General features: G+C 72.4%; 44 protein-coding genes and 1 pseudogene (1 of these 45 running past the window's edge). 27 read left to right on the forward strand and 18 right to left on the reverse strand.

Annotated elements, in window-relative coordinates; genetic code table 11:
* Positions 1-122: 122 nt before the first annotated feature.
* Positions 123-608 carry a ribose-5-phosphate isomerase gene (locus AB0D48_RS07205; protein ID WP_362391730.1) on the reverse strand — a complete coding sequence of 162 codons (486 nt, stop codon included), beginning with the start codon at positions 606-608 and terminating at the stop codon, positions 123-125.
* 217 nt (positions 609-825) lie between these two features.
* On the opposite strand from AB0D48_RS07205, the gene AB0D48_RS07210 reads away from it, so the two are divergent.
* Positions 826-2262 (forward strand): amino acid permease, encoded by a 1437-nt coding sequence (locus AB0D48_RS07210; protein ID WP_362391732.1) that lies wholly within the window; start codon positions 826-828, stop codon positions 2260-2262.
* A 75-nt stretch (positions 2263-2337) separates the two neighbouring features.
* Here the strand turns inward: AB0D48_RS07210 and AB0D48_RS07215 are convergent, their stop codons facing one another.
* The gene (locus AB0D48_RS07215; RefSeq protein ID WP_362391734.1) at positions 2338-2922 is read right to left on the reverse strand and encodes a biotin transporter BioY; all 585 of its coding nucleotides are present in this window, start codon (positions 2920-2922) and stop codon (positions 2338-2340) included.
* A 284-nt stretch (positions 2923-3206) separates the two neighbouring features.
* Between AB0D48_RS07215 and AB0D48_RS07220 the strand changes: the two genes are divergently transcribed.
* Positions 3207-4604 (forward strand): amino acid permease, encoded by a 1398-nt coding sequence (locus AB0D48_RS07220; protein ID WP_362391736.1) that lies wholly within the window; start codon positions 3207-3209, stop codon positions 4602-4604.
* 60 nt (positions 4605-4664) lie between these two features.
* On the opposite strand, the gene AB0D48_RS07225 is transcribed toward AB0D48_RS07220, so the two are convergent.
* The gene (locus AB0D48_RS07225; protein ID WP_362392274.1) at positions 4665-5447 is read right to left on the reverse strand and encodes an SDR family oxidoreductase; all 783 of its coding nucleotides are present in this window, start codon (positions 5445-5447) and stop codon (positions 4665-4667) included.
* A gap of 181 nt (positions 5448-5628) precedes the next feature.
* Between AB0D48_RS07225 and AB0D48_RS07230 the strand changes: the two are divergent.
* Positions 5629-7049: pseudogene (locus AB0D48_RS07230) on the forward strand (amino acid permease).
* Between the two features lie 256 nt (positions 7050-7305).
* On the forward strand, positions 7306-7962 hold the full coding sequence (locus AB0D48_RS07235; RefSeq protein WP_362391738.1) for a superoxide dismutase: 657 nt from the start codon (positions 7306-7308) through the stop codon (positions 7960-7962).
* 127 nt (positions 7963-8089) lie between these two features.
* Here AB0D48_RS07235 and AB0D48_RS07240 read toward each other — a convergent pair whose 3' ends face one another.
* Positions 8090-8737 (reverse strand): DsbA family protein, encoded by a 648-nt coding sequence (locus tag AB0D48_RS07240; RefSeq protein WP_362391740.1) that lies wholly within the window; start codon positions 8735-8737, stop codon positions 8090-8092.
* Between the two features lie 138 nt (positions 8738-8875).
* Here AB0D48_RS07240 and pepN (AB0D48_RS07245) point away from each other — a divergent pair, with 138 nt between their 5' ends.
* Both pepN (AB0D48_RS07245) and AB0D48_RS07250 read left to right on the forward strand, forming a co-directional pair.
* On the forward strand, positions 8876-11431 hold the full coding sequence (gene pepN, locus AB0D48_RS07245) for an aminopeptidase N (protein ID WP_362391743.1): 2556 nt from the start codon (positions 8876-8878) through the stop codon (positions 11429-11431).
* 289 nt (positions 11432-11720) lie between these two features.
* The gene (locus AB0D48_RS07250; RefSeq protein ID WP_362391745.1) at positions 11721-12680 is read left to right on the forward strand and encodes a hypothetical protein; all 960 of its coding nucleotides are present in this window, start codon (positions 11721-11723) and stop codon (positions 12678-12680) included.
* Here AB0D48_RS07250 and AB0D48_RS07255 read toward each other — a convergent pair.
* Together AB0D48_RS07255 and AB0D48_RS07260 are read right to left on the reverse strand one after the other, a co-directional pair.
* Entirely contained in the window at positions 12656-13564 is a 909-nt protein-coding gene (locus AB0D48_RS07255) for a pyridoxamine 5'-phosphate oxidase family protein (RefSeq protein ID WP_362391747.1), read from the reverse strand. The two genes, AB0D48_RS07250 and AB0D48_RS07255, sit on opposite strands and share 25 nt — an antisense overlap.
* The gene (locus AB0D48_RS07260; RefSeq protein ID WP_362391749.1) at positions 13564-14022 is read right to left on the reverse strand and encodes a VOC family protein; all 459 of its coding nucleotides are present in this window, start codon (positions 14020-14022) and stop codon (positions 13564-13566) included. The genes AB0D48_RS07255 and AB0D48_RS07260 overlap by 1 nt, the downstream gene beginning before the upstream one ends.
* Before the next feature lie 121 nt (positions 14023-14143).
* Between AB0D48_RS07260 and AB0D48_RS07265 the strand changes: the two genes are divergently transcribed.
* The 3 genes from AB0D48_RS07265 (at position 14144) to AB0D48_RS07275 (ending at position 19588) form a co-directional block, all read left to right on the forward strand.
* Positions 14144-14704, forward strand: a complete 561-nt coding sequence (locus tag AB0D48_RS07265) for a CGNR zinc finger domain-containing protein (RefSeq protein ID WP_362391751.1) — start codon at positions 14144-14146, stop codon at positions 14702-14704.
* A 273-nt stretch (positions 14705-14977) separates the two neighbouring features.
* Positions 14978-18301 carry a S8 family serine peptidase gene (locus AB0D48_RS07270; protein ID WP_362391753.1) on the forward strand — a complete coding sequence of 1108 codons (3324 nt, stop codon included), beginning with the start codon at positions 14978-14980 and terminating at the stop codon, positions 18299-18301.
* A 258-nt stretch (positions 18302-18559) separates the two neighbouring features.
* A complete protein-coding gene (locus AB0D48_RS07275; protein ID WP_362391755.1) occupies positions 18560-19588 on the forward strand; it encodes an aspartate-semialdehyde dehydrogenase in 1029 nt (342 codons plus the stop codon).
* Between the two features lie 55 nt (positions 19589-19643).
* Here the strand turns inward: AB0D48_RS07275 and AB0D48_RS07280 are convergent, their stop codons facing one another.
* Complete coding sequence (locus tag AB0D48_RS07280) at positions 19644-20144, reverse strand: DUF1203 domain-containing protein (RefSeq protein WP_362391757.1); 501 nt, start codon at positions 20142-20144, stop codon at positions 19644-19646.
* 138 nt (positions 20145-20282) lie between these two features.
* Here AB0D48_RS07280 and pepN (AB0D48_RS07285) point away from each other — a divergent pair, with 138 nt between their 5' ends.
* Positions 20283-22883, forward strand: coding sequence for an aminopeptidase N (gene pepN / locus AB0D48_RS07285; RefSeq protein ID WP_362391759.1), 2601 nt, complete (start codon positions 20283-20285; stop codon positions 22881-22883).
* A gap of 346 nt (positions 22884-23229) precedes the next feature.
* Here the strand turns inward: pepN (AB0D48_RS07285) and AB0D48_RS07290 are convergent, their stop codons facing one another.
* Genes AB0D48_RS07290 through AB0D48_RS07305 form a run of 4 tightly spaced genes read right to left on the reverse strand, consistent with a single transcriptional unit; the run spans position 23230 to position 27381 of the window.
* Positions 23230-24132 (reverse strand): LysR family transcriptional regulator, encoded by a 903-nt coding sequence (locus AB0D48_RS07290; protein ID WP_362391761.1) that lies wholly within the window; start codon positions 24130-24132, stop codon positions 23230-23232.
* A gap of 10 nt (positions 24133-24142) precedes the next feature.
* On the reverse strand, positions 24143-25060 hold the full coding sequence (locus tag AB0D48_RS07295; RefSeq protein WP_362391763.1) for an EamA family transporter: 918 nt from the start codon (positions 25058-25060) through the stop codon (positions 24143-24145).
* Between the two features lie 51 nt (positions 25061-25111).
* Entirely contained in the window at positions 25112-26053 is a 942-nt protein-coding gene (locus AB0D48_RS07300) for an EamA family transporter (RefSeq protein ID WP_362391765.1), read from the reverse strand.
* Positions 26054-26106: 53 nt separating this feature from the next.
* Complete coding sequence (locus AB0D48_RS07305; RefSeq protein ID WP_362391767.1) at positions 26107-27381, reverse strand: MFS transporter; 1275 nt, start codon at positions 27379-27381, stop codon at positions 26107-26109.
* A 117-nt stretch (positions 27382-27498) separates the two neighbouring features.
* Here AB0D48_RS07305 and AB0D48_RS07310 point away from each other — a divergent pair, with 117 nt between their 5' ends.
* Positions 27499-27999, forward strand: a complete 501-nt coding sequence (locus AB0D48_RS07310) for a MarR family transcriptional regulator (RefSeq protein ID WP_362391769.1) — start codon at positions 27499-27501, stop codon at positions 27997-27999.
* Between the two features lie 174 nt (positions 28000-28173).
* On the opposite strand, the gene AB0D48_RS07315 is transcribed toward AB0D48_RS07310, so the two are convergent.
* A complete protein-coding gene (locus tag AB0D48_RS07315; RefSeq protein WP_362391771.1) occupies positions 28174-28413 on the reverse strand; it encodes a hypothetical protein in 240 nt (79 codons plus the stop codon).
* 56 nt (positions 28414-28469) lie between these two features.
* Positions 28470-30494: a 4-alpha-glucanotransferase gene (locus AB0D48_RS07320; RefSeq protein WP_362391773.1), complete on the reverse strand. Its 2025-nt coding sequence runs from the start codon at positions 30492-30494 to the stop codon at positions 28470-28472.
* Positions 30495-30710: 216 nt separating this feature from the next.
* Here AB0D48_RS07320 and AB0D48_RS07325 point away from each other — a divergent pair, with 216 nt between their 5' ends.
* On the forward strand, positions 30711-33710 hold the full coding sequence (locus tag AB0D48_RS07325) for a beta-N-acetylglucosaminidase domain-containing protein (RefSeq protein ID WP_362391775.1): 3000 nt from the start codon (positions 30711-30713) through the stop codon (positions 33708-33710).
* A gap of 136 nt (positions 33711-33846) precedes the next feature.
* Here the strand turns inward: AB0D48_RS07325 and AB0D48_RS07330 are convergent, their stop codons facing one another.
* A complete protein-coding gene (locus tag AB0D48_RS07330) occupies positions 33847-34383 on the reverse strand; it encodes an HNH endonuclease (RefSeq protein WP_362391777.1) in 537 nt (178 codons plus the stop codon).
* Between the two features lie 270 nt (positions 34384-34653).
* On the opposite strand from AB0D48_RS07330, the gene AB0D48_RS07335 reads away from it, so the two are divergent.
* The 14 genes from AB0D48_RS07335 to AB0D48_RS07400 all read left to right on the forward strand — a co-directional run bounded on the left by AB0D48_RS07335 (position 34654) and on the right by AB0D48_RS07400 (position 53442).
* Positions 34654-35730, forward strand: a complete 1077-nt coding sequence (locus tag AB0D48_RS07335) for a mechanosensitive ion channel family protein (RefSeq protein ID WP_362391779.1) — start codon at positions 34654-34656, stop codon at positions 35728-35730.
* Between the two features lie 121 nt (positions 35731-35851).
* Positions 35852-37069 (forward strand): ROK family transcriptional regulator, encoded by a 1218-nt coding sequence (locus tag AB0D48_RS07340; protein WP_362391781.1) that lies wholly within the window; start codon positions 35852-35854, stop codon positions 37067-37069.
* A 127-nt stretch (positions 37070-37196) separates the two neighbouring features.
* On the forward strand, positions 37197-38531 hold the full coding sequence (locus tag AB0D48_RS07345; protein WP_362391783.1) for an ABC transporter substrate-binding protein: 1335 nt from the start codon (positions 37197-37199) through the stop codon (positions 38529-38531).
* Positions 38532-38537: 6 nt separating this feature from the next.
* Positions 38538-39488, forward strand: a complete 951-nt coding sequence (locus AB0D48_RS07350; RefSeq protein ID WP_362391785.1) for a sugar ABC transporter permease — start codon at positions 38538-38540, stop codon at positions 39486-39488.
* Positions 39485-40336, forward strand: coding sequence for a carbohydrate ABC transporter permease (locus tag AB0D48_RS07355; protein WP_362391787.1), 852 nt, complete (start codon positions 39485-39487; stop codon positions 40334-40336). The genes AB0D48_RS07350 and AB0D48_RS07355 overlap by 4 nt, the downstream gene beginning before the upstream one ends.
* Positions 40337-40341: 5 nt before the next feature.
* Positions 40342-41607: a 6-phospho-beta-glucosidase gene (locus AB0D48_RS07360; RefSeq protein WP_362391789.1), complete on the forward strand. Its 1266-nt coding sequence runs from the start codon at positions 40342-40344 to the stop codon at positions 41605-41607.
* Positions 41598-42587: a BadF/BadG/BcrA/BcrD ATPase family protein gene (locus AB0D48_RS07365; RefSeq protein WP_362391791.1), complete on the forward strand. Its 990-nt coding sequence runs from the start codon at positions 41598-41600 to the stop codon at positions 42585-42587. Before AB0D48_RS07360 ends, AB0D48_RS07365 begins: the two co-directional genes overlap by 10 nt.
* Before the next feature lie 251 nt (positions 42588-42838).
* The gene (locus AB0D48_RS07370; RefSeq protein ID WP_362392277.1) at positions 42839-44179 is read left to right on the forward strand and encodes a hypothetical protein; all 1341 of its coding nucleotides are present in this window, start codon (positions 42839-42841) and stop codon (positions 44177-44179) included.
* 143 nt (positions 44180-44322) lie between these two features.
* The gene (locus AB0D48_RS07375; protein ID WP_362392281.1) at positions 44323-45276 is read left to right on the forward strand and encodes a glutamate ABC transporter substrate-binding protein; all 954 of its coding nucleotides are present in this window, start codon (positions 44323-44325) and stop codon (positions 45274-45276) included.
* Between the two features lie 110 nt (positions 45277-45386).
* A complete protein-coding gene (locus tag AB0D48_RS07380) occupies positions 45387-46634 on the forward strand; it encodes a hypothetical protein (protein WP_362392284.1) in 1248 nt (415 codons plus the stop codon).
* The gene (locus tag AB0D48_RS07385) at positions 46631-49516 is read left to right on the forward strand and encodes a tetratricopeptide repeat protein (protein WP_362391793.1); all 2886 of its coding nucleotides are present in this window, start codon (positions 46631-46633) and stop codon (positions 49514-49516) included. The genes AB0D48_RS07380 and AB0D48_RS07385 overlap by 4 nt, the downstream gene beginning before the upstream one ends.
* A 3-nt stretch (positions 49517-49519) precedes the next feature.
* Positions 49520-50986, forward strand: a complete 1467-nt coding sequence (locus AB0D48_RS07390; protein ID WP_362391795.1) for a protein phosphatase 2C domain-containing protein — start codon at positions 49520-49522, stop codon at positions 50984-50986.
* 36 nt (positions 50987-51022) lie between these two features.
* On the forward strand, positions 51023-52348 hold the full coding sequence (locus tag AB0D48_RS07395; protein ID WP_362391797.1) for a VWA domain-containing protein: 1326 nt from the start codon (positions 51023-51025) through the stop codon (positions 52346-52348).
* Between the two features lie 47 nt (positions 52349-52395).
* Positions 52396-53442 carry an FHA domain-containing protein gene (locus AB0D48_RS07400; protein WP_362392288.1) on the forward strand — a complete coding sequence of 349 codons (1047 nt, stop codon included), beginning with the start codon at positions 52396-52398 and terminating at the stop codon, positions 53440-53442.
* Positions 53443-53477: 35 nt separating this feature from the next.
* Here AB0D48_RS07400 and AB0D48_RS07405 read toward each other — a convergent pair whose 3' ends face one another.
* On the reverse strand, positions 53478-54467 hold the full coding sequence (locus tag AB0D48_RS07405) for a methyltransferase domain-containing protein (protein ID WP_362391799.1): 990 nt from the start codon (positions 54465-54467) through the stop codon (positions 53478-53480).
* Between the two features lie 113 nt (positions 54468-54580).
* Here AB0D48_RS07405 and AB0D48_RS07410 point away from each other — a divergent pair, with 113 nt between their 5' ends.
* On the forward strand, positions 54581-54985 hold the full coding sequence (locus AB0D48_RS07410; protein WP_362391801.1) for a globin: 405 nt from the start codon (positions 54581-54583) through the stop codon (positions 54983-54985).
* A 32-nt stretch (positions 54986-55017) separates the two neighbouring features.
* Here the strand turns inward: AB0D48_RS07410 and AB0D48_RS07415 are convergent, their stop codons facing one another.
* The 3 genes in view from AB0D48_RS07415 to ettA are tightly spaced (at most 10 nt apart) and all read right to left on the reverse strand, a layout consistent with a single transcriptional unit that may run on beyond the window.
* On the reverse strand, positions 55018-55746 hold the full coding sequence (locus AB0D48_RS07415) for a hypothetical protein (RefSeq protein WP_362391803.1): 729 nt from the start codon (positions 55744-55746) through the stop codon (positions 55018-55020).
* Positions 55743-56198 carry a thioesterase family protein gene (locus AB0D48_RS07420; protein WP_362391805.1) on the reverse strand — a complete coding sequence of 152 codons (456 nt, stop codon included), beginning with the start codon at positions 56196-56198 and terminating at the stop codon, positions 55743-55745. The genes AB0D48_RS07415 and AB0D48_RS07420 overlap by 4 nt, the downstream gene beginning before the upstream one ends.
* A gap of 10 nt (positions 56199-56208) precedes the next feature.
* Positions 56209-57671, reverse strand: partial view of an energy-dependent translational throttle protein EttA gene (gene ettA, locus AB0D48_RS07425; protein WP_362391807.1) — the 3' portion only. It continues 202 nt past the right edge of the window; only the last 1463 of its 1665 coding nucleotides appear in the window; its start codon lies beyond the right edge, outside the window; its stop codon occupies positions 56209-56211.

Consider the following 57671-nt stretch of genomic DNA (forward strand, 5'->3'; position numbering starts at 1 on the left):
GAACGCGCCTAGGCTCCTCGGACTAAACTCCTGACTGTTTACTTGTTACTCACAACTGCCAACTGCCAACACCAATCACCCCGGCCGTGCCGCCCCCGGGGGCGGCACGGCCGGAAGCGGAATCAGCCCTGCGGGTGGTGGGCCGGGATCGGGGGCAGCTCGCCGGTCTGCTCGTAGGCGGAGAGCATGTCGATGCGGCGCGTGTGGCGCTCCTCGTCGGAGTACGGGGTCGCCAGGAAAGCCTTGATGAAGCTGACGGCCTCGTCCTGCGTGTGCATCCGGCCGCCGACGGAGATCACGTTGGCGTTGTTGTGCTCGCGGCCGAGCTTCGCGGTCTCCACGCTCCAGGCGAGGATGGCGCGGACGCCCTTGACCTTGTTCGCGGCGATCTGCTCGCCGTTGCCCGAGCCGCCGATCACGATGCCGAGGCTCTCGGCGTCCGCGGCGGTCTTCTCCGCGGCGCGGAGGCAGAACGGCGGGTAGTCGTCCACCGCGTCGTAGATGTGGGGCCCACAGTCGACGGGCTCGTGGCCGTTGTTCTTGAGCCAGTCCACCAGGTGGTTCTTGAGCTCAAAGCCGGCATGGTCGGATCCGAGGTACACGCGCATGGGACGAGTGTGGCACGAGGGGGCCCGGCGGCCCGCAGCGGGTGTCGCGTAAGTCACTTCTAAAGCTCAAGTAAACCCAAAGAGCGCAGATGGGACAGGGGGACGAAGGTCCTGGACGTTCGTCCCTACGCAACGATCCGGATTGGGGTCTTCCGCCCTGCGTTCATCTCAGGTTTGAATGCCGGGGCTCGCAACCCGAGAACCTAAGGATCCGTCCATGAGCTCCACGACGACCCTTCAGAAGGAAGGCGACCCCGCCGGCAACACCGGTGACGGTCAGCCCTCCGACGGTCTGAAGGCCGGTCTCAAGAACCGCCACCTGTCCATGATCGCCATCGGCGGCGTCATCGGCGCCGGCCTCTTCGTCGGTTCCGGTGGCGGCATCGCCAAGGCCGGCCCCGCCATCCTGATCTCCTACGCGCTGGTCGGCGCGATGGTCGTCTTCGTGATGCGGATGCTGGGCGAGATGGCCGCCGCCAGCCCGAACTCGGGCTCCTTCTCCGCCTACGCGGACCGCGCGCTCGGCCGCTGGGCCGGCTTCTCCATCGGCTGGCTGTACTGGTTCTTCTGGGTCGTGGTCCTGGCCGTGGAGGCCACCGCCGGTGCCTCGATCCTGGAGGGCTGGATCCCGGCCGTCCCGCAGTGGGCCTGGGCCCTGATCGTGATGGCGGTCCTGACCGCCACCAACCTCGGCTCCGTGGCCTCCTACGGCGAGTTCGAGTTCTGGTTCGCGGGCATCAAGGTCGTCGCCATCGGCGCCTTCGTGATCATCGGCATGCTGGCCGTCTTCGGCGTGCTGCCGGGCTCCGACAACCCGGGTGCGGGCTTCGCCCACCTGACCGACGCGGGCGGCTTCTTCCCCAACGGCTACGGCGCCGTCCTCACGGGCGTGCTGATGGTCGTCTTCTCCTTCATGGGCAGCGAGATCGTCACGCTGGCGGCCGGCGAGTCGGAGAACCCCCGCAAGGCGGTCACCCAGGCCACCAACTCCGTCATCTGGCGGATCGGCGTCTTCTACCTCGGCTCGATCTTCATCGTGCTGACGCTACTCCCCTGGAACGACAAGTCGATCACCGAGAAGGGCTCGTACGTCGCCGCCCTGGACTCGATCGGCATCGCGCACGCCGGCACGATCATGGAGGTCATCGTCCTGACCGCCGTGCTGTCCTGCCTGAACTCGGGCCTCTACACCGCCTCCCGCATGGCCTTCTCGCTCGGTGAGCGCGGCGACGCCCCGAAGGCGTTCGCCAAGGTCAACTCCCGGGGCGTTCCGGTGGCCGCGATCCTGGGCTCCACGGTCTTCGGCTTCGTCGCCGTCTACTTCAACTACGCCTTCAAGGACACGGTCTTCAACTTCCTGCTGAACTCCTCCGGCGCCATCGCACTCTTCGTGTGGCTGGTCATCTGCTTCACCCAGCTGAGGATGCGCGGGATCCTGGTCCGCGAGGCCCCGGAGAAGCTGACCGTGAAGATGTGGCTGTTCCCGTGGCTGACCTGGGCCACCGCCGCACTGATCACGTTCGTGATCGGCTACATGTTCGTGGACGACGCCAACCGCGAGGTGGTCACCCTGTCCACCCTGGTCGCCGGCCTGGTCGTGGCCGTCGGCGTGGTGCTGGACTTCCGCCGCAAGCGGGCCGCACTGCAGGGCTGACCCCTGGTCGCGTACGTACGACGGAGCCCGGCACGCCTCACAGGCGGGCCGGGCTCCGGTCATTTCGGGGACGGCTCAGCCGCGGCGGCCCGCCAGCTTCCAGGCGGCCGGCAGGGCGCCCATCGCCAGGGCGGCCTTGAGCGCGTCGCCGATCAGGAACGGGGTCAGGCCCGCCGCGACGGCGGCGCTCAGGGACATGCCGGTGGCGGCCATCAGGTACGGCACGCCCACCGCGTAGATCACCGCGGAGCTGAGCACCATCGTGCCCGCCGTACGCGCCACCGAGCGGTCGGCACCGCGCTGCGCGAAGGCTCCGGCGAGGGTGGCGGCGAGCAGCATGCCGAGCACGTACCCGAAGGAGGCGCCGCCCGCTCCGGAGGTGCCATCCGCGAACCACGGCACGCCGGCCGTGCCGAGGAGGGCGTACAGCGCGAGCGCGAGGAAGCCGCGGCGGGCGCCGAACGCGGTGCCTACGAGCAGCGCCGCGAAGGTCTGACCGGTGACCGGGACCGGGGAGCCGGGGACGGGCACGGCGATCTGCGCGGCGAGCCCGGTGAGCGCGGCTCCGCCGGCGACGAGCGCGATGTCGCGGACGCGGCTCGCGGGCAGCAGATCGGCGAGGACGGCGCCGGGCCGGAAGGAGACGGAAGCGGTGCTCATCGGAGGCTCCGGAAGATCGTGATGACAGGACGATCACCGACGTTAGTCCGCGGCGCGGCGCCGCCCCACCGCTGCCCGACACAAAGGCATACTCCCCGGTTTGGTGGAGACCGCACAAAGACCCTGCCCCACACCCCCGTCGGCGTGATCCGCGTCACGGGGCAGATCCGACAGCACATCCGTTTTGCACGGAAGGCCGCCGCCCGGTGAGACTGTAGGGTCCCGCCAATCCTGATGCGGAGCCTCTACCGCCGCTGGGCCGAACGAGAGTACGAGCACCCCTCATGCGCGACCGCCTGCCCGAAGCACCTCCCCTGACGGGCGACCTGCCCGCCGAACCCCTCAGTCACAGCCTCAAGCAGCGCCACCTGACCATGCTGGGCCTCGGCGGCGTGATCGGCGCCGGGCTCTTCGTCGGCTCCGGCGCCGGCATCGGCATCGCCGGTCCGGCGATCATCTGCTCGTACCTGCTCGCGGGCGTGCTCGCGATGCTGGTGATGCGGGCGCTCGGCGAGATGTCGGCCGCCATGCCCGCGTCCGGCTCCTTCTCGGTGTACGCGGAGAAGGCCCTGGGCCGCTGGGCCGGATTCTCGGCGGGCTGGCTGTACTGGTTCCTGCTGGTCGTGGTGCTCGCCGTGGAGGCGACCGGCGCCGCGAAGATCGCGAACGGCTGGGTGCCGTCGGTCGACCAGTGGGTCTGGGTGCTGATCTTCATGGTGGTCTTCACCGCGACCAACCTGACGGCCGTGCGGAACTTCGGCGAGTTCGAGTTCTGGTTCGCCGCCCTGAAGGTCGGCGCGATCGTGCTGTTCCTGATCCTCGGCACCCTCGCCGTCTTCGGCGTGCTGCCCGACACCGACCCGGTCGGCACGGCCAACCTCACCGGCCACGGCGGCTTCTTCCCGGCCGGCATCGGCGGGGTCGTCGCCGGCATGCTCGCGGTCGTCTTCGCCTTCGGCGGCCTCGAGGTCGTCACCATCGCGGCCGCCGAGTCGGACGACCCGGCCCGGTCCGTGGCCCGCGCCGTGCGCAGCGCGGTGTGGCGCATCCTCTTCTTCTACGTCGGCTCGATGCTGATCATCGTGACCCTGCTGCCGTGGGACTCGCTGAAGCCGGGCGAGAGCCCGTACGTGGCCGTCCTCGACTCGATCGGCATCCCGGCGGCCGGCCAGATCATGAACATCGTGGTGTTCGTGGCGCTGCTCTCGGCGCTCAACGCGAACCTGTACGGGTCCTCGCGCATGGTGTTCTCGCTGGCCGAGCGCGGCGAGGCGCCGAAGGCGCTGCTGAAGGTCTCGGGCGGCGGGGTGCCGCGCCGAGCGGTGTTCGCCTCGGTGGCCTTCGGGTTCGTGTCGGTGGTGCTGAACCTGCTGTGGCCGGACACGATCTTCCTCTACATGCTCAACGCGGTCGGTGCGGTGCTGCTGTTCGTGTGGGCGCTGATCGCCGTCTCGCAGCTGAGGCTGCGCCGCGTGATCGAGCGGGACATGCCGGAGCGTCTGACGTTGCCGATGTGGCTGTTCCCGTACGCGACGTGGTTCGCGTTGCTGGGCATGGCGACGGTGCTGCTCCTCATGCTGTTCGACGACTCGGCCCGGCCGCAGCTGCTGTGGTCGTCCGGCGCGGCCGCCCTTGTCCTCGTGGTGGCCTTCGTCCGGGAGCGGCGCACCCCGAAGTCCTGACCCGCCGCGGCCCACGAACCGTGCGAAGCCCCCCGCGCACCCGGCGGGGGGCTTCGCGCGTCAGGTGCGCAGGTAAGAGGCACCGTTGACGTCGAGAACGGTGCCCGAGCTCCAGCGCGCGGCGGGCGAGGCCAGGTACAGCACGGCGGCGGCGACCTCCTGCGGCGTGCCGACCCGGCCGAAGGGGCTCTGCGCGCGGATCCGCTCGCCCTCCTCCCCTTCGAGCCGCCCGGCGACGCGCTCGGTGGCCACGAAGCCAGGCGCCACGGAGGCCACGGCGATGCCGTGCGGGGCCAGGGAGACGGCGAGCGACTGACCGAGCGCGTGCAGGGCCGCCTTGGTGGCTCCGTAGGCGGGGTGGTCGGGCTCCCCCCGGAACGCCCCGCGCGAGCCGATGTTGACGACGCGGCCCTCCCGCCGGCCGGCAATCATGCGGCGGGCGACGCAGTGGGAGAGGTTGGCCGGGGCGAAGAGGTTCACGGCGGCCGTCTGCCGCCACGCCTCCTGCCAGTCGGCGTACGAGGTCGTGGGCAGCGGGTGCGCGAGCATCACGGCGGCGTTGTTCACGAGGACGTCGATGCCGCCGAGCGCCTCCTCGGTCTCGGCGGCGAGGGCTTCCACGCGGGCCGGGTCGCCGAGGTCGCCGGTGACCAGTACGTGGCCCTCGCCCGGCAGGTCCGCGAGGGTCCGCTCGACGTCCGCCTGTCGGGCCGTGCAGTGCACCGCGACCCGGTCGCCCTGCTCGGCGAAGGCGGTGGCGATGGCCCGCCCGATCCCCCGGGAGGCCCCGGTGACGAGCACCCCCCGGTCCGTTGCGGCCAATTCCCGTACGCCGTGGTCCATTCGGTCGCCCACCGGTTCCCCTGTCGTCGCGTCAGCCGCGTCCTGTCGGCAGCGTACGGGGACGATCACGGCCGGTCATCCGGACGTCCGCATACCGGACATCAACCATCCGAAGATCGGACAGGGATGAGACTGGGGCAGCTCATCACGTCCCACCGCACACCGGACAGGCACACCCTCAATGCGCCAGAGCACCCTGACACCCCCCGACCCGCGGCAGACCGACACCGGATCCCCCCTCGGCAACGGGCTCAAGCAGCGCCACCTCTCGATGATCGCCCTCGGCGGTGTCATCGGCGCCGGACTCTTCGTCGGCTCCGGCGCCGGTATCGCCGCCGCGGGCCCCTCCATCGTGCTGGCGTACGCCGCCTCCGGGCTGCTGGTGATGTGCGTGATGCGGATGCTCGGCGAGATGTCCGCCGCCGACCCGGCCTCCGGCTCCTTCTCCGTCCACGCCGAGCGGGCCATCGGCCCCTGGGCCGGGTTCACCGCCGGCTGGATGTTCTGGACGCTGCTGTGCGTGGGGGTGGCCATCGAGGCCATCGGCGCGGCGCACATCATGACCGGCTGGTTCCCGGGCACCCCTTCCTGGATGTGGGTGCTGGTCTTCATGGCGGTCTTCTGCGGGTCCAACCTGGCGGCCGTCTCGAACTTCGGCGAGTTCGAGTTCTGGTTCGCCGCCCTCAAGATCGGGGCCATCGGGCTCTTCCTGGGCCTGGGCGTGCTGGCCGTCCTGGGTGTGCTGCCCGGCACCGGCTCCCCCGGCGCCGCCAACCTGATGCACGACGGCGGCTTCCTGCCCAACGGGGTGGACGGCCTGCTGGTCGGGCTGCTGGCCTCGGTCGTCGCGTACGGCGGACTGGAGACGGTGACCATCGCGGCCGCCGAGTCCGACGACCCCGTCAAGGGCGTGGCCAGGGCCGTGAAGACCACGATGTGGCGGGTCGCGATCGTCTACGTCGGCTCCATGCTGGTGATCGTGACCCTGCTCCCGTGGAACGACCCTGCGGTCACCGCCGACGGCCCGTACGCCGCCACCCTGGACCACCTGGGCATCCCTGCCGCCGGCCAGATCATGAACGTGGTCATCCTGGTCGCCCTGCTGTCCGCGATGAACGCCAACATCTACGGCTCCTCGCGCATGGCCCACTCCCTCGTCTCCCGCGGCCAGGGCCCGAAGGCGCTGGGCAAGGTCACCGGCCGCGTGCCGCGCCGGGCCGTGCTCGCCTCCTCCGGCTTCGGCTTCGTCACCGTGCTGCTGTCCTACTGGCACCCGGACACCCTCTTCGCCTGGCTGCTGAACATGGTCGGCGGGGTCGTCCTCGTCGTCTGGGGGTTCATCGCCGTCTCGCAGTTGGTGCTGCGCCGCCGGCTGGAGCGCGGGGCTCCCGGCAAGCTGGTCGTGCGGATGTGGGGCTTCCCGTACCTGACCTGGGTGGCGCTGGCCGCAGTGGCCGGGGTGCTGGTGCTGATGGCCCTGGGCGAGGACACCCGTACCCAGGTGGTCTTCCCGGCGGTCTGACCGTCGCCCTCGCGGCGACCGGCTCGGTGATGCAGAAGCGTGCGCTCCAACGCCGGGCCGCGGCGTGCGAAGCGATGTGACACCACCGCCCGACGGCACGTCGGAGGCCGGGCCCGTGTGATCGCACGGGCCCGGCCTCCGACGTTCCCGCGCCCTCCCGGAGGTCCCGGAGATCCCGGACGTCCCGGAGATCCCGGACGTCCCGGAGATCCCGGAGGTCCCGGAGATCCCGTCAGAAGGCAACCCTTACGTGAGCCGCTGAATAGATACTGCTAGCGTGCAGTTGCGCATTAGTCGCAACAAGCGATTGGCACGCCGAGGGGACCGGACACACGCATGGCCATCTACACGCTTCCTGAGCTTCCGTACGACTACGCGGCGCTGGAGCCGGTGATCAACCCGCAGATCATCGAGCTGCACCACGACAAGCACCACGCGGCCTACGTCGCGGGCGCCAACACCACGCTGGAGCAGCTGGCGGAGGCGCGCGACAAGGAGAACTGGGGCGCACTGAACGGCCTGGAGAAGAACCTCGCCTTCCACCTCTCCGGCCACATCCTGCACAGCATCTACTGGCACAACATGGCCAGCCCGAAGACCGGCGACGGTGGCGGCATCCCCGACGAGAAGGACGGCCTGGGCGAGCTTCCGGCCGCGATCACCGAGTCCTTCGGCTCCTTCGCGGCGTTCAAGAAGCAGCTGACCTTCGCGTCCTCCGCGACGCAGGGCTCCGGCTGGGGCGTGCTCGCGTACGAGCCCCTCAGCGGCCGCCTGATCGTCGAGCAGGTCTACGACCACCAGGGCAACGTGGGCCAGGCCTCCGTGCCGATCCTGGTCTTCGACGCCTGGGAGCACGCCTTCTACCTGCAGTACAAGAACCAGAAGGTGGACTTCATCGAGGCGATGTGGAACGTCGTCAACTGGCAGGACGTGGCCGGGCGCTACGCCGACGCCAAGGCGAACACCCCGCTGCTGATCCCCGCCAAGGGCTGATCAGCACCCCGTAAGCCCGTCCGCCCCGTGATCGTCTTCTCAACTTTCGCGTGCGGGCGTGTCCACCGGAAGGCCCCCTTGAGGACGTGACTCAAGGGGGCCTTCCGCGTCCGCGCACTCTCCCGGACTACTCGAAGGAGGGGCCCTCGGTGCGGGTGCGCTTGATCTCGTAGAACCCGGGGGTGGAGGCGACGAGCAGGGTGCCGTCCCACAGCCGGGCGGCCGCCTCGCCGCGCGGGGTCGGGGTGACGACCGGGCCGAAGAAGGCCACGTCGGCGCCGTCGGCGCCGGGTACGGAGATCACCGGGGTGCCGACCTCCTGACCGACGCGGTCGATGCCGTTGTTGTGCGAGGCGCGCAGCACCTCGTCGTACTCGTCGGAATCGGCGTAGGCGAGCAGCTCGGCCGGCAGGCCGACCTCCTCCAGCGCGGCGGCGATGACCTCGCGGGTCGGGCCCAGGTCGTCGTTGTGGATGCGGGTGCCGAGCGCGGTGTACAGCTTGCCGGTGATCTCCGCACCGTGCTTCTGCTGGGCGGCTATCACCACGCGTACGGGGGCCCAGCCCTTGGGGCCGAGCAGCTCGCGGTAGACCTCGGGCAGCTCGTCGAGCTTGTTCTCGTTGAGGACGGCCAGGCTCATCACGTGCCAGCGGACCTCCACGTCGCGGACCTTCTCGACCTCCACCATCCATCGCGACGTCATCCAGGCCCAAGGGCAGAGCGGGTCGAACCAGAAGTCGACCGGGGTCTTCTCGCGCACCTGGGTGTCGGTCATGTCTCTCCTCAGTCCTGGTCCTCAACCGGAAAAAGGCGCCACCGGCTCGCCTTCCACGTCGCCAACCAGGCAGGAGTCGCGCACATTCCCCGTGGGAGGATTCTTCACAAGAACGCGATCACGCACGAAGGAGTGCAGGTGCCCGGAGAGAATCTGTCCCGCGACGAGGCCCGCGAGCGGGCCGAACTGCTGTCCGTCGACGGGTACGAGGTGGTCCTCGACGTCAGGTCCGCGGTGGACGAGGCCGAACCGGCCGAGGGTCCCCGGACCTTCCGTTCAGTGACGACCATCCGTTTCCGGGCCGCGGCCGGCGGCTCCACCTTCGCGGACCTGATCGCCCCATCGGTGAACTCCGTGACCCTCAACGGGCGCCCGCTGGACGTGTCCGCCGTCTTCGACGGGGCGCGGATCGCCCTGGACGGCCTGGCCGCCGAGAACGTCCTGGTGGTGGACGCGAACTGCGCGTACAGCCGGACGGGCGAGGGCATGCACCGCTTCGTGGACCCGGAGGACGGCGAGGTCTACCTCTACACCCAGTACGAGCCCGCGGACGCCCGGCGGGTGTACGCGAACTTCGAGCAGCCCGACCTGAAGGCGCCGTACCGCTTCGAGGTGACCGCGCCCGAGGGCTGGCAGGTGTGGAGCAACGGCGCGGAGGAGTCCCGGGAGGCCGGGGTCTGGCGGTTCGCCGAGACCCAGCCGATCTCCACGTACATCACGTGCGTGGTCGCGGGCCCGTACCACTACGTGACGGACTCCTACACGCGCGGGGACCTGACGATCCCGCTCGGCGCGATGTGCCGCAAGGGGCTGGCGAAGCACTTCGACGCGGACGACGTCTTCCTGGTCACCAAGCAGGGTTTCGACCTCTTCCACGAGCTGTTCGACTACCCGTACCCCTTCGGCAAGTACGACCAGGCCTTCGTGCCGGAGTACAACCTGGGCGCGATGGAGAACCCGGGGATGGTGACCTTCCGGGAGGAGTACATCTTCCGCGGCAAGGTCACGCAGGCCTCGTACGAGCGGCGCGCGAACGTGATCCTGCACGAGATGGCGCACATGTGGTTCGGCGACCTGGTCACCATGAAGTGGTGGGACGACCTGTGGCTGAAGGAGTCCTTCGCGGACTTCATGGGCTCCTTCGGGCTGGTGGAGGCCACCCGCTTCGACCAGGCGTGGGTCACCTTCGCCAACAGCCGCAAGGCGTGGGCCTACCGCGCCGACCAGCTGCCGTCCACGCACCCGGTCACGGCCGACATCCGTGACCTGGAGGACGCGAAGCTGAACTTCGACGGGATCACGTACGCCAAGGGCGCGGCGGTCCTCAAGCAGCTGGTCGCCTATGTCGGGCGGGAGGCGTTTTTGGACGGCGCGCGGCGCTACTTCAAGGCCAACGCGTACGGGAACACGACCCTGGACGACCTGCTGTCGGTGCTCGCGGAGGTCTCCGGGCGGGACATGGCCGAGTGGTCGCGCGCCTGGCTGCAGACGGCGGGCGTGAACGTGCTGACCCCGGTGGTGACCTGCGACGCGGGAGGGCGCGTGACGGAGCTGGCCGTGGTCCAGGAGGGCGACGAGCTGCGGCCCCACCGGGTCGCGGTCGGCCTGTACCGGCTGGAGTCCGACGGCACCCTGGTCCGCTACGCGCGGGCCGGGACGGACGTGTCGGGCGCGCGGACCGTGGTCGCGGAACTGGCGGGCCGGGAGCGGCCCGACCTGGTCCTGGTCAACGACGAGGACCTCACGTACTGCAAGATCCGCTTCGACGAGACCTCGCTGGCCACGCTGCGGGCGCACCTGGGCGACCTCACCGATCCGCTGGCGCGGGCGCTGAGCTGGTCGGCCCTGTGGAACCTGACGCGGGACGGGCTGATGCCCGCGCGTGACTTCGTCTCGCTGCTGCTGGCGCACGCGGGGCGGGAGACGGACGTCGGCGTGCTGCAGATGCTGCACGCGCAGGCGCTGACCGCGGTCAAGCACTACGCGGCGCCGGACTGGCGCGAGCAGGGCGGCCGGGAGCTGGCGGCGGGCGCGCTGCACGAGCTGCGGCTGGCGGAGCCGGGTTCGGAGCACCAGCTGACCTGGGCCCGCTTCTTCGCGGCGAGCGCGGCGACGGAGGGCGACTTCCAGCTGCTGCTGGGGCTGCTGGACGGCACGGCCCGTATCGACGGGCTGGAAGTGGACCAGGAGCTGCGCTGGGACTTCCTGCTGCCGCTGACCGCGCACGGCGCGGTGGACGAAGGCGTGCTCACCGCCGAACTGGCACGGGACGACACGGCGTCGGGCAAGCGGCACGAGGTGCGGTGCCTGGCGGCGAGGCCGTCGGCGGCGGTGAAGGACCAGGCGTGGGCGGCGGTGGTCGAGTCGGACGCGCTGTCGAACGCGTTGGTGGAGGCGACGATCTCGGGGATGCAGCAGTCCTCGCAGCGGGGGCTGCTGGCGGCTTACACCGAGCGCTACTTCGCGGTGATCGAGCAGGTGTGGGCGGACCGGTCGATCCAGATCGCCATGGACGTGGTGAAGGGGCTGTACCCCGCGCTGCAGGACTCGCCGTCCACGGTCGCGGCGACGGACGAGTGGCTGTCTTCGCACCCTTCGGCTCCGCCGGCCCTGCGCCGGCTGGTCCTGGAGTCCCGGGACGACCTGGCCCGCGCCCTGCGCGCCCAGTCCTGCGACGCGGCGGCGGGTAACTAGCCCGCGGGTCTGCTGCCGGGGTTCCGCCCCGGACCCTGCGCCTCACACGCAGGCGGGGCTGGACGTGGCTGATCCACCTCCGTCAGGCGTGTGAGGCGCGGGGGTTCCGGGGCCGGCCCCGGACCCGGCCCCCGTCCCCCGGCCCCCGTCCCCCGGCAACGGCACCGCCCGGCACGGGCGCACCCCATCGGCAGTCGAACGCCCGTACTTTAGCCCCGGCTTGTCCCGATTTGCCGACGGGCGTGTAACAGGGGTTAGCGCGGCCATGGCCTGAGGGAATCACCGCGTCATGAACCACAACGCACCCCTCCCCCTCACCCACCTCACCGGCAGCCGCCCCCGCGTGCTGACCCTCGCCCAGCTGCGCGAGCACGGCGTCACCGCCTCCGACGCGGCCGAGCGGCCCTGGCAGCAGATCCTGCCCGGGGTGTTCCTCCTCCACTCCGGGCCCGCGACCAGCGAGGAGCGGCTGCACGCCGCGCTGCTCTACGCAGGACGGCGCGGCGGCGAGGCCATGATCACCGGAATGGCGGCGCTCGCGCTGCACCGCTTCGCCTCCACGCCCCCGCTGCTCGCCCTCTCCCACATCGACGTGCTCGTGCCCGGCACCCGCCGGCTGCGCTCCACCGGGGACGTGCGCATCGTCCGCTCGCACACCCCGCCGCGCCCCCAGGAGGTGACGGGCCTGCCGGTGGCCCCCGTCGCGCGGGCCGTCGCCGACGCCGTCGGCCAGCTGTCCGACTCCGGCACCGTACGCCGCCTGCTCAGCGAGGCCGTCCGCGGCGGGCACTGCGAACCCTCCGCCGTCGTAAGGGAGCTGACGGTGGCCCGGCTGCTGAACCGCCCGCACGTGGTCGACGCCGTCGAGTCGCTGCTCGCCGAGGGCCGGGCCATGGCCGAGGACCGGCTCTACCACCTCGTACGGGGCCACGACCTGCCGGAGCCCGTGTGGAACGTGGACCTGCGACTGCCCGGCGGCCCGCACCTCGGCGGGGTCGACGCCTACTGGCCCGAGCACTCCGTCGCCGTGGAGATCGACACCCGCGCCCCGCGCCAGGGCGAGGACGAGCAGTGGTCCGAGTGCGTGCGCAAGCGGGAGACGCTGGAGCGGCTCGGGGTGACCGTCATCCACATCACCCCGCGCAAGCTCTGCGACTGGCCCGAGCAGCAGGCGTCGGTGGTCCGGACCGCGCTGACGGCGTCCGGCGACCGCGAGCCCGCCGCCTATCTGGTCGTGCTCCCCAGGTGAGGCGGCAGCGGCGGATTGGCCGGGGAGTACTCCGGGGCGCTCCACCGCAGCCGCCCCGGATGCACGCTCTCCACCACCGAGTCCACATGGAAGCGGACGCTCCGCTCCCCGTCGGCCCCGAACTCGGTCTCCGCCCGGCCACTGAGCTGGAGCACCGCACCGCTCTCCCAGTCCGGAAAGAGCAGCCCGGCCCGCGGATCGGCCGCCAGGTTCCCCAGCGTCAGGAACATGGCGTTGCCCGCATAGTCCGGCCAGGCCAGCTCCACCGGCGAGAGCACCTCGACGAATCCCGGCAGGCCGCCCCGGTGGCTGGCGTCGGCCCCGTCCGCCTCCGCCGTGGTGGCCACGAAGAAGGTGTCGGCCGCGCGGAGCGCCCGCTGCTGGCCCGGGGTGAGCGCCTCCCCGCGCCGCACGACACCGCCTCCCTCTGCCGCCAGGTCCAGCGGCTGCCGTTTCTGCAGGTACTTGGGGCAGTTCGCGAACACCTGCTCGGCCTGCACGGCGAACCCGTGCCCGGTGACTTCGAGGGTTCCGTTCAGCCGCATCCTGCGCCGGGTGCGCGGGTCGAGCGCGAGGGTGCCGACCCGGGTCCCGGCGGTGGCGAGCGCCTCCGCGAGGGGGTCACCGGCCGGTAGTCCGCCGGCGACCGTGATCCGGTCCGGCCCGGTGGCCCGCACGAAGCCCGGTGCCCCCGTGAGCATGGAGGCCCACATCCGTCCCGCACCGTCGGCGGCGCCGACGACCAGGTGCGGCTGGAGCCCCAGGAAGGCCGCGGCGACGTCCCGGATGCCGGTGCCGATCGAGCGGCCCACGTGCTCGGCGAGCTCCCGTACGCCGACCCGTTCCTGCACGGCCAGCGAACCCCGGTGGTATGCCCCGCCCATTAGAAGAACCCGCAGGTCGGAGCCCCGGATGTGGGAGCTTCAGCGCCCTCGGCACCGCTGGGGACGAAGACCTCCAGGCGGGTGCCGTCGGGGTCGTGGAAGAAGATCCCGCCGGAGGCGGCGCCCTCCCTGTGGGCGACCACTCCCTCGTACGCGAAGTCGACTCCCCTCGCCCGCAGCCGCTCCTCGTACTCCCGCACCTCCTCGATGGCGCCGGCCGAGAATGCCAGGTGGTGCAGACCGGCGGCGGCCGGGGCGAACGCGCGGTCGGCCTGCTGCCAGAGGGTCAGGACGAGCTCGCCGTCCTGGCCGAGGAAGGCGAAGCGGCGCTCCTCCTCCTTGCCTTCGCCGAGCACCTGGAAGCCGAGGGCGTCGCGGTAGAACGCGAGCGAGCGGTCCAGGTCGGTGACGTTCAGGCCCACGTGGCCGGTGCGGAGGGTGCTGATGGCGGCCGTCATGACGGTCCTTTCCCCAGAGGATGTCTCATGTTCTAACCTTCTAAATCGCGGTTAAAGGTTATGGGAGACATCGTCAACCGGTCACGTAGTCTTGAGTGGTTAGCGGCACCAGGAGGCGGACATGACGGCGGCGGACCCACGACCCCTGACCGGGGAGCCGGTCGCGCTCGACCTGCTGAACACGCGCTGGATGCGGGAGGGTGAGATCACCGACCTCTTCGCCGGGGCCTTCGGGCTGAGCCGGGTCGAGGGGCTCGCGGTCTGGCTGGAGAGCACCGGCCTGGCCGGCCGCTTCCGCGCGGACGCCCCGACCCTCGTCCACCTGCTGACCGCCCGCGAGGCACTGGCCCGCGCGGTGGCGGACCCGGCCGACGAGAGCGCGCGCGCCCTGGTCGACGCGGTACTGGAGCACGGCCGGATCCGAGCCACCCTGACCGCCGAAGGCCCGGGCGAGCGGACCGAGTTCGACGACCGGACCTGGGGTCCCGCCTGGACGGCCGCGCGGAACTACCTGGAACTGCTGGACTCCGCACCCGACCGGATCCGCGCGTGCGCCTCCGAGACCTGCGTCCTGCACTTCCACGACACTTCGCGCAACGGCACCCGGCGCTGGTGCTCGATGGCCGCCTGCGGAAACCGGGCGAAAGCCTCCCGCCACTACGCGCGCACGCGCGAGCGCTGAAAACCCGGAAGTTGTCACACCGGATCCCGAGCGGAGCTCAGGTCCAGTCCTGACGTGCAGTCGGGAAGTCTACAAATCAACTCATCAGCCCACTGGGTTCACCCCCGTCTGCCCCGGTACGGCCGCGTTGGCGGATACCCCGCACTGGCGAGAGTCCGCCATGGCAGGTCTCGGTCAATGACAAGCCTCCCCAAAGAGCTGTCGCGTGAGGAAAGCTGACCGGTCATCCGGCACCGAAATCCGGACCGTTTCTTTCACTTACCAGGGATGCTGATGACCCTCGAATCCCCTAGCTCCATACCCGGGGCCAGACGCGCGGCGCGCGTCGCGGCCGCGGCCGGCCTGGTCGCCGCCCTCGCGGCCACCGGCGCCGCGCCCGTGTTCGCCGCCTCGGGCGCCGACAACCCGGGCGCCAGCCCGGCGGTGAAGTCCGCCGATCAGAAGATCGGTTCGGCCGACGCCGAGCTGCTCCAGGAGGCCAAGGCCAAGGGTGACGCGACCGTCACCGTCATGGTCGCGACGGCCCCCGGCCAGACCAAGCAGGTGGCCGACCAGCTCGACGCCGTCCAGGGCGCCTCGGTGGGCCAGACGTACGACAAGCTCGGTTACGTCCGCGCCACCCTGCCCACCGGCAAGGCGGAGGTCGCGCTCAAGGCGGCCGCCAAGCTGTCCTCGGTGCACGGCATCGACCTGCGGCACGAGATCCAGCTGCCGGACCCGCGCCCCGACACCCACGGCGAGTCGGGCGCGGTCAAGAAGACCGCCGCCGAGACGTACGCGGCGCCGGACAAGAACACCCCGGCGAAGAACCCGTACAACCCGTCCTTCGAGACGGGCGCGGTCGACTTCGTCGCGAAGAACCCGCAGGCCGACGGCCGCGGCGTGACCATCGGCATCCTGGACTCGGGCGTCGACGTCAGCCACCCGGCCCTGCAGAAGACCACCACCGGCGAGCGCAAGATCGTCGACTGGGTGACGGCGACCGACCCGATCGCCGACGGCGACGCCACCTGGCGCGCCCAGATCACCCCGGTCACGTCCGCCGGCGGCGCCTTCACGGCGGGCGGCCAGAGCTGGAAGGCCCCCGAGGGCAGCTTCCAGTGGAGCCGCTTCAGCGAGTCGATCACCGCCAACGGTGACATGAAGGGCGACGTCAACCGGGACGGGGACACCACCGACCGGTTCGGCCTGCTCTACGACGTCGCCGCCGGCACCGTCCGCGTCGACACCGACCAGGACGGCGACTTCACGAACAACGAGCCGATGAAGCCGTACAAGGACGGCTACCAGATCGGCTACTTCGGCACGGACAACCCGGCGACCGACGTCGCCGAGCGCATCCCGTTCGTGATCGAGATCCGCAAGGACGTCCCGATGGACCCGCTGGGCGGTGACTGGGTCGGCAAGAAGGCCGACTTCGTCAACGTCGGCATCATCGAGTCCGAGCACGGCACGCACGTCGCCGGCATCACCGCCGCCAACAGCCTGTTCGGCGGCAAGATGAACGGCGAGGCGCCCGGCGCGAAGATCGTCTCCTCGCGCGCCTGCACCTGGTCCGGCGGCTGCACCAACATCGCGCTGACCGAGGGCATGATCGACCTCGTCGTCAACCGCGGCGTCGACATCATCAACATGTCGATCGGCGGCCTCCCGGCGCTGAACGACGGCAACAACGCGCGCTCCGAGCTCTACAAGAACCTCATCGACACCTACGGTGTCCAGCTCGTCATCTCGGCGGGCAACGAGGGCCCCGGTGTCAACACCATCGGCGACCCCGGCCTCGCGGACAAGGTCATCTCCGTGGGCGCCGCGGTCTCCCAGGAGACCTGGGCCGCCAACTACGGCTCCGGCGTGACGAAGAAGTACAACATGTTCCCCTTCTCCTCGCGCGGTCCGCGTGAGGACGGCGGGTTCACCCCGACCATCACCGCCCCCGGCGCCTCGATCAACACGATCCAGACCTGGCTGCCCGGCGCCCCGGTGAAGGAGGCCGGCTACAACCTGCCGGCCGGTTACGGCATGCTCCAGGGCACCTCGATGTCCTCGCCGCAGGCGGCGGGCGCCAGCGCCCTGCTGATCTCGGCCGCCAAGCAGCAGCACATCGCGCTGACCCCGGCGAGCCTGCGCGTGGCGCTCACCAGCACCGCGAAGAAGATCGCCGACGTCCCGGCGCACGCCCAGGGCTCGGGCCTGATCAACATCGTCGACGCGTGGGAGTCCATCCAGCGCGGCGCGAAGGCCAACGAGTTCACCGTCAAGGCACCGGTCGACACCGCGATCGACCAGTTCCTGAAGACCCCGGGCTTCGGCACCGGCGTCTACGACCGCGAGGGCGGCCTCAAGGTCGGCCAGAAGAAGGTCTACGACGTCGTCGTCACCCGCACCACGGGCGTCAAGTACGGCACCCGGCACAACCTGAGCTGGCGCAACAACGACGGCACCTTCAAGGTCATCGGCGGCTACGACTACGTCACGCTGCCGCTGAACAAGCCCGTCACCATCAAGGTCGAGGCCAACGCCAAGTCGGGCGGCGTCCACAGCGGCATCCTGCAGCTGGACGACGAGACCACCGAGGGCATCGACAAGCAGATCCTGACGACCGTCGTCGCGGCGACCCCGCTGGCGGCCCCGTCGTTCACGCTGTCGGACACCTCCTCCGTGCAGCGCAACAGCCACAAGTCGTACTTCGTGACCGTCCCGGCGGGCGCGAAGACCCTCGAGGTCGCCCTCGGCGGTCTCGCGGCGGGCAGCCAGACGCGCTTCATCTCGATCCACCCGTACGGTGTGGGCGTCGAGGACAGCGCGACGACCCAGTGCTACCCGAACTACGACAACCCGGCGAACACGTGCCGCCCCGACCTGCGCTCGTACGCCGACCCGCAGCCGGGCGTCTGGGAGATCGAGGTCGAGTCGCGCCGTACGTCGCCGCTGCTCGACAACCCGTTCAAGCTGGACGTCTCCGTGCTCGGCGCGGCCTTCGACCCCGAGGTCACGACCCTGTCCGAGGTCAAGATCGGCACCCCGGCGGCGGTCCAGTGGAACGTCAAGAACGCCGGCGCGGCCATCTCCGGCGGCAAGCTCAAGGGCGGCCCGCTCGGCACCGCGAAGGTCACCACGCCGACCATCGCCGCCGGTGAGACCCAGACCACCGAGGTCACCATCGGTGAGGGCGTCTCCAGCCTCGACATCCAGATCGGCAAGGTGTCCGACACCGCCGCCGACCTCGACCTCGAGGTCTACAAGGACGGCGTCAAGGTCGGCTCCTCCGCCGACGGCGACTCCGAGGAGGCCGTGAGCCTGGCCAACCCGGCCGCGGGCACCTACACCATCAAGGTGTTCGGCTACGCGATCCCGTCGGGCTCCACCACGTACGACTACCGCGACGTGTACTTCTCGGCCGCCCTGGGCTCCGTCCAGGTCGACGAGGCCGCCGCGGTGAACCTCGCCAACGGCGCCACCGCGCAGGTCTCGGCGAACGTCCTGGTCAACAGCGCGGCCCCCGAGGGCCGGCGCTTCTTCGGCCAGGTCCACCTGCTCAACGCACGCGGCACCGCCGCCGGCACCGGCAGCGTGAAGATCGAGAAGGTCCTGCCGTAGTACGAAACCCGCAGTACGAAACCGAAGGGCCGGTGCTCCTCAGAGCACCGGCCCTTCGGCTTTTTCCCGCACCAAACAGCTCTGACCTGGCAAAACGGGTGTTCGCGGGGCGCGCGGCATCCCCGCCGCGGACTCGCCACGGGGGTTCACATTCCGGACACCGTCCGTTCCTCGGACAATGGATTGGACAAGGCTCGTGGGGTCGAACGCATGATGGCCTCACGCGCGCCCGCGTCGTAGGTACCAGAAGGAGTCACCGTGAGGGTCGGAATCGTCGGAGCCACCGGACAGGTCGGCGGAGTCATGCGCGGCATCCTCGCCGAGCGGAAGTTCCCGGTGGACGAGCTGCGGCTGTTCGCCTCGGCCCGTTCCGCGGGCTCCACCCTCGAATGGGAGGGCCAGGAGATCACCATCGAGGACGCCTCGACGGCCGACTACTCCGGCCTGGACATCGTGCTCTTCTCCGCGGGCGGCGCCACCTCCCGGGCCCTCGCCGAGAAGGTCGCCTCGCAGGGCGCCGTCGTGATCGACAACTCCTCCGCCTGGCGCGGCCACCCCGAGGTCCCCCTGGTCGTCTCCGAGGTCAACCCGCACGCGGTCAGGAACCGCCCCAAGGGCATCATCGCGAACCCGAACTGCACGACGATGGCCGCCATGCCGGTGCTGCGCCCGCTGCACGCCGAGGCGGGCCTGTCCGCGCTGATCGCCACCACCTACCAGGCCGTGTCGGGCTCGGGCCTGGCCGGTGTCGCCGAGCTCAAGTCGCAGGCCTGCGCGGTGTCCGAGGCCGCCGACCAGCTGACCTTCGACGGCGGCGCGGTGGACTTCCCGGAGCCGGCCGTCTACAAGCGGCCCATCGCCTACAACGTCGTCCCGCTCGCCGGCTCGATCGTGGACGACGGCTCCTTCGAGACCGACGAGGAGCAGAAGCTCCGCAACGAGTCCCGCAAGATCCTGGAGATCCCGGAGCTCAAGGTGTCGGGCACCTGCGTGCGCGTGCCGGTCTTCTCCGGCCACTCCCTCCAGATCAACGCCCGCTTCGACCGCCCGATCAGCGTCGAGCGCGCCTACGAGCTGCTGAAGGACGCTCCGGGCGTCGAGCTGTCGGAGATCCCGACCCCGCTCCAGGCCGCCGGCAAGGACGCCTCGTACGTGGGCCGCATCCGCGCCGACGAGACGGTCGAGAACGGCCTCGCGCTGTTCCTCTCGAACGACAACCTGCGCAAGGGCGCGGCCCTGAACGCGGTCCAGATCGCGGAGCTCGTCGCCGAGGAGCTGCGCGGCTGACAACCGCTCGCACGGCTGGGGGGCGGCACCGCGACGGTGCCGCCCCCCAGCCGTGTCACGGCCTGCGCACCTCGAACTGGAAGCAGCCGAACTCGGCGGCCCGGACGTGCACGAGGGCGACCTCCGGGTCGTCGAAGGCCTCGTCCAGGGCCTGCCCGAGCACCCCGTCCGGGTCGTCGCCGAGGTCGAGCACCCGGCCGCCGAGGATGTGCCCCCGGGCGCTGTACCGCCGGGCGGTACGCCGCACGCCCGGCCGGGCGAACGGGTACGCCCCGCCCTCCGCGGGCCCGCCGCAGTCCTCGGCGTGGAGGAAGACGGGCCCCTGTTCGTCGTACGCGCCCGGATCCGCGCCGGTTTCGGCGGCCCACCGCCGCAGTGGTGCGTACGCGACGAGCGCGATGCGCTCACCGGCCGCGCTCGGCCGCAGGCAGCACCGCAGCGGCGCGCCGCCCTCGTCGTCGGTGTACGGGACGCAGTCACGCCCCGCGTCGTCACGTGCGCGGAGCTCCTCGAGCGCCGCCGCCCCGATGGGCCTCACCTGATGTCTGATGCTCATGCCCTCCAGCGTCCCCGTCGGCGGCTGCCGTGTCCGGCGGGTTTCCGACCTCGCGTTCGCCTGTGGGTTACTCCGAGGCGGTGGCCCGGGCCTCGTGGAAAGATGGCTGGCACCGTCACCATCGAAGGAGATGAACGCGTGCCAGGCACGAATCTCACCCGTGAAGAGGCTCAGCAGCGGGCGAAGCTGCTGACCGTCGACTCCTACGAGATCGAACTCGATCTCAGCGGCGCGCAGGAGGGCGGCACGTACCCGTCCGTGACCACCGTGCGCTTCCAGTCGGCCGAGGCCGGGGCCGAGACCTTCATCGACCTGGTCGCCCCGGCCGTGCACGAGGTCGTCCTGAACGGCAAGGCGCTGGACGTAGCGGGCGTCTTCCGGGACTCCCGCATCGCGCTGGCGGGTCTCGCGGCCGGGGCGAACGAGCTCCGGGTCGTCGCGGACTGCGCGTACACCAACACCGGCGAGGGCCTGCACCGCTTCGTCGACCCGGTCGACCAGCAGGCTTACCTGTACACCCAGTTCGAGGTGCCGGACGCGCGGCGGGTCTTCGCCAGCTTCGAGCAGCCCGACCTGAAGGCCACGTTCCAGTTCACCGTGACGGCCCCCGAGGGCTGGACGGTCATCTCGAACTCGCCGCGCGACATTTCGCAGGGGGCCGAGCCCAAGGACCGGGTGTGGGCCTTCGAGCCGACCCCGCGCATCTCCTCGTACATCACCGCGCTGATCGTCGGCCCGTACCACGCGGTCCACAGCTCCTACGAGGGCAAGGACGGGCAGTCCGTGCCGCTCGGCATCTACTGCCGGCCCTCGCTCGCCGAGTTCCTCGACGCCGACGCGATCTTCGACGTGACCCGGCAGGGCTTCGACTGGTTCCAGGACAAGTTCGCGTACGACTACCCGTTCGCCAAGTACGACCAGCTCTTCGTCCCGGAGTTCAACGCGGGCGCCATGGAGAACGCGGGCGCGGTCACCATCCGCGACCAGTACGTCTTCCGCTCGAAGGTGACGGACGCGGCGTACGAGGTGCGCGCGGAGACCATCCTGCACGAGCTCGCCCACATGTGGTTCGGCGACCTGGTGACCATGGAGTGGTGGAACGACCTGTGGCTGAACGAGTCGTTCGCCACCTACACCTCCATCGCCTGCCAGGCCTACGCGGAGGGCTCGAAGTGGCCGCACGCGTGGACCACCTTCGCCAACTCCATGAAGACCTGGGCGTACCGGCAGGACCAGCTGCCGTCCACCCACCCGATCATGGCGGACATCCGTGACCTGGACGACGTCCTGGTCAACTTCGACGGCATCACGTACGCCAAGGGCGCCTCGGTGCTCAAGCAGCTCGTCGCCTACGTCGGCATGGACGCCTTCTTCAAGGGCGTGCAGGCGTACTTCAAGGTGCACGCGTTCGGGAACACGCGCCTGTCCGACCTGCTGGGCGCCCTGGAGGAGACCTCGGGCCGCGACCTGGCCGCCTGGTCGAAGGCGTGGCTGGAGACGGCCGGCATCAACGTCCTGCGGCCCGAGGTCACCACCGACGACGCCGGCGTCATCACCGCCTTCGCCATCCGCCAGGAGGCCCCGGCCCTGCCGGCGGGCGCGAAGGGCGAGCCGGTCCTGCGTCCGCACCGGATCGCGGTCGGCCTGTACGAGCTCCAGGACGGCCGCCTCGTGCGCACCGACCGGATCGAGCTGGACATCGACGGCGCGCTGACGGCGGTGCCGGAGCTCGTGGGCCGCACCCGCCCGACCGTGGTGCTGCTCAACGACGACGACCTGTCGTACGCGAAGGTCCGCCTTGACGAGGTCTCCCTCGCCAACGTCACCGCGCACCTCGGCGACTTCACCGAGTCCCTGCCGCGCGCGCTGTGCTGGGCGTCGGCCTGGGACATGACGCGGGACGGCGAGCTCGCCACCCGCGACTACCTCGCGCTGGTCCTCTCGGGGATCGGCAAGGAGTCCGACATCGGTGTCGTCCAGTCGCTGCACCGTCAGGTGAAGCTGGCCATCGACCTGTACGCCGACCCTGCATGGCGCGAGGAGGGCCTGGCGACCTGGACCGAGGCCACGCTGGAGCACCTGCGGGCGGCCGAGCCGGGCAGCGACCACCAGCTGGCGTGGGCGCGTGCCTTCGCGGCCACGGCCCGCACCGAGGGTCAGCTGACCTACCTGTCGGCGCTGCTGGACGGCGCGGCCGAGATCGAGGGCCTGGTCGTCGACACCGAGCTGCGCTGGACGTTCCTGGAGCGTCTCGCCGCGACCGGTGTCGCCGGTGAGGCGGCCATCGCGGCCGAGCTGGAGCGGGATTCCACGGCGGCGGGCGAGCGCCACGCGGCGACCGCCCGGGCCGCGCGCCCGACGGCGGAGGCCAAGGCCGAGGCGTGGGCCTCGGTGGTGGAGTCCGCCGACCTGCCGAACGCGGTGCAGGAGGCGGTGATCGGGGGCTTCGTCCAGACCGATCAGCGCGAGCTGCTGGCCCCGTACTCCGAGAAGTACTTCGCGGCGGTCAAGGAGGTCTGGGACACCCGCAGCCACGAGATCGCGCAGCAGATCGCGGTGGGCCTGTACCCGTCCCTGCTGGTCTCCGAGGAGACCCTGGCGGCGACGGACGCGTGGCTGGCCTCGGCCGAGCCGAACGCGGCCCTGCGCCGTCTGGTCTCGGAGTCCCGCGCGGGCGTCGAGCGCGCGCTGAAGGCCCAGGCCGCGGATTCCGCCGCTGCCGCTGCCGCTCGCGCCTAGGCGCCTCCGGGGCCCTGCCCCACCCCCGCCGGAGGGACTGCCCCTCCGGCGGGTCTCGCACCCACGGGAGCAAGACCGTCCCGCAGGCGCGGCACCAAACCCAGCCCCGCCGGCGTTCGAGACGCGGGACCCGGGGCGAAACAAACCCAGCCCCGCCGGCCCCTGAGCACGGGGGCGAGGCGAAGCCGAACCCAGCCCCGCCGGCGTTTGAGGCGCGGGGTCTGGGGCGGAGCCCCAGGGGTTTGAGCCGCGCCGGCGATTGAGGCGCGGGGCCGGGCGGAGCTCGGGGAACGGGGGAAGGGCGGGTAGGGGAACGGCTCCGCGCAGCGGGTCGGGCGCGGCCCGGCTAACCCCGTCCGGCGGCGACGGCCCGCAGGGCCGTCAGGACGTGCGCCACCGCGGGCGCGGCCTCGCCGCCACGGCGGACCGCCGCGATGACGTGCCGCGTGGGCCGGTCATGGGTCAGGACCCGGACCGTGACCCCCGAGGCCCGGCTCGACACCATCCTCGGGACCAGGGCCACGCCCATCCCGGCTTCCACCATCGCCAGGATCGCGGTCCACCCGGACGCCGCGTGCGCCTGCTCCGGCACGAACCCCGCCGCTTCGCACGCCGTTCGCGCGATCTCCTGCCACGGCCCGCTGCCCCCGTAGATCCACGGGTCCCCCGACAGGTCCGCCAGCCGCAGTACCGGAACGGCCGCCAGCGGATGGCCCGGCGGCAGGGCCACGTCGAGCGGGTCCTCCAGCAACGTCATCCGGGTGAACCGCGGGTCCCGCGCGGTCGGGGCATGGGCCGCCAGCGACAGCGCCACGTCCACCGCCCCCGCGGAGAGCAGCTCGTACGACTCCGCCGCCTCGGTTTCCCGTACCCGGACCTCCACCTGGGGGTGGCTGCGCCGCAGCGCCGCCACCGCCGGTACCACCAGTACCGGCACGGCCGTGGAGAAGGCCCCGATCCGCACCTCCCCCGCGTCCCCGGCGAGGTACCCGGCCAGCTCCGCGTCGGCCCGCTCCAGCTGGGCGAACACGGCCTCCACGTGCCGCAGTACGAGGTGTGCGGCGTCGGTGAGCCGGACCCTGCGGCCCTGGGCCTCCAGCAGCACCACCCCCAGCTGCCGGGCGAGATTCGTCAGCTGCTGCGAAACGGCCGAGGGCGTCATGTGCAGCGCCTCGGCCGTCGCGGTCACGGTCCCCCGTTCGGCGAGGGTCCGCAGGATCCGCAGCTTCTTGATGTCCCACTCGGTCATGGAGCCGAACCTACCGCCGGGCACCCAGCCCCACCCCGCCGAGGATGAGCGCCATGCAGAGCAGTTGCGCCGGGCCGGTCGCCTCGCCGATGAGCAGGAAGCCGAGTACCGCCACGCACACCGGCTGGAGGTAGTAGACGACTCCGGCGCGGGCCGCGCCGATGACCGAGACCGCCTTGTTCCAGGCGAAGAAGGCGACGGCCGAGGAGAACACCCCGACGTACAGCAGCGGTCCGGCCGTCCCGGCGGTGATCTCGAACCCGCCCTGGACGGAGACGGAGACGGCGTAGGCCGGTGCCAGCATCAGCGCGCCGAGTACGAAGGTGGTGATCAGGAAGGCCAGGCCGCCCAGTTCGGCGGGCTTGCGCTTGAGCAGTGCGCTGTACGTGGCGAAGGAGAGGGCCGCGCCGAACATCCACAGGTCCCCGGCGCCGAAGTCGAAGCCGATCGAGCCGTCGCCGACCAGCAGCAGCACCCCGAAGGCGGCGAGCAGCAGTCCGAAGGTACGCCGGGCGCCGAGCCGTTCACCGCCGATACGGGCGTACACCGCCATGATGACCGGCGAAGCGGCCATGATCATGCCCATGTTGGAGGCGGATGTGGTCAGTCCGGCCTGGTGCACGAGGGTGTTGTAGAGGGTGACGCCGAACAGGGTGGCGAGGGCGATGAAGCCGAAGTGCTTGCGGATCAGGGCCCGCTGTTGCCAGGCCTGACGGGCGGCGAAGGGGGCGACCGCGAGGGTGGCGATGATCCAGCGCCAGAAGACGGCCTGGACGGGGGGAACGCTGTCGGCCATCCCCCGGGTGGCGACGAAGCTGCCGGACCAGACGACCGTCGCGAGCAGGGCGAGGAGCACGCCGAGCCCGGCGGCCCCCGGCTTCCCCGGGGCTGCGGGCTCGCCTTGCGAAACGGTACGGACGCGGTCCATGACGGCCACTGTGTGTCTCCCCCTCGGGGTCGGGTCTGTCTGTCGTGGGACCTACCGTCGCACCCGCCCACCACTCAGGTCCATCGAAATGTTTCGATCGATCTGTTCAGTTGAACTGAAAGGTTGCGCCTTGGTGGCGGTACGGGCGGCAGCGAGCTGACCTGCGACGGTGGCTCCGAAGGCGATGGCCATGCCCACCAGCTGGACGGGGGTCAGTGCCTGCCCGAGGGCGGCCCAGCCGATGACGGCGGCGGTGAGCGGGGAGAGCGGGCCGAGCAGGGTGACCGAGGTGGCGGTGAGCTGCCCGATGCCGCGGAACCAGAGCCAGTACGCGATCCCGGTGTTGACCAGCATCATGTAGCCGTAGCCGAGGAAGGCGTTGCCGTCGAGCGCGGGCGGCGCCCCTTCGACGAGGGCGGCGACCGGGATGATGACCAGCCCGCCCGCGGTGAGCTGCCAGCCGGTCATCGCCAGCGGGCCGACGCCCTCGGGGCGGCCCCAGCGCTTGGTCATCACGGTGCCCGCGCCCATGGAGGCGGAGGAGATCACGCCGGCGACGATGCCGACGAGATCGAGCTTCGCCTCGGCGGTGAGGACGACCATGCTCACGCCGAACGCCCCCACGACGGCGGCGAGTACGGTCCGCAGGCTCGTCCGCTCCCCGAGGACGAGGGCGGCGAGTCCGATGACGAACAGAGGGCCGACGGCGCCGAGCACGGCCGCGACCCCGCCGGGCAGCCGGTACGCGGAGAGGAACAGCAGCGGGAAGAAGGCGCCGATGTTGAGCGTGCCGAGGACGGCGGACTTCCACCACCACTGGCCCTTGGGCAGGGTGCGGGCGAGGGCGGTCAGCAGCAGCCCCGCGGGCAGGGCCCGCATCACCCCGGTGAACAGCGGCCTGTCGGGCGGGAGCAGCTCGGTGGCCACGAAGTAGGTCGAGCCCCAGGAGACGGGGGCGAGGGCGGTCAGGGCGACGGTGGCGAAACGCTTCATGACGGACGGCTCCTCTATCGGGAGGCGGGAGGGCGGGACGGGGCGGAGGCGGCTCAGGCCGCGGCGGGCACCGGCGGCCGCGGGGCGGCGGAGGCCGGCGGTTCGGCGTACACGGCCTGCGCGGGCAGGTGCCGCTCCAGGCGGAGCAGCGCGACGGCGGCGCCGAGCGCGGTGAACGTCAGGACGGCCCAGGGCAGGCGGCCGTCGACGGTGAGCAACGCGGTGAAGAGGGAGGGGGCCAGCGCGGTGGCCAGCGAGTAGGACAGCTGATAGGTGGCCAGGTAGCGGCCGCGGACGGCCTCGGGGGCCGCAGAGACCGACAGGGCGCCGCCGGAGGGGCTGTGCACCAGTTCGCCGAGGGTGTAGACGACGACGATGACCAGCAGGGCGACGAGTGTGGCGGTCTGTCCGGGGCGGAGCGTCCCGAGCACGATCTGCCCGACGAAAGCGGCGGCGAAGAGCAGTGCGCCGAGGGCCGCGGAGTGGGTGCGGCGGGCGCCGGAGCGGCGGACCCGGCCCGCGATCAGGACGCCGACGCCCGCGCACAGGGCGGTGTTGACGGTGAAGGCGGCTCCGGTGAGGGAGTCGGGGGCCATCAGCCAGGTGGAGAGGTAGAGCGGGAAGAGCACGGAGAGGGCGGAGTACCCCAGCGCGGTGAGGAAGTTGGCAGCGGTGAGACCGAGGAAGGGCCGGTCCCGCAGGACCATCCGGTAGCCGGCGGGCGCCCGCCCGGTGGAGCCGGCCGTAGCCTCGCGGACCGGGCGGACCCGGCTGACGAGCAGTCCGGCGACGGCGAAGGCGAGCGAGTTGGCCCAGGCGGTGTACGTGAATCCGCCCGTGCCCCACAGCGCCAGCACCCCGGACACGAGGAGGGCGCCCGCGCCCATACCTGCGTTCTGCAGGGCCCGGGTGGAGGCCTGGAGCCGGTCGTGGGCGGCGCCGTGCGCGACCTCCCCGATCAGGGACTGCTGGACGACGGAGAAGGACCGGTCGGCGAGGGCGGTGACGAGGGCGACCGCGGCGAAGGCGGGCAGGGAGCCCGCGAAGGGGTAGAGGGCGAAGCCGAGCGCCCGTATCCCGTAGAGCACCAGGTTGACCTGCTTGGCGCCGAACCGGTCGACGGCCGAGCCCGCGAGCGGCATGAACGCCAGCCCGGCCACCCCGGTGACGGTCATGACCAGGCCGACCAGGGTGAAGGACAGCCCCGTGACGTGGTGGAAGAAGACCAGCGAGAACGGGACGTACATGCCGATCCCGACCGCACTGATCCCGATGCCGAGGAGCAGGGACCGCTCCCCCGCCACGCGTACCTCGCCGACTGCCTTCATGGTGTCCCCCCTGTGAGTCGCCACCCGAATCACTTGCTCGAAAGTAGCTTAGCTCTAAGCTACTTTCCGTCAAGCTACTTTCTTGCGAACGACCGAGTGGAATCGGATACTCCAGCCATGAAGGACGAGAAGGACGAGAAGGACGCCGTCGACGCGATCACTGCCCAGTGGTACGCGGTACGCCCCGACCTGGAAACGGCCCCCATGGCCGTCTTCGGCCGCATCTACCGGATCGCCAGAGCCATGGGCGACGCGATGGAGCAGGCCTACGCCCGCTTCGGCATCTCGCGCGGGGAGTTCGACGTCGTGGCCACGCTGCGCCGCTCCGGCGCCCCGTACACGCTCTCACCGCGCCAGCTGTCGGCCACGCTCATGCTCACCACGGGCGGCATGACCGGGCGTCTGGACAAGCTGGAGAAGGCCGGGCTGATCTGCCGCAAGCCCGATCCCCACGACCGGCGCGGGCTCCAGGTCACGATCACCGACCAGGGCCTCGCGCTCATCGACGAGGCCGTCACCGCCGGTCTGGAAGTGCAGCGCGCCGCGCTCACCGGCCTCAGCGACGAGGAGGTCAAGGTGCTCACCGGCCTGCTCCGCAAGCTGATGGCCGGGGTCTGAAGGCACAGCGGGAACACCCGGCGGGACACGGCGGGACACGGCCGGACACCGCCGTACACGGTGAGAAGACACAACAAGGCGCCGAGGGTCGCCACACGACCGCATCACCTCGGTCGTGCGGACCCCCGGCGCCCGGGAAGTCCTGTCGGTGCCGGCCCGGCGGGCCGGACCGGGTCAGCCTTCTTGCTGCTGCTTGCGCGACTTGTCGCCGACCATCACGAGACCCGCGATGATCAGGAACAGCACGATCGGCGCAGCCACGTACAGGCCGAGCGTCTCTCCGATGCTCAGGCCCGTGCCCGGGTCGTCGCCGTCGTCGCGGGTCACCGCAAGGGCGGGAGACGTCATCAGCAGCATCATCAGCGTCGTTCCGGCCGTGACGGCGCCGGCGCGCAGAGCGTTCTTCTTGTCCACGGTGCAAACGTAGCGAACACCCGAACGGGCCGCGCGCCCGGGGGTGCCGTACGGGGTCACCCCCTCCGTCCCCCGTCCTCGGCGAGCCCCTTGCGCACCGCGCTCAGCAGGGCGTTCGCGCGCGGCGAGGCGGTCAGCTCCTCCAAGGCCAGCGGACGCCCCGCGGCATCGGCGACCGGCAGCCGCCAGTTGGGGTACTGGTCCCAGGTGCCCGGCAGGTTCTGCGGCCGCCGGTCCCCCACCGCGTCCGGCAGCCACACGCCGACCAGCCTCGCGGGCGTGCGCAGCAGGAAGGCGTACAGGGCCCGTACGGCGGCCTCCTCGCCCTTGACGTCCAGGCCGAGGCGGTCCAGTACGGCCAGCCACTCGGCGGTGTCGGCGGCGTCCTCGGCCCGTTCCAGGTCGGCGGGGCGGGTCAGCAGACCGAGCCGGTCGCGCAGTTCCACGTGGCCGCCGGCGAGCTTGGCGGCCGTGGGCGGAAGATCGTGGGTGGTGACGGTGGCCAGGCAGTCGGCCCGCCAGTCCTGCGGGGGGAGGGGGTTCCGGCCGCCCGACCAGTCCCGCTCGAACCAGAGAACCGAGGTGCCGAGCACCCCGCGCCGGGCCAGCGCCCGGCGCACCCGCGGCTCCACCGTGCCCAGGTCCTCGCCGATGACCAGGGCTCCGGCGCGGTGCGCCTCCAGCACCAGCACCGCCAGCATGGCCTCGCCGTCGTAGCCGACGTACGTGCCCTCGGCGGGCGGGCTCCCCTCCGGGATCCACCACAGCCGGAACAGGCCCATGACGTGGTCGATCCGCAGGGCGCCCGCGTACCGGAACACCCCGCGCAACAGGGCCCGGAAGGGGGCGAAACCGGTGGCCGCCAGCCTGTCGGGGCGCCACGGGGGCAGCCCCCAGTCCTGACCGCGCGCGTTGAAGGCGTCCGGCGGCGCCCCGACGGAGATGCCCCGGGCGTGGAAGGGGCCGGTACGGGCGTCCGAGCCGTCGGGATGCACCCCGACGGCCAGGTCGTGCACGATGCCGACGGCCATGCCGGCCTCACGGGCGGCCCGCTGGGCGGCGGCGAGCTGAGTGACCGTCAGCCACACCAGCCAGCGGTGGAAGTCGAGACGTCTGCCGGGGTCCTCGCCGGCTGCCGTCGCGCACCAGGCGGCGTGCCGGTCCAGCGGCGGGCCCTGCCCGGCGCGGAACTCCCCGTAGGCCGCCTCCCGTTCGGGTGTGCGCGGGACGGCGTACAGCAGCTCCAGGGCGGCCCGCTTGAGCGCCCAGACGGCGTCCCGGTCGATCAGCGCGCCCTTCTCCAGCACCTCGCGGCGCAGCTCCCCGCCCCGGGCGGCGAGTTCGGCGAGGGCCTCGCGGTCGGGGCAGCGGGCGTACTCGGGCACGTCCTCGACGCGCAGGTGGACCGGATCCGGGAAACGGCGGGAGGAGGGCCGGTACGGGGACGGATCGGTGGGGGCGCCCGGCACGGCCGCGTGAAGCGGATTGACCTGGATGAAGCCGGCGCCGTGGGTGTGCCCGGCCCACCGCGCGAGGTCGGCGAGGTCGCCCAGGTCGCCCATGCCCCAGGAGCGTTCCGAGAGGAGGGAGTAGAGCTGGACGAGCAGCCCGTGGGCACGCGCGGGCGCGGCGGGGGCCCGGTCAGGGGCCGCGATCAGGGTGGCTTCTGCGGTGCGGCCGTCGGGCAGGGCGACGGTGATCCGGTGGACGCCCAGGGGCAGTCCGTCGGGCAGCGGCCCGCCGGGGCCGGTCTCCCACGCGACGGCCTCGCCGGGCGCCTCGTCCGGTACCGCCTCGGGTTCCAGCCGGATCCGGGTCCCGGGCGGCAGGGCGGCCAGCGCGGAGGGCGGCGGTTCGCCCGCCCAGTGCACCAGCACGGGCGGCAGCAGCCGCGCCGCGGCCTCCTGTTCGGCGGCAGCCAGGGACGCCCGGACGTCCTCGGGGGTGTCGGTGACCACGCCCAGCACGCCGAGCACGGTGGCGACCGTCGCCCGCGGCACCTGGACGGTGACGTCCGCGGCGGGCTGGTAGGCGGTGGCGATGCCGTGCAGGGCCGCGAGCCGGGCCAGGTCGTCGTCCATCTACGAGCACTCCTTCGTGCATGAGGGTGAGTCAGAAGCGTGGTGCAGAAGGGTGGGACACCGCCGGGGAAACACCGCAGCTCTACCCACTCGGGGGCATCGCATTCCTGGCGTATCCCGGTCAGATCACCCACCAGGATTGACACTCCGACCGCACGGGTGGTGGGCTCGGGCTCATTCGTACGAGCGGGGGACGTCTCGGGACGAGGAGGCTCTGTGCAGCTCAGGGGCAGGAAGCGGTCGACGGCCGCCGCCGTCGCGGTGCTCGGCACGCTGCTGGGCGGAGCCGTGGCGTCCGCGCCTCCAGGGACCCTGTCGGCGCCGTCCGGACCGTCCGGACCGTCCGCCACGGGCGGCCCGGCCAAGGATCCGTCACCCGTCGCCGCCGCCGGGCCCGTCCTCGACCCCGGAGCCGACACCCCGCGCACCGCGGCCGAGGGCCCGGCCGTGTGGCCCCGGCCGCAGTCGATGGCCGCCGACCCGGCGCGCGAGGTGCCGCTGGGCGCGGAGGCCGTGCTGGTGGCCCCGCCCGGCGCCGATCCGTACGCGGTCCAGGTGGTCCGTGACGCCCTGCGCGCGGCGGGCGTACGGACCCTGCACGAGCGGGCCCCCGGGGCGCCGCTGCCCGAGCGGGGCACCGTCATACGGCTCCAGGGCCCGGACGCGGAGCAGGCGCTGCGGGCGCTGGGCGCGACCGAGGCACGCGATCTGCCGGACGGGGGCTACCGGCTGGCCGTGGGACGGCCCGGCGGCCGCGACACGGTGGCACTGGCCGGCGTAGGGGAGGACGGGCTGTTCCACGCGGCGCAGACGCTGCGTCAGCTGCTCGCGGCGGGTGCCGGGAAGGCGCCCGGCGTGCTGGTGCGGGACTGGCCCACGGCGCCGGTACGGGGGATCGCCGAGGCCTTCTACGGGCAGCCCTGGTCGCAGGAACAGCGGCTGGCGCAGCTTGACTTCATGGGCCGCACCAAGCAGAACCGGCTGCTGCTCGCGCCCGGCGACGACGCGTACCGTACGACGGCCTGGCGCCAGGAGTACCCCGCGGAGCGGCGGGAGGAATTCCGGGCGCTGGCCGAACGGGCCCGCGCCAACCGGGTCGTCCTGGGCTGGGCGGTCACCCCGGGCCAGTCGATGTGCCTGTCCTCGGCGGCCGACCGGGCGGCGCTCGCGCGCAAGCTGGACGCGATGTGGGAGCTGGGCTTCCGGGCCTTCCAGGTGCAGTTCCAGGACATCAGCTACAGCGAGTGGAGCTGCGCGGCGGACCGGGAGCGGTTCGGGAAGGGCCCGGCGGCGGCCGCGAAGGCGCACGCGGAGGTCGCGGGCGAGCTTGCGGCGCACCTGGCCGCGCGGCATCCGGGGGCGGCCCCGCTGTCGCTGCTGCCGACGGAGTTCTACCAGGAGGGCGCCACCACCTACCGGACGGCCTTGTCCGGCGCGTTGGACCCGCGGGTGGAGGTCGCCTGGACGGGCGTGGGCGTGGTGCCGCGCACCATCACCGGCAGCGAGCTCGCAGGGGCGCGCTCGGCGCTGGGCCACCCGCTGGTCACCATGGACAACTACCCGGTGAACGACTGGGATCCGGACCGGATCTTCCTCGGACCGTACGCGGGCCGCGAGCCGGCGGTCGCGGGCGGCTCGGCGGCGCTGCTGACCAACGGGATGCCGCAGGGGACCCTGTCCCGCATCCCGGTCTTCACCGCGGCGGACTTCGCCTGGAATCCGCGCGGCTACCGGCCCGGGGAGTCCTGGGCGGCGGCGGTGCGCGAGCTGTCCGGCCCCGACCCGCGCACGCGCGAGGCGGTGGCGGCGCTGGCCGGGAACACGGCCTCGTCGGGTTTGAAGCAGCAGGAGTCCGCGTACCTGGGGCGGCTGGTAGAGCAGTTCTGGAAGGCGCGGGCCGCGGGCGACCCGGCGGCCGGGACCGAGCTGCGCAAGGCGTTCACGGTCCTGCGCGAGGCCCCCGGGCGGCTCCCGGGCCTCGCGGACGAGGCGGGACCCTGGCTGGAGCGGCTGTCGCGCTACGGGGCGGCGGGCGAGCTGGCGGTCGACGTCCTGCGGGCCCAGGCCCGCGGCGACGGGGCGGCCGCCTGGCAGGCCGCGCAGGCGCTGACGCGCGCCCGCCAGGCGCTGGCCGAGCCGGGCGCGGCCACGGTGGACAAGGCCGTCCTGGAGCCCTTCCTGGCGAAGGCGGCGGCGGAGGCGGACGCGTGGACCGGGGCCGGCCGGCAGACGGGCGAGGTGACGAAGGACGCGAACGCCTGGACGGTACGGCTGGACGCGCAGCATCCGCTGGCGGCGGTGACGGTGGCGACCGACCCGTTCCCGGCCGGCGTCCGGGGCGCGGCGGTGGAGGCCCACGTACCGGGCGAGGGCTGGCGCAAGGTGGGCGATGCCGCGGCGTCCGGCTGGACCCAGGTGGACACGGCGGGGCTGAGCGCCGACGCGGTACGGCTGTCCTGGGCCGGGACCGCGCCGGTCGTGCACCGCGTGGTGCCCTGGCTCGGGGACGGGCCGCGGGCCCGCTTCGAACTGGCGGACGGGGGCGCGGTCGACGCCGAGATCGGCGGCGCCGCGCGGCCGGTGGCGGCGGAGCTGACCGCGCTGGGCGCGGGCGAGGTCCGCGGGCCGCTGTCCGCGCGGCCGCCGCGGGGCATCGAGGTCCGGCTGCCGGAGAGCGCGGTGGCGCCGCGCGGCGGGCGGGTGTCGATCCCGTTCGAGGTCGCGGTCGCACGGGACGTGCCGCCGGGCACCTACCAGGTGCCGGTGGTCTTCGGCGGGGAGTCGCGCACCCTGACGGTACGGGCGGTGCTCCGCACCGGTGGCCCGGACCTGCTGCGCAGGGCGCGGGCGAGTTCGTCGGCGGACGAGACGCCCGCGTTCCCGGCCTCTGGGGCCGTGGACGGCTCCCCGGCCACGCGCTGGTCCTCGCCGGCGGTGGACGGCGCGTGGTGGCAGGCGGAGCTCCCGGCCCCGGCCCGGATCGGCCGCCTGGACCTCCACTGGCAGGACGCGCATCCCTCGTCCTACCGCGTGGAGACCTCGCCGGACGGCCACGCCTGGTATCCGGCCGCCACCGTGCGGGCGTCGGCCGGCGGCCGCGAATCGCTCCGCGTGGACGCCCCCGGAACCCGCTTCCTGCGCGTCACGTGCGAGCGCCGCGCGACGCGCTACGGCTGCTCCCTCTGGTCGGCGGAGGCCTACGCGGTCACCCCGTAGCCTGCGCCCGTCCCCCTCGCGGCCCCGCCGGCGTGGGAGGCGCGGAGTCCGGGCGGAGCCCCAGGAAGCCGGGCCGCGGCCGACCAGCGGGCGCAACCCCGCAGGGTCAGGCTGCGAAGGCCCCGGCAGGGGCCGGTCAGGACGCCGCGACGCCGATGCGCTCCAGCGCGTCCTGGGCGCCGTACGGCTGGAGGTACGGCATCCATCGCGGATCCCGGTGCCCCGTCCCGATGATGCGCCAGGCCAGGCCCGACGGAGGCGCCGGCTGGTGGCGCAGGCGCCAGCCGAGTTCCAGCAGGTGCCGGTCGGCCTTGACGTGGTTGCAGCGACGGCATGCGGCGACGACGTTGTCCCACGCGTGCTGGCCGCCCCGGCTGCGCGGGATGACGTGGTCGACGCTGGTGGCGACGGCACCGCAGTACATGCAGCGGCCCCCGTCCCGTGCGAACAGGGCGCGCCGGGTGAGCGGAACGGGCCCCCGGTAGGGGACCCGCACGAAGCGCTTGAGCCGGACCACGCTGGGCGCGGGGACGGCTCTGGTCGCGCTGTGCAGATAGGCGCCGGATTCCTCCAGGGAGACCGCTTTGTTCTCCAGGACGAGGACGAGCGCGCGGCGGAGCGGTACGACGCCGAGGGGCTCGTACGACGCATTGAGGACCAGGACGTGCGGCACGGACTGCCTCCTTGTACGCCGGCGGCGCGTGGCTCGCGCCGGGACGATCTGCTCTCCAGTCTCTCCTTACGGCTGGTCGAAGCGCCACCAAGAGCCCGTAACGGGTCCGAGGTGTTTTCAACCACACCCACGTCATCCCCACGTGAGTCCGGTCTCTCCCTCGAACAGCGACCCCCTCGGCAAATACGGAGAAGGGAATGCCCCGTTAGTGTGGTTGGTCTGCCCGCACAACCGTTCCGCGGGCGGACCGCTACACCTGGAGGTTCCGCCGTGCCCTGGCCTGCTGCCCTGCTGCCCCTGGCAACAGACACCCCGGACGCGTCCAAGACGCTCAAGGAGACGCACGAGAGCGTCACCGAGGCCGCTAGCTTCATCGAGGAGAACTGGGCCACCTGGCTGAGCATCGGCCTGCGCATCCTCCTGATCGTGGTGATCGCGGCGGCGCTGCGCTCGGTGGTCCGCAAGGCGCTGACCAAGCTGATCAACCGGATGAACACCAGCGCGGAGGCGGTCGAGGGCACCGCGCTCGGCGGGCTGCTGGTCAACGCCGAGCGGCGCCGCCAGCGTTCGGAGGCGATCGGTTCGGTACTCCGTTCGGTCGCCTCGTTCGTGATCCTCGGCACGGCCGCGCTGATGGTGCTCGCCGCGCTGAAGATCGATCTGGCCCCGCTGCTGGCGAGTGCCGGTGTGGCCGGTGTGGCGATCGGTTTCGGAGCCCGGAACCTGGTGACGGACTTCCTGTCCGGCGTGTTCATGATCATGGAGGACCAGTACGGCGTCGGCGACAAGATCGACGCCGGTGTGGCCTCGGGCGAGGTCATCGAGGTCGGCCTGCGCGTGACCAAGCTGCGCGGGGACAACGGCGAGATCTGGTACGTGCGCAACGGCGAGATCAAGCGGATCGGCAACCTCAGCCAGGGCTGGGCGACCGCGGGCGTGGCCGTCCAGGTCAAGCCGTCGGAGAGCCTTGCCCGGATCCGCGAGGTGGTCCAGCAGGTCGCCGACACCCTGGCGAAGGAGACCCCCTGGGACGAGCGCCTGTGGGGTCCGGTGGAGGTGCTGGGCCTGGACGAGGTGCTGCTCGCCTCGATGACGGTGAAGGTGTCGGCGAAGACGATGCCGGGCCAGCAGTTCGCGGTCGAGCGGGAGCTGCGCTGGCGGATCAAGGACGCCTTCGACGCGGCGGGCATCCGGATCATCGGCGGCGCGCCTGCCCCGGCGGAGGACGAAGAGGCTCCGGACCCGTCGGCGGTCGTCGCCGCGCCGTCCGCGCTGGCGAACCCGGCCTCCCCGCAGTCGCTGGCCACCACCCCGATCCCGCCGCAGGGCCCGCGCATCACCAAGTAACCGGGAAGACGCTCTTCGCCGCCCCGCAGGTCACTTCCTGCGGGGCGGCGGCATTGACACGGCCCGAACAGTGATAGGAAACTTACTTAACAGTTCACCTCGGTGAGGGAGAGAGCGCACCATGCCCGCCGCCACGCCCGGAACGCCCAGCCTCTTGCGCGCCATGAACGACCGGGCCGCACTGGAGCTGCTGCTGACGCACGGCCCCCTGTCCCGGACCAGGATCGGGCACCTGACCGGGCTGTCCAAGCCCACCGCCTCCCAGCTCCTGGCCCGCCTGGAAGCCGCCGGGCTCGTCGTGGCCACCGGCACCGACGGCGGCCGCCCCGGACCCAGCGCCCAGCTGTACGCGGTCAACCCCCGGGCCGCCCACGTTGGCGGCCTCGACGTCACTCCCGGCCGCGTGCTGGCGGCCGTCGCCGACCTGACCGGCACGGTGACCGGCACGCACGAGGTCCCCTACACCGAGGGCAAGGGCGCCGTCGAGCACGTCGTCGAAGCCCTCGGCGGAGCCGTCAAGGCTGCCGGGCTGCACCTCTCCGACCTGCACCGGGCGGTCATCGCCACCCCGGGCGCCTTCGACCCGCAGACCGGCCGGCTGCGCTACGCCAGCCACCTCCCCGGCTGGCACTCCCCCACCCTCCTCGACGAGCTGGCGGCCGCCCTGCCGATGCCGGTCGAGTACGAGAACGACGTCAACCTCGCCGCCGTCGCCGAGCAGCGCCTCGGCGCGGCGCGCGGCCACGAGGACTTCGTCCTGCTGTGGAACGAGGAGGGCCTCGGCGCCGCCCTGGTGCTCGGCGGCAGGCTGCACCGCGGCTGGACCGGCGGCGCGGGCGAGGTGGGCTTCCTGCCCGTGCCGGGCCACCCCCTGGTCCGGCAGGTCACCCGCGCCAACACCGGCGGCTACCAGGAGCTGGCCGGCGTACAGGTGGTTCCTGCTCTCGCCGCGGAACAGGGCGTCGAGGCCACACCGCTCGCCGCCTCCGAGGGCCCGCACAGCGCGGAGGTGGCCGCCGCCGTCGCACTGCTCGGGCAGGCCGCGGCCACGCCCGAAGGCGCGCACCTGCGCTTCCTCCAGTCGTACGCCACCCTGCTCGCCACCGGCCTCGCCTCGCTCGTCGCCGTGCTGGACCCGGAGATCGTCGTGCTCTCCGGAGCCGTGATCGCCGCCGGCGGGGAGCCGCTGCGCGGCCTCCTGGAGGCCGAGCTCGCCGAACTGGCCCCGTCCCGGCCCCGGCTGGTCTCCGGCGAGGTTCCCGAACGGCCGGTGCTGCGCGGTGCGCTGGAGAACGCGCTGGCCGCCACCCGCGCCGCGGTCTTCGACACCTCCCGCTGAACCGCCCGCCCGCCCCGCACCCCGGACACCCCCGGCGTCCTGGACACCCCGGAAACCACCCCCCACCTGCCCACACTCCGCACCGGCACCCCACAGGAAGTTCCTCCCTCAGAGAGCGAGCCCCGCCATGCCCAGAACCGGACGCCTGACCGCCACGGCCACCCTCCTCGCCGCGATATCCGTCTTCGCCACCGCCTGTACGGGCCAGAGCGGCGCCGAGGCCACCGACGACCCGGACAAGGAAGTCACCCTCAACTTCTGGCACGGCTGGTCCGCGCCGAGCGAGACCAAGGCGATCGAGGAGAACATCGCCCGGTTCGAGAAGGCGCACCCGAACATCAAGGTGCAGGTCACGGGCAACATGACCGACGAGAAGATCAACCAGGCGCTGCGCGCGGGCGGCGACAAGGCTCCCGACGCGGTCGCCTCCTTCACCACCGACAGCGTCGGCAAGTTCTGCAACTCCCGCGCCTTCGCCGACCTGAACCCCTTCCTCCGGAAGTCCGGGGTGGACAAGGAGAAGGTCTTCCCCAAGACCTTGCTGGAATACACCCAGTTCAAGGGCAACCAGTGCACGCTGCCGCTGCTGAACGACGCGTACGGCCTCGTCTACAACAAGACCGCCTTCGCTGCCGCAGGCATCACCGATCCCCCCAGGACGTGGAGCCAGTTCACCGAGGTCGCTCAGAAGCTGACCAAACCCAAGGGCGATTCGTACGAGCAGGTCGGCCTCATGCCCACCTACCACGGCTACGAGACCACCCCCATGCGGCTGGCCGCGCAGTGGAGCCCCGCCTACTTCGGCGCCGACGGCAAGTCCAGCCTGGCCGGGGACCCGGCCTTCGCGAAGATGCTGACCGCCCAGAAGGACCTGGTCGACAAGCTCGGCGGCTACGAGAAGCTGGAGCGGTTCCGCAACACCTTCGGTGACGAGTGGAGCGCCGAACACCCCTTCCACACCGGCCAAGTGGCCATGCAGATCGACGGCGAGTGGCGGGCCTCGATGGCGAAGGAGGCCGGTGTCCCCTTCGAGATCGGCACCGCGCCGCTGCCCGTCCCCGACGACCAGGCCGCCGACTACGGCAAGGGCTACCTCTCCGGCACGATCATGGGCATCGCCTCGGGCAGCAAGAAGCAGAACGCCGCCTGGGAGCTGGTGAAGTACATGACGACCGACACCGAGGCGGTGGTGGCCTTCGCCAACGCCATCCACAACGTGCCGTCCACGCTGGCGGCGCTGGAGTCCCCGGACCTCCAGGTGTCCCCGGAGTTCAAGACCTTCCTCGACATCGCCCGGCACCCCAAGTCCAGCACCACCCCGGCCCGGGCCGACGGCGGCACCTACCAGCTGACCTTCCAGGACTTCGCGTACGGGGTCGAGAAGGGCGAGGTCACCGACATCCCGGCCGGTCTCGCCAGGACCGACCGGCAGATCGACACGGACATCGCGAAGGCCGAGTAGCCCTCGATGCCCTCGACGACCACCCACACCCTGCGGACGAAGCACCGGCGGTCGGCCCTGCGGACCGCGGCCTTCATGTCCCCCTGGCTGATCGGGTTCGCGGTCTTCTTCGCCTACCCGCTGCTGTCCACCGTGTACTTCTCCTTCACCAAGTACGACGGCTTCCGGCAGCCCGCCCTCAACGGCCTGGACAACTGGGCCTATGTCTTCACGGACTACCCGCTGTTCTGGCCCGCGATGCGCAACACCCTGTGGCTCGTCGTGGTGATGGTCAGCTGCCGGGTCGTCTTCGGCCTCGGCACCGGCCTGCTCGTCACGAAGATCAAGACCGGTGCCGGCATCTTCCGGACCCTCTTCTACCTGCCCTACCTGGCCCCGCCGGTCGCCGCGACCCTCGCCTTCGTCTTCCTGCTCAACCCCGGCACCGGACCCGTCAACAGCCTGCTGGACGCGGTGGGGCTGCCCACCCCCGGCTGGTTCACCGACGCCGCCTGGTCCAAGCCCGCGCTGACCGCCCTCGCACTGTGGGGGGTGGGCGACCTGATGGTCATCTTCATGGCCGCGCTGCTCGACGTACCGAAGGAGCAGTACGAGGCCGCCGAGCTGGACGGGGCCGGGGCCTGGGCGCGGTTCCGGCACATCACCCTGCCGAACATCTCGCCGATCATCCTGTTCGCGGTGGTCACCGGGGTCATCCAGGCCATGCAGTACTACACCCAGCCGCTGGTGGCCGGGAAGGTGGCGGCCGGGGTGATCGGCGGCTCCGGCCAGCAGTTCGAGCCCGGCTACCCCGACAAGTCGACCCTGACCCTGCCCCAGCTCGTCTACAACCTCGGCTTCCAGCGCTTCGACTACGGCACCGCCTGCGTCGTGGCACTGGTCCTGTTCGCCCTCTCCATGGCCTTCACCGCGCTCCTGATGCGCCGCCGTGGCGGACTGATCGGAGGGTGTGAATGAGCACGGCCACGAGCACGCGCGGCGGCAAGCCCGTACTGCACTGGATCGCCGTGCACTCCCTGGGCGTGGCGGCCGCCCTGTTCTTCGTCCTCCCCTTCGTGTTCCTGCTGCTCACCTCCCTGATGGGCGACCGGCAGGCGCTGACCAGCGACCTGTGGCCGGACACCTGGGAGTGGGACAACTACGCCCAGGTGTGGAACACGCCGGGTTTCCTGACCTGGTGGCGCAACACGCTGTTGTACGCCGGGCTCGGCACCCTGTTGACCGTGGTGTCCTCCGTGCCCGTCGCGTACGCGCTCGCCAAGTTCCGCTTCCGCGGGCAGCGGCTCTCCCTGCTGCTGGTGATCGCGATGATGATGCTGCCGCCGCAGGTGGTGGTCATCCCCATGTACCTGTTCTGGGCAAAGCAGCTCGACCTGTCGGGCACCCTGTGGCCGCTGATCATCCCGATGGCGTTCGGCGACGCCTTCACCATCTTCCTGCTCCGCCAGTTCCTGCTGACCATCCCCGGCGAGTACCTGGACGCGGCCCGCGTGGACGGCTGCGGCGAGGTGCGCACCCTGCTGCGGGTCGTGCTGCCGATGGCGAAGCCCGGGATGGCCGCCGCCGCGCTGTTCCAGTTCTTCTGCGCCTGGAACGACTACTTCGGCCCGCAGGTCTACGCCTCCGACAACCCGGCCGCCTGGACCCTCAGTTACGGACTGGAGTCCTTCAAGGGGGCGCACCACACCAACTGGAACCTGACCATGGCCGCGACCGTACTGGTCATGGCGCCCGTGATCGTCCTCTTCTTCTTCGCCCAGAAGGCGTTCGTCGAGGGCGTCACCCTGACGGGAGTGAAAGGCTAGTGACGATGAAACTCGCAGTGGTGGGTGGCGGTTCCACCTACACCCCCGAGCTGATCGACGGCTTCGCACGGCTGCGCGACACCCTGCCGATCGGCGAACTGGTGCTGATCGACCCCGCGGCCGAGCGGCTGGAGCTGATCGGCGGCCTGGCCCGGCGGATCTTCGCCCGGCAGGGGCACCCGTGCCTGGTCACCACCACCTCCGACCTCGACGCGGGGGTCGAGGGCGCCGACGCCGTCCTGCTCCAGCTGCGCATCGGCGGGCAGGCCGCCCGGCTCCAGGACGAGACCTGGCCGCTGGAGTGCGGCTGCGTCGGGCAGGAGACCACCGGCGCGGGCGGCCTCGCCAAGGCGCTGCGCACCGTCCCGGTGGTCCTCGACATCGCCGAGCGGGTCCGGCGGGCCAGCCCCGACGCGTGGATCATCGACTTCACCAACCCGGTCGGCATCGTCACCCGGGCCCTGCTCCGGGCCGGGCACAAGGCGGTCGGCCTGTGCAACGTCGCCATCGGCTTCCAGCGGAAGTTCGCGGCCCTGCTGGACCTCGCGCCGGCCGACATCCACCTGGACCACGTGGGGCTCAACCACCTGACCTGGGAGCGGGGCGTGCGCCGCGGCGGCCCGGAGGGCGAGGACCTGCTGCCGCGGCTGCTCGCCGATCACGGCGACGCGATCGCCGGGGACATCCGGCTGCCGCGCGCGGTGCTGGACCGGCTGGGCGTCGTACCGTCGTACTACCTGCGGTACTTCTACGCCCACGACGAGGTCGTGCGGGAGCTCGCGACCAAGCCCTCGCGGGCCGCCGAGGTCGCCGCGATGGAGCGGGAGCTGCTCGCCCTGTACGCGGACCCCGCGCTCGACGAGAAGCCGGCGCTGCTGGCCCGGCGGGGCGGCGCCTTCTACTCGGAGGCGGCCGTGGACCTGGCGGCCTCGCTGCTGGGCGGCGGCGGACCGGCCGTCCAGGTGGTCAACACGCTCAACGAGGGGACGCTGCCGTTCCTCGCCGACGACGCCGTCATCGAGGTCCAGGCCCGCGTCGACGGCTCCGGTCCGGTGCCGCTGGCCGTGCCGCCGCTGGACCCGCTGTACGCCGGGCTGATCTCGCACGTGACGGCGTACGAGGACCTCGCGCTGGACGCGGCGCTGCGCGGGGGAAGCGAGCGCGTCTTCCGGGCGCTGCTGGCGCATCCGCTGATCGGTCAGTCCGAGCTCGCCGAGGGGCTGACGGACCGGCTGCTCGCGCACAACAAGGAGCACCTGCCGTGGGCGTGAAGCTCTGTTCCGTCCTGGCCGTCGACGCGGGCAACAGCAAGACCGACGTGTCACTCGTCGCCCCGGACGGCTCGGTGCTGTGCACCGGGCGGGCCGGGGGTTTCCAGCCCTTCCGTACGGGCGTTGCCGCGGCCGTCGACGTGATCGCGGAGGCGATGGCCTCCGTCGGCATGCACTCCGGGGGAGAGGCCGGGCCCTGCGCCGATCATGTGTCGGCCTGTCTGGCGAACGCGGATTTCCCGGTGGAGGAGCGGGAGCTGGCCCGCGAGATCGAGCGCCGGGGCTGGGGCCGCACGACGACGGTGCGCAACGACACCTTCGCCCTGCTGCGTGCCGGGCTGCCCCCGGGCGCCGCACCGCTCGGTGTGGCGGTGGTGTGCGGGGCCGGCATCAACTGCGTGGGGATGACGGCGGACGGGCGGACCGCCCGCTTCCCTTCGATCGGCCGGATCTCCGGCGACTGGGGTGGCGGGGGCGGACTGGCCGAGGAGGCCCTGTGGTTCGCCGCCCGCGCCGAGGACGGGCGGGGCGAGGCGACGGAACTGGCCCGGGCCCTGCCCGCGCACTTCGGCCTCGACTCGATGTACGCGCTGATCGAGGCCCTGCATCTGGGCCGCATCCCGGGCGGGCGGCGGCACGAGCTGGCTCCGGTGCTGTTCACGGTGGCGGCCGCCGGGGACCCGGTGGCGCTGTCCCTGGTGCACCGGCAGGCGGACGAGATCGCGACCATGGCGACGGTGGCACTGGGCCGCCTGGACCTGCTGGCCGAGGAGGTCCCCGTGGTGCTGGGGGGCAGCGTGCTCACGGCCCGGCATCCGCAGCTCAACGGGCGGATCGAGGAGCTCCTGGCCGAACGGGCCCCGCACGCCCGGGTCTCGGTGGTGACGGCCCCGCCGGTGCTGGGTGCCGCGCTGCTGGGCCTGGACGCGCTCGGCTCCCCGCCCTCGGCCGACGCGAAACTCCGTGCCCATTTCGGGTGAACCGGCCCCGGCGGGCGGCCCGTCTGGAACCGTGGAGGCCGTAGGGACGTATTCACGGTGAAGGGGTGGCGGGGGCGGCCGCTGGGGGCGGATCACCCGAGATCCAGCACCGGGTGCTGTGGCCGACCGTCGCTACGGCCATACTGCTGCGGAGCAGGGACAGGACCGAGGGGGAGGTCACGGTGGCCATCACATCACGCGCGCCCGCGCCGGGGGGCGGTCTCGCCGTGCCGCCCGCCGGGCCGCCGGCGATGCCGCCGGGTGCTCCGCCGGGGCGGGGTACCGCCTGGGCCGAGGGTGTGGAGCGGCTGCGCGCCGCGGCGACGACCGAGCCCGGCCGGCTGCGGATCATCGGCGCCGCGCTGGCCGCCCTGATCCTGCTGTTCGGCGCGGTCGCCCTCTGGGACATCTCCGGCCGGTCCGCCGCCGCCGACGACGTCGTGGGCCGCAGCCAGCCGCTGAGCGCGGACGCGGCGAGCATCTACCGCTCCCTCGCGGACGCCGACACCGCTTCCTCCTCCGGCTTCCTGCTGGGCGCCAGGGACGAGCGCGAGGTCCGCCAGCGGTACGAGAAGGACATAGCGAACGCCTCCAGGCTGCTGGTGAGCGCTTCCGCCAACGGCGGGGGCAGCGAGGACGCCCGCGCCCAGATCACCCTGCTGAGCGAGCAGCTGCCGCGCTACACCGGCCTGATCGAGCAGGCCCGGGCCGCCAACCGGCAGGGCCTGCCGCTGGGCGGCGCCTATCTCCGGTACGCCAACGAGCAGATGACCACGCAGCTGCTGCCGGCCGCGCAGCGGCTGTACGAGGCCGAGACGGGCCGGCTCTACACGGACTACGACGACGCCCGGTCCTGGCCGCTGGCCTCGCTCGCCGCGGGCCTGGTCGCACTCGCCGCCCTGGCGTGGGCGCAGCGGCGCAACTACCGGCGTACCCACAGGGTCTTCAACCACGGTCTGCTGGCGGCGACGGCCGCGTCCGTGGTGGTGCTGCTGTGGCTGGCCGTGGGGCACACGGTGGCGCGGTCCTCGCTGGGTGAGGCCCGCGCGCAGGGGCAGGAGTCCCTGAAGGTGCTCAACGACGCGCGGATCGCCTCCCTCCAGGCACGGGCGGGCGAGAACCTGACGCTGATCGCCCGGGGCGCCGTACTGGCCGAGGACAAGAAGTCCGACAAGTACGACGTGGACTTCACGACCAACATGAAGGAGCTGGACGCCGGGCTGGCGACCGCGCTGCGGCTGGCCGACGACGAGGCGGGCCGGGCGCCGGTGACCCGCGCCGCGGACGGCGTGAAGCAGTGGAAGCAGCGGCACGCGGCGGCCCGGGAGGCGGACTTGAAGGGGGACTACGAGGCCGCCCTGCCCCAGGTCGTCGGGGACAAGGACCACAAGGACAGCAGCGGGGCGGCCTTCGACATCGTGGACGCCTCCCTGGAACAGGCGGTGGCCCACGAGCAGCAGGAGTTCACCCGGGCGGCCGGGGACGGGCTCGGCGCTCTGGGCGGCCTGCTGACCGGCACGGCGGCCCTCGTGGCCGTCGGCGCGGCTGCGGCGCTGCTCGGTATCGGGCGCAGGCTTTCGGAGTACAGGTGAGAGCGATGCGGATACGGGCGATGCGGGCCTCCGAAGGTCACGGGAATGGCGGGAACGGCGAGAGCGGCGGGAGCGAGGTGTCCGGGGTGTCCGGGGTGCGGCGGCTGACGGGCCGGCTGCGCGGCTGGGGCGGGGTGACCGCGATGGCCGCCGCCTGCGCCGTGACGGCGGGGGCCGTGCTGCTCCCACTGGCCCGGGCGACACCGGAGGCCGGTCACCCGCCGGTGGTCCGCGAGCCCGCCTCGATGGCGGTGGCCCCGGCCGCGCCCTGGGTGCTCACCGACACCTGCCCGGACCCGGAGGCCAGCCTGCGTCCGTCCGGTCTGGACGGCGCGGCGATCGCCCGGATCAAGGCGGCGGGCAAACTCGTCGCGGGCGTCGACCAGAACAGCTTCCGCTGGGGCTACCGCAACCAGGCCAAGGAGGGCGGCGGCCTGGACGGCTTCGACATCGACCTGGTGAAGGCCATCGCCCAGGACATCCTGGGCGACCCGAACGCGGTGATCTACCGGGCCATCCCCACCAGTCAGCGCGTCCCGGCGCTCCAGGAGGGCCGTGTCGACATCGTCGTGCGGACCATGACCATCAACTGCAAGCGGCTGGAGGACGTCGCCTTCTCGACGGCCTACTTCGAGGCCGGGCAGCAGGTGCTGGCCCCCAAGGGTTCGCCGATCACGGGGTACGACACCTCCCTGAAGGACAAGCGGATCTGCTTCGCCTCCGGTTCCACGGCGGAGACGGCGCTGAGGTCCCAGTCGTACGGCTCGGTGCCGGTCACCGTGCCCAACCAGCTGGACTGCCTGGTCCGCCTCCAGCTGGGCGAGGTGGACGGCATCATCACGGACAACGCCCTCGCCGCCGGACATGCCGCGCAGGACCCGGCCGTACAGCTGGTCGGCTCGCCCTTCACCCGCGAGTTCTACGGCGTGGCGATGAACAAGGAAGCCTCCGACCTGGTCCGCCGGGTCAACAAGGTGCTGGAGGGCTACCGTGCGGGCGGCAATGACAGTCCGTGGATGAAGTCGTACCTCAAGCACCTGGCGCCCGTGCTGCCCGGCGTGGCCGGACCGCCCGCGCCCAAGTACCGGGACGGCTGAGGCCGGTGGCGGGCAGAGGACCGGACGCGGAGCAGGCCACGGATCCGGGCACCGGGTCGGGCACGGAGGCGGAAGCGGAGGCACAGTCGGTGGAGGCGTGGTCGGCAGTGATGGACCGGGACGACGTCGACCGCGCCCTGTCCCGGCTGGGCGCGGAGCACGAGGCCGTCGAGACCTCCCTGCTCGCGCTCCAGGACCACGCCGGGCGCCGGCTGCTGGAAGGCGCCGGGCTGACCGGGATCACCAAGGAACGGTGGGCGGCCGCCGACGCGGACATCACCCGGCTGTGGAGGTACTTCGACGCCTACAGCGGGGCCCTGAGCGCCGCCCGGGAGGTCCGTGAGCGGCGCCGCTGGCCGAACCGCGAGGACCTGGTCGAGCTGACCGAACGGCTGCGCGGGCCCGGAGTGCTGATCGCCGGTGCCGCCGTGGAGGGGGTCGCGCTGGCGGAGCGGCTCTCGCTCGCCGAGCTGGTGGCCCGGATGAACGCGCTGTACGCGAGCTCGCTGGACGTGGTGGTCGCCGCCGACGCGGTGTGGTCGGCGCTGCCCGCGCGGATCGACCTGCTCGCCGCCGAGCTGCACCGCACCCGCTCCCTGGCCCACTCCGTGGGCGTGCGTCCGGGGGAACACCCCTCGGGCGACGACCTGGAGGCCATCACCGCCGAACTCGCGGAGCTGCGCGCGCAGGTGATCGCGGACCCGCTGGCGTTCTGGGTGCCGGCGACGGGCAGTTCCGCGCCCGGCGGGGGCCGCCCCGACACCGGCCGCTACGACCGGGCCGCGCTCGCGCTGGAGGACGTACGCCGGGAGGTCGAGGCCGTGCTGGACGTACGGCAGGACTCCGAGCAGCGGCTGATCAGCCTGCGGGACGTGCTCTCGCGGGCCGACCGGACCCTGGCGGAGGCGCGCACCGCGCGCGGTGAGGTGCTGGCGAAGATCGCCGCGTCGGAGGTGCCGGCGGTGAGCGGCCCGCCGACGGTGCTGCAGGAGCAGCTCGCGGCGGCGGCCGAGCACCGGCGCCAGTCCCGCTGGCACCGGCTCTCTCCGCTGCTGGAGTCGCTGGAGGAACGGGCCGAGGAGGAACTGCGCAGGGCCCGTGAATCGTTGACGGCGGTGACGGCACCCTTGGCGGTACGGGCCGAGCTGCGCGGGCGGCTCGACGCGTACAAGGCGAAGGTGGCTCGGCACGGGCTGGCGGAGGACCCGCTGCTGATGGAGCGGTACGACACGGCCCGGCGGATGCTGTGGAGCGCGCCCTGCGACCTGCGGGCCGCCGAGCAGGCCGTCCTGCGCTACCAGCAGTCGGCGGCCGAGGCGTTGCAGGGCACGGGGACTCCCGGAAAGGACGGCGCATGAGCCTGATCGGAACGGCGTGCGTTCGCCCCGGCTGCCCGGGGACGTACGAGGACATGGGCGGCGGCGAGCTGTACTGCGACACCTGCGGGCTGGCGCCCGTCGGCTCCGTCGCGGCGGGTGCGGAGGAGCTGGTGTCGCCGCCGACGGGGATGACGAGCGCGGCGCGCGGCTCCCTGGGGTCCGCCGGGTCCCGGGGGTCGTTCGGCTCACACGGCTCACAGGGGTCACACGGGTCTCAGGGCTCTCACGGTTCGGCGCGGTCCTCGGCCTCGGCGCGGTCCTCGCGTTCCTCCCGTTCGTCGTCGTCCCGCCGCTCGGTGTCGGGGCGGCTCTCGCGCTCGCTGTCGGGCAGCGCCTCCACCCGGTCGGTGTCGGTGCGCAGTTCGGGCTCGGCACCGTCGTCCTCGGGGCGCGGCCGGCTCGGGGCAGGGCTGGTCAACGTACCGGAGGTGCCACGTCCGGATCCTTCGGCGGCGGTGCTGGAGAACCCGGAGGTGCCGGAGCGCAAGCGGTTCTGCTCGCGCTCCGACTGCGGGGCCCCGGTGGGAAGGGCCCGGGGCGAGCGGCCGGGTCGTACGGAGGGGTTCTGCACCAAGTGCGGGCACCCCTACTCCTTCGTTCCCAAGCTGCGCGCGGGCGACGTGGTGCACGGCCAGTACGAGGTGGCCGGCTGCCTCGCGCACGGCGGGCTCGGCTGGGTGTACCTCGCGGTGGACCGGGCGGTCTCGGACCGGTGGGTGGTGCTCAAGGGCCTGCTGGACACCGGGGACCAGGACGCGATGGAGGCCGCGATCTCCGAGCGGCGCTTCCTCGCGGAGATCGAGCACTCCAACATCGTGCGGATCTACAACTTCGTGGAGCACCTGGACCAGCGGACCGGTTCGCTGGACGGGTACATCGTCATGGAGTACGTGGGCGGCAAGTCGCTGAAGGAGATCGCGAACGAGCGTCGGCGGCCGGACGGCCGTCGTGATCCGCTGCCGGTGGAGCAGGCCTGCGCATACGGCATCGAGGCCCTCGAGGCGCTCGGCCACCTGCACAGCAGAAACCTTCTGTACTGCGACTTCAAGGTCGACAACGCGATCCAGCAGCAGGACCAGCTGAAGCTGATCGACATGGGCGCGGTGCGGCGGATGGACGACGCGGAGTCGGCCATCTACGGCACGGTGGGATACCAGGCCCCGGAGGTCGCGGAACTGGGTCCCTCGGTCGCCTCCGACCTGTACACGGTGGCGCGCACGCTGGCCGTCCTGACCTTCGACTTCCAGGGCTACACCAATGTGTTCGTGGATTCGCTCCCGGACCCGGAACACATCGAGGTGTTCGGGCGGTACGAGTCCTTCTACCGGCTGCTCGTACGGGCCACCGACCCTGATCCCGGGCGAAGGTTCTCGTCCGCGCAGGAGATGGCGGACCAGCTGACGGGCGTGCTGCGGGAGGTGGTCGCCCTCCAGACGGGCCGCCCGCGGCCGCAGCTGTCCACGCTCTTCGGCCCGGAGCTGCGCGTTCCGGACACCCGGCTGTTCACCGACGCGTCGGGGACGGAGGTCTCCCGGCTGGGCGAGCGGGTCGCCGCCTCCCGGCCGAGCAGGCTGTTCGGCCCCGGCCGGCGCATACCGGCCGCCGCCGCAGCCGGCCCTTCCGGCCCGGGCGGACGGACCGGCGGTACCCCGCAGGGCGTCGCCCTGCGGGCGGGCTCGCCCGTGGCCGGGCCGCCGGCCGGCTCTGCCCCGGTTCCGGTCTCCGCCGCACCCGGCCCGTGGCCCCAGCCGTCCGCGGGCGGGGCTGTGCCCGCGGGACCCTCCCGGGCGCCGCTGCCCGGACTCGCAAGCACCGCCACGCACGTGGCGGGTGCGCCGGTGCCGGGGCCCCGGTCGGCGCCCGTGTCCACGGCGACGGGGTCGGCTCCTGCCGGGGTCCCGGTGGCCGCACCCGTGTCACCGCCGCCCCACCCGGGAGCGACGACGCTCGACGCCCGCGACACCGCGCTGGCGCTGCCCGTACCACTGGTCGACGCGGCCGACCCCAACGCCGGTTTCCTCGCCGGCCTGCTGGCCACCGCACCCGGCGACCTCCTGGGCGCCCTCGGCTCGGCTCCGGCCGATTCGGCCGAGCTGCGGCTGCGGGAGCTGCGCGCCCGCCTGGAGCTGGGCGAACTGGCCGCCGCCGGCCGCACCCTGATCGAGCTGGAGGCCCGGCACCCGGACGACTGGCGGGTGGTGTGGGCCCGCGGGATAGCCTCGCTGGCCACCGGGGAGAACGAGATCGCGGCCCTGTCCTTCGACGCGATCTACGACGCCTTCCCGGGCGAGCCCGCGCCGAAGCTGGCCCTCGGGCTGTGCGCGGAGGTCCTGGGCCAGCTGGACAACGCCGCCGAGTACTACCGCCTCGTCTGGACCACCGACCCCGGGTTCGTGAGCGCGGCCTTCGGGCTGGCCCGGGTCCAACTGGCCGCCGGTGACCGGGCCGGAGCCGTGCGCACGCTGGAGTCCGTACCGGAGGCGTCCATCCACTACACCGCCGCACGGGTGGCGGCCGTACGCGCACGTCTGCGCGACCGGACCCCGCAGGAGCCCTTGCTCGCGGATCTGGCGGCCGCCGCCGACCAGGTGGAGGCGCTGCGGCGGTTCGGGCTGGACCCGGAGCGCCACGAACGGCTCACGACGGAAGTTCTGGGCTCGGCCCTCGACTGGGTACTGTCGGGTAGCCGGGGTTCCGACCCCGGGAGGACCTCGCTGCTCGGCAGTCAACTGGACGAACGTGGCCTGCGCTTCGGACTGGAGCGCTCGTACCGCGTACTCGCACGGCTGGCGCAGCGGGGCGAGGAGAGGATCGAACTGGTGGAGCGGGCAAACCGTTTCCGTCCCCGGACGTGGGTGTGATTGATGTCGATGCATCGGCTGTCGGGCTGCCCCAGCTGCGCGGAACCGCTGGAGGAGGGTGACCGTTTCTGCGGTGTCTGCGGCTACGCCGTCACCGCCCCTCCCCCGGCCCCCTCCGTGGACCATCCGACGATCCCCCTGCCGACGGCGCCACCGGCCGTCGCCGTGCCCGCGCCCGCGCCCGCCCCCGGGTGGGGCAGCGTGGCCGCGGCGGCGCCGACCCTGGTCGACGGCCCGGCCGACTGGACCGCGCCCGCGCCCGTGCCCGAACCGCAGCCGGAGCCGGCGCCCCGCCCGGCCGAAGCCTCGTACGGCATCGGCACCCCTCCGGAGGGCACCCCGTGGGGCTCGCCGGAGCACGCGCACGGCGGCGGGCCGGACGGGCCGCAGGCCCGGTACGACCTGCCCGGCGGCGCCGCCACGCCCCAGGAGGGGACCCCGCAGCGGGCCGCCCCCGAGCACGAGGCCCCGTACGGCACCGGCACCCCCCAGGGCCAGCCGGAAGGGGGCAAGACCTGCGTCGCCTGCCGGTCGGGTTACGTGGACACCGACGGGTACTGCGAGCACTGCGGGCACGCCCAGCCGCGGGAGCGGGATCACCTCGAAGAGGAGCTCGGGAGCGTCGCGGCCGTCAGCGACCGCGGGCTGCGCCACCACCGCAACGAGGACTCGTACGCGGTCGCGGCGACCGCGCTGCCCGACGGATCCGCCGCCACCGTGGCCATCGTCTGCGACGGCGTCTCCTCCGCCAGCCGCCCCGACGAGGCATCGGCGGCCGCGGCCGCGGCCGCCAACGAGGCCCTGTTGGACGCGCTCCCGCGCGGCGCCCACCCCCAGGAGGCCATGCACGAGGCGATCCTGGCCGCGGCGGCCGCGGTCAACGCCCTTGCCCCGGAGACCCCCGGCGCGCAGAACGCCCCCGCCTGCACCCTGGTCGGCGCCGTCGTCAGCGGCGGCCTCCTGACCATCGGCTGGGTGGGCGACAGCCGTGCCTACTGGGTGCCCGACGACCGTGCCGCGCTGCCGCGCCGGCTCACCGAGGACGACTCCTGGGCCGCCCAGATGGTCGCGGCCGGGCTGATGGGCGAGGCCGAGGCCTACGCCGACGTCCGCGCCCACGCCATCACCGGCTGGCTCGGGGCCGACGCGTACGACCTCGAACCCCACACCGCCATCTTCAAGCCGGACCACCCCGGCGTGGTCGTCGTCTGCACCGACGGCCTGTGGAACTACGCGGAGTCCGCCCGGGAGATGGCCCAGGTGCTGCCCCCGGACGCCGCCGTCAGACCCCTGCACAGCGCGCAGGTCCTGGTGGGGCACGCCCTCGACGGCGGCGGCCACGACAACGTCACCGTGGCCCTCGTGCCGTTCGCCGCCGCGCCCGACACGGAGACCGGACCGGAACAGGAACCGGGCACGGAGCCGGGCCCGGGGAGACGAACGGAACCGGAAGCGCGCCCTCAGGCCTGACCCGCCTGCCCGAGCCAGCCCCTAGGAGTCCAACCGATGGCGAACTTCGCCAAGCCCAGCGCCCCGCGCTTCAGCGTGGAGGTGTACCAGAACGAGTTCCTCCCGCAGGGCGGACGGGACGTCCACGCCATCGTCACGGTCACCTCCACCGGCGGCGGCGCCGCCACCCGCGCGACGGCCGCCCAGGGCACGGCGGCCGTCGTGATCATGGTCGACTGCTCCGGCTCCATGGAGTACCCGCCGGAGAAGATGCGCGGCGCCCGTGAGGCCACGGCCGCGGCCGTCGACACCCTGCGCGACGGCACCTCCTTCGCCGTGATCGCCGGTACCCACGTGGCCAAGGAGGTCTACCCGGGCCAGGGCCGCCTCGCCGTCGCCGACCCGGTCACCCGCGCCCAGGCCAAGGAGGCGCTGCGCGGCCTCAACTCCGGCGGCGGCACCGCCATCGGCACCTGGCTGCGCCTCGCCGACGGACTGCTGCGCCAGTCCCCCGCCGCCATACGGCACGGGATCCTGCTCACGGACGGCCGCAACGAGCACGAGGACCCGGCCGTGCTCCGCGCCACCCTCGACGCGTGCGCGGGCCGCTTCACCTGCGACGCCCGCGGGGTGGGCACCGACTGGGAGGTCAAGGAGGTCACCGGCATCGCGAGCGCGCTGCTCGGCTCCGCCGACATCGTGGCCGATCCGGCCCACCTCGCCGAGGACTTCACGCGCATGATGGAGAACGTCATGGGCAAGGAGGTCGCGGACGTCGCGCTGCGCCTGTGGACCCCGGTCGGGGCGGAGATCCAGTACGTCAAGCAGGTCGCGCCCGCCGTCCACGACCTGACCGACCGCCGCACCGAGGCGGGCCCGCGCGCCGGGGACTACCCGACCGGCTCCTGGGGCGACGAGTCCCGCGAGTACCACGTGTGCGTCCGTGTTCCGAATGCGTCCGTGGGCCAGGAAATGCTCGCCGCCCGCGCCACGCTCGTCCTGCCGGGGACGGCAGGGGAGCCGGCCGCCGTCCTCGCCCAGGGGCTGGTGCGCGCGGTGTGGACGGACGATCTGGCCGCCTCCACCGCCATCAACCCGCAGGTCGCCCACTACACCGGACAGGCGGAACTCGCGCAGGCCATCCAGCAGGGCCTGGAAGCCCGCAAACTGGGCGATGTGGGCGGTGCCACGGCCAAACTAGGCCGCGCCGTACAGCTGGCGAGTGCCTCCGGAAACGCCGACACTGCAAAACTCCTGGCGAAGGTGGTGGATGTCGTGGATGCGGCGGCGGGTACTGTGCGGCTGAAGGCGAAGGTCGAGGATGCCGACGAGATGACCCTCGAAACGCGTTCGACGCAGACCGTCCGAGTGAAGAAGACCTGAGAAGACCTGACGCGATGACGCAGGGAGAAGAAGGGGGAAGCGCCGCCATGCCGACCTGCCCGAACGGGCACCAGTCCGCCTCCGACGACTGGTGCGAGGTCTGCGGCCACCGCATGGCTGCCTCGGAAGGCCCGCCTCCGGCTCCCTCCTACGGCTACGGCTACCCCCCGACCGCCGGTGAGCCGACCGCCCAGGCCGAACTCTGCCCGCAGTGCCGGACCCCGCGCGAGGCCATGGCCCCGTTCTGCGAGGAGTGCCGGTACAACTTCCTGACGCGTACGGCGACCTCGTACACCCCGCTCGCCGCGGACCAGGGGCCCCAGGGGAACGGCGGCGCGACGCCGCCGCCCGTGCCCCCGTCCACGCCTCCGCCGCCGCCCGCGCAGGCGCCCGGGGTGTACTCCCAGGACCACTTCGAGTACCAGGGCTCGCGGCCGTCCCGGGTCAACCGGCCGGCCGAGCCGCTCCAGCGCGAGGACGACTGGCTGCTGCCGCCTCCGGCGCACGAGCCGCAGCAGGAGTACCAGCAGCCTCCGCAGCCCCAGTACCAGCAGCAGCCCCCGCAGCCGCCTCAGCAGCGGGAGTACCAGCAGGAGTACCAGCAGCACCAGCCCCCGCAGGAGCAGTACCAGCAGCAGCACCAGCAGCCACAGCAGCAGTCGTACGCGCCCCAGGTCGTCTCCTGGACCGCGACGATCGGCCCCGACCGCTCGTACTTCATGGCGATGATGCAGCGCAGCGGCCCCGAGGCGGCCGGGCTCAACCTGCCCGCGTACTCCCCGGAGCAGCATCTGCCGCTCTCCGGCGGCCAGATCACCATCGGCCGCCGCCGCGCCTCCACGGGCGAGTCCCCCGACATCGACCTGGCGGTGCCCCCGGAGGACCCGGGCGTCTCCCACCAGCACGCGGTCCTCGTCCAGCAGCCCGACCTCAGCTGGGCGGTGGTGGACCAGAACTCCACCAACGGCACCACCATCAACGGCGGCGAGGAGCCGATCCAGCCCTACGTCCCGGTCCCGCTCACCGACGGCGACCGCGTCCACGTCGGCGCCTGGACCACGATCACCATCCGCCGGGGCTCAGGCCGCGGCTGAGGCCGGGGCTGAGACCTGGGCTGGCCTGGGCTGAGTCACCCCTCCCCCAGGGGCCACGTGTAGGGCCCCTGGGGATCGTCGAGCCACGACCACTGGCCCTCGGCGGTGACCGTGACCCCGAAGCGCTCGCGGGCCGGACGGTCCTCACGGCGCCACAGGTCCAGGGCCTCGCGGGCGTGCAGGACGCCCGCGGTCAGCACGAGCATGAACTGGAAGCGCTCGTTCTCCACCAGCTCGTACGGAAGCCCGTAAGGCACCCCGGCCCGCGGCTGCGGCGCCGCCGTGGCCCCGCGCAGCGGGACGAAGTACGCCGGGTTGTGCAGGAAGCGGCCTTCGGCGAAGTCGGCGTCCCGGACGGTGAGCGCGATCAGCCCGGTCGACAGCGGAGCCAGGATCCGCGCCCCGGGCCGGCACTGGGCCGTCCAGGCGGGCGGGATCAGCGGCAGCGTGCAGGTCACCATGATCCTGTCGAAGGGGGCACGGGCGGGGCAGCCGCGCGCCCCGTCACCGGTGACCACCGTGGGGTGGTAGCCGAGCTCGGCGAGGTGTTTCCGCGCGGACTCGGTGATCTCCTCGTCGAGGTCCACGGTGGTGACGAGGCCGTCGCCGAGCCGGTGGCAGAGCAGGGCGGCGTTGTAGCCGGTGCCCGCGCCGATCTCCAGCACGTTGTGGCCGTCCCGCACGTCCAGTGCCCGGAGCATCTTCGCCATCAGGGAGGGCTGGCTGCTGGAGGAGACCAGCTCGCCGTCGCGCAGCCGGGTCGCGAGCGGGGTGTCCTCGTAGACCCCGCGCAGCCAGCGGGCCCGCCGCTCGGGGTCGGGGTCCTCGGCCCACAGCCGTTCGTGGCCCGCGCCGCGGCCGGTCCAGAAATAGGGGACGAACACGTGCCGGGGGACGGCGGCGAACGCCGCCCGCCAGGCCGGGTCGTCCAGCACCCCGGCGGCCGTCAGCTCCCGCACCTGGGCGGCGTGCGCGGTCCCGCGCAGATCCCGTACGCCGGTGGTGCGTGAGGTGTGTGCGCCCATGACTCAACTGTCCTGCGGGCGGCCCTCGGGTGCGACCTCGGGGACTCCCCACAGCCGAGGACCGGGGTCCTAGGACCCCGGTCCTCCGTCCGGGCGTCTGAGACGATGGTCGGGTGAACGAGATTCCGCGGGGCACGCTTCAGGAGCAGACCTTTTACGAGCAGGTGGGCGGCGAGGAGACCTTCCGCCGCCTCGTCCGGCGCTTCTACCAGGGGGTCGCGGAGGACCCGCTGCTGCGCCCGATGTACCCGGAGGAGGACCTGGGCCCGGCCGAGGAGCGGTTCACGCTGTTCCTGATGCAGTACTGGGGCGGCCCCACCACTTACAGCGAGCACCGCGGCCATCCGCGCCTGCGGATGCGGCACGCCCCGTTCCAGGTGGACGCGGCGGCGCACGACGCCTGGCTGAGCCACATGCGGGTGGCGGTGGACGAGCTGGGCCTGGCGCCGGAGCACGAGGCGCAGCTGTGGAAGTACCTCACGTACGCCGCCGCGTCGATGATCAACACGGCGGGTTAGCCGGGCCTGCGGTTCAGCCCGGGTGCGGACCGTCAGCCCGGGGTGCGGACCGGGCGGACCTGGAGGGCGCCCAGGCCTCCGCCCAGGCCGGGGCGGCGCATGGCGACGGAGCCGTACGGAGTACGCAGCCGCAGCCAGCTCCCGGCGGCGAGCAGGGCCACCGCGTCGGGCGCGGTTGCCGTACGCGGGGCGGCGGCGGGCACGGTGGACCGTACGGGCCGCAGGAAGCCCAGGGACTGCGCGGCGTGCACGGCGCGCAGCGGGAGTTCGGTGTCGCCCAGCGTCCGGGACCAGATCTCGCGGCCGATGCGGTCGCGCTCGGACCGGGTCCGGTGCTGTGCGGGCAGCGCCTCGTCGCGGGCGCGGAACTCGGCGACGGCGTCGGCGACGGCCGCCCCCATCTCCTCGGGTGCGGGCAGCCCGGGCAGCTGCCGCCAGCCGCCGCGCGGCGGGAGCACCCCGGTCCACGGCGGCCCGGTGACCGGCCGGGGCACGGTGGCCGCGGCCGGGGCCTCCTCCACGGATTCCAGGAACTCACCGGCGGAGACCGTCAGGTCGAGCGGCGTCAGGACGGGCGCGGCGAGCCGCACCGTACGGATGGCCAGGACCTCGAAGGACGGCGGCCGTCCGAACACGGCGAGCGCGCCGCCGCCTGCCTGGAGGCGGACGGCGGCGGCGCGGTCGTAGTGCACCAGCCGGCCCAGGAAGGCGGCGAGGTCCGCCGCCTCCCCGGAGTCGGCGAAGTGCAGCCGTTCGTTCATGCCGCGAGGCGTCCTTCCGAGCGGACCGGCTCGTCGAGGTACTTCTCGAGGAAGTGCTTCTCCTCGGCCGTGATGCGGCGGGGCCGCCCCTCGGCGAGGTTGTAGGGCACGACCACGGTCGAGGCGCGCACGTAGACCTTCTCGGGCGCGTCCCCGGTCGCCTCGTCCTTGACCTCGTAGCCGATGGTCAGGGACGCGGCGCCGATCCGGGTCACCCAGGACTCGATGAGCACCGGCTCGTGACGGTGCACGAGGGGCAGCTTGTAGTCGATCTCGTGCCGGGCCACGACGGACCCGCCCGTGAAGGACTCGCTGCCCTCCCCCGGCGCCAGCCGGAACATGAAGTCGATCCTCGCCTCCTCCAGGTAGCGGAGGAAGACCACGTTGTTCACGTGTCCGAAGGAGTCCATGTCCGACCAGCGCAGGGGGCACCGGTAGTGGTGTCTGGCCATGGTGCGGACCTCAGCCTCGGGTGAGCTTCTTGTACGTGGCGCGGTGCGGGCGAGCCGCGTCCGGGCCGAGGCGCTCGATCTTGTTCTTCTCGTACGACTCGAAGTTGCCCTCGAACCAGTACCACTTGGAGTCGCCCTCGTACGCCAGGATGTGCGTGGCGACCCGGTCGAGGAACCAGCGGTCGTGGGAGATGACCACGGCCGCACCGGGGAACTCGAGGAGCGCGTTCTCGAGCGAGGACAGGGTCTCGACGTCGAGGTCGTTGGTGGGCTCGTCGAGGAGCAGCAGGTTGCCGCCCTCCTTGAGCGTCAGCGCCAGGTTGAGGCGGTTGCGCTCACCACCGGACAGGACACCGGCCGGCTTCTGCTGGTCCGGGCCCTTGAAGCCGAAGGCGCTGACGTACGCGCGGGACGGCATCTCGACCTGGCCGACGTTGATGTAGTCCAGCTCGTCCGACACGACCGCCCAGAGCGTCTTCTTGGGGTCGATGTTGGCGCGGCTCTGGTCGACGTACGAGATCTTGACGGTCTCGCCGATCTTGACGGAGCCGGAGTCCGGCGCCTCCAGGCCCTGGATCATCTTGAAGAGCGTGGTCTTGCCGGCGCCGTTCGGGCCGATGATGCCCACGATGCCGTTGCGCGGCAGGGTGAAGGACAGGTCGTCGACGAGGACCTTGTCGCCGAAGGCCTTCGAGAGGTTGTTGACCTCGACGACGATGGAACCGAGGCGCGGGCCCGGCGGGATCTGGATCTCCTCGAAGTCCAGCTTCCGCATCTTGTCCGCCTCGGCCGCCATCTCCTCGTAGCGGGCCAGACGGGCCTTGGACTTGGTCTGACGGCCCTTGGCGTTGGAGCGGACCCACTCCAGCTCTTCCTTGAGGCGCTTCTGGCGCTTCTCGTCCTTGCGGCCCTCGACCTTGAGGCGGGTGGCCTTCTTCTCCAGGTAGGTGGAGTAGTTGCCCTCGTACGGGTGCGCGCGGCCGCGGTCGAGCTCGAGGATCCACTCGGCGACGTTGTTCAGGAAGTACCGGTCGTGGGTGACGGCCACGACGGCGCCCTTGTACTGCGAGAGGTGCTGCTCGAGCCAATTCACCGACTCGGCGTCGAGGTGGTTGGTGGGCTCGTCGAGGAGGAGCAGGTCCGGGGCCTCGATCAGCAGCTTGCAGAGCGCCACGCGGCGCTTCTCGCCACCGGAGAGGTTGGTGACGGGCCAGTCGCCGGGGGGGCAGCCGAGGGCGTCCATGGCCTGCTCCAGCTGGGCGTCGAGGTCCCAGGCGTTGGAGTGGTCCAGGTCTTCCTGGAGCTTGCCCATCTCGTCGAGGAGGGCGTCCGAGTAGTCGGTCGCCATCAGCTCGGCGACCTCGTTGAAGCGGTTGAGCTTCGCGACGGTGTCGGCGGCGCCGTCCTGGACGTTCTGCAGGACGGTCTTGGACTCGTCGAGCTTGGGCTCCTGCATGAGGATGCCGACGGTGA

The organism is Streptomyces sp. NPDC048269, assembly GCF_040652395.1.
GTDB lineage: Bacteria > Actinomycetota > Actinomycetes > Streptomycetales > Streptomycetaceae > Streptomyces.

What these genes read in the sequence shown, in the direction of transcription:
- AB0D48_RS07205 (WP_362391730.1), bottom strand. Translation starts at nt 608, where the DNA reads ATGCGCGTGTACCTCGGATCCGACCATGCCGGCTTTGAGCTCAAGAAC.
- AB0D48_RS07210 (WP_362391732.1), top strand. Translation starts at nt 826, where the DNA reads ATGAGCTCCACGACGACCCTTCAGAAGGAAGGCGACCCCGCCGGCAAC.
- AB0D48_RS07215 (WP_362391734.1), bottom strand. Translation starts at nt 2,922, where the DNA reads ATGAGCACCGCTTCCGTCTCCTTCCGGCCCGGCGCCGTCCTCGCCGAT.
- AB0D48_RS07220 (WP_362391736.1), top strand. Translation starts at nt 3,207, where the DNA reads ATGCGCGACCGCCTGCCCGAAGCACCTCCCCTGACGGGCGACCTGCCC.
- AB0D48_RS07225 (WP_362392274.1), bottom strand. Translation starts at nt 5,447, where the DNA reads ATGGACCACGGCGTACGGGAATTGGCCGCAACGGACCGGGGGGTGCTC.
- AB0D48_RS07235 (WP_362391738.1), top strand. Translation starts at nt 7,306, where the DNA reads ATGGCCATCTACACGCTTCCTGAGCTTCCGTACGACTACGCGGCGCTG.
- AB0D48_RS07240 (WP_362391740.1), bottom strand. Translation starts at nt 8,737, where the DNA reads ATGACCGACACCCAGGTGCGCGAGAAGACCCCGGTCGACTTCTGGTTC.
- AB0D48_RS07250 (WP_362391745.1), top strand. Translation starts at nt 11,721, where the DNA reads ATGAACCACAACGCACCCCTCCCCCTCACCCACCTCACCGGCAGCCGC.
- AB0D48_RS07255 (WP_362391747.1), bottom strand. Translation starts at nt 13,564, where the DNA reads ATGGGCGGGGCATACCACCGGGGTTCGCTGGCCGTGCAGGAACGGGTC.
- AB0D48_RS07260 (WP_362391749.1), bottom strand. Translation starts at nt 14,022, where the DNA reads ATGACGGCCGCCATCAGCACCCTCCGCACCGGCCACGTGGGCCTGAAC.
- AB0D48_RS07265 (WP_362391751.1), top strand. Translation starts at nt 14,144, where the DNA reads ATGACGGCGGCGGACCCACGACCCCTGACCGGGGAGCCGGTCGCGCTC.
- AB0D48_RS07270 (WP_362391753.1), top strand. Translation starts at nt 14,978, where the DNA reads ATGACCCTCGAATCCCCTAGCTCCATACCCGGGGCCAGACGCGCGGCG.
- AB0D48_RS07280 (WP_362391757.1), bottom strand. Translation starts at nt 20,144, where the DNA reads ATGAGCATCAGACATCAGGTGAGGCCCATCGGGGCGGCGGCGCTCGAG.
- AB0D48_RS07290 (WP_362391761.1), bottom strand. Translation starts at nt 24,132, where the DNA reads ATGACCGAGTGGGACATCAAGAAGCTGCGGATCCTGCGGACCCTCGCC.
- AB0D48_RS07295 (WP_362391763.1), bottom strand. Translation starts at nt 25,060, where the DNA reads ATGGACCGCGTCCGTACCGTTTCGCAAGGCGAGCCCGCAGCCCCGGGG.
- AB0D48_RS07300 (WP_362391765.1), bottom strand. Translation starts at nt 26,053, where the DNA reads ATGAAGCGTTTCGCCACCGTCGCCCTGACCGCCCTCGCCCCCGTCTCC.
- AB0D48_RS07305 (WP_362391767.1), bottom strand. Translation starts at nt 27,381, where the DNA reads ATGAAGGCAGTCGGCGAGGTACGCGTGGCGGGGGAGCGGTCCCTGCTC.
- AB0D48_RS07310 (WP_362391769.1), top strand. Translation starts at nt 27,499, where the DNA reads ATGAAGGACGAGAAGGACGAGAAGGACGCCGTCGACGCGATCACTGCC.
- AB0D48_RS07320 (WP_362391773.1), bottom strand. Translation starts at nt 30,494, where the DNA reads ATGGACGACGACCTGGCCCGGCTCGCGGCCCTGCACGGCATCGCCACC.
- AB0D48_RS07340 (WP_362391781.1), top strand. Translation starts at nt 35,852, where the DNA reads ATGCCCGCCGCCACGCCCGGAACGCCCAGCCTCTTGCGCGCCATGAAC.
- AB0D48_RS07345 (WP_362391783.1), top strand. Translation starts at nt 37,197, where the DNA reads ATGCCCAGAACCGGACGCCTGACCGCCACGGCCACCCTCCTCGCCGCG.
- AB0D48_RS07350 (WP_362391785.1), top strand. Translation starts at nt 38,538, where the DNA reads ATGCCCTCGACGACCACCCACACCCTGCGGACGAAGCACCGGCGGTCG.
- AB0D48_RS07355 (WP_362391787.1), top strand. Translation starts at nt 39,485, where the DNA reads ATGAGCACGGCCACGAGCACGCGCGGCGGCAAGCCCGTACTGCACTGG.
- AB0D48_RS07360 (WP_362391789.1), top strand. Translation starts at nt 40,342, where the DNA reads ATGAAACTCGCAGTGGTGGGTGGCGGTTCCACCTACACCCCCGAGCTG.
- AB0D48_RS07370 (WP_362392277.1), top strand. Translation starts at nt 42,839, where the DNA reads ATGCCGCCGGGTGCTCCGCCGGGGCGGGGTACCGCCTGGGCCGAGGGT.
- AB0D48_RS07375 (WP_362392281.1), top strand. Translation starts at nt 44,323, where the DNA reads ATGGCCGCCGCCTGCGCCGTGACGGCGGGGGCCGTGCTGCTCCCACTG.
- AB0D48_RS07380 (WP_362392284.1), top strand. Translation starts at nt 45,387, where the DNA reads ATGGACCGGGACGACGTCGACCGCGCCCTGTCCCGGCTGGGCGCGGAG.
- AB0D48_RS07385 (WP_362391793.1), top strand. Translation starts at nt 46,631, where the DNA reads ATGAGCCTGATCGGAACGGCGTGCGTTCGCCCCGGCTGCCCGGGGACG.
- AB0D48_RS07390 (WP_362391795.1), top strand. Translation starts at nt 49,520, where the DNA reads ATGTCGATGCATCGGCTGTCGGGCTGCCCCAGCTGCGCGGAACCGCTG.
- AB0D48_RS07395 (WP_362391797.1), top strand. Translation starts at nt 51,023, where the DNA reads ATGGCGAACTTCGCCAAGCCCAGCGCCCCGCGCTTCAGCGTGGAGGTG.
- AB0D48_RS07400 (WP_362392288.1), top strand. Translation starts at nt 52,396, where the DNA reads ATGCCGACCTGCCCGAACGGGCACCAGTCCGCCTCCGACGACTGGTGC.
- AB0D48_RS07405 (WP_362391799.1), bottom strand. Translation starts at nt 54,467, where the DNA reads ATGGGCGCACACACCTCACGCACCACCGGCGTACGGGATCTGCGCGGG.
- AB0D48_RS07415 (WP_362391803.1), bottom strand. Translation starts at nt 55,746, where the DNA reads ATGAACGAACGGCTGCACTTCGCCGACTCCGGGGAGGCGGCGGACCTC.
- AB0D48_RS07420 (WP_362391805.1), bottom strand. Translation starts at nt 56,198, where the DNA reads ATGGCCAGACACCACTACCGGTGCCCCCTGCGCTGGTCGGACATGGAC.